This is a genomic window from Pedobacter sp. 22226 (assembly GCF_052045455.1).
Classification (GTDB): Bacteria; Bacteroidota; Bacteroidia; order Sphingobacteriales; family Sphingobacteriaceae; genus Pedobacter; species Pedobacter jeongneungensis.
Genome location: NZ_JBQEPB010000008.1, coordinates 114298 through 171968, shown reverse-complemented (window position 1 = coordinate 171968; position 57671 = coordinate 114298). Strand labels below are relative to the sequence as shown.

Sequence of the window (57671 nt, the reverse complement as noted above, 5' to 3'; positions counted from 1 at the left end):
TTTTTGATGCGGCCGCTGTCCGAACCTGATGGTGGTGTTTTCAGGAAAAATGGTGGTAAGCATAGACCGGTCTTTATCGGTATCGCCTGATAAAACCTGCAGGTTAAATTTTGAGAGTTTCGAGATCAGCTGTGCCAATCCGGGCCGCCATTGCTGTTTGATGTCAAAGCAACCTTTATAAATATGATCAATCACAATATGCACACCGGTTTCGCCAGCCGGTTTTACGGTTAGAGGCAGCATAGATAAATGCCCCGCATAAATAGCATGATGGTTAATCTGCGCTGATAAACCTTTACCTACCACCTCTTTATAATCGTTAAGTGAATAAAATCTTTCAACATTTAAAGCTTTTAAAATATGCCGGCTTAAGGGATGGGTAGAGTTGCGCAAAAGCGAAGCCACAACCCGTTTTTCCTCGTTTGTCAGGGATCCGCTAAAAGCGATCTCGGCATTTTCATTACTGGTCAAAGTGCCCGTTTTATCAAAAATCAGGGTATCACATTTGGCGAGTTCTTCTACGGCATCAGTATTTTTCACATAAAAACCCTTTTTATCAAAAACAGATAAGATGGCCGATAAAGTGAAAGGCGTGCTTAAAGCCAGTACGCATGGACAGGCCACAATAATGACTGCGGTAAATGCCGACCAGGCCTTATGGCTATCGTTTTGAAACAACAGTAAGCTGTAGCCGAAAATGCGATCAGAAAAACTCCAAGGCTGAAATATTTTGCCACAGCATCGTTAAAATTCTGCTTTTCGATGTCGTTTTTATAATGTTCATTGTTCCAGAGTCCGGTAAGGTAGCTCTGCGAGACCGGCTTGATTACTTCAAGTTCTATGGCTTCGGTGGTCTGCCTCCCTCCTGCGTAAATGATTTCGCCCAGTACTTTATGTATCGGTTCCGATTCACCCGTAACAAAACTCATATCTACCCAGGCATCGCCTTTCATTAAAATGGCATCTGCAGGCACTAATTCACCATTTCTGATCCACAACCTGTCGCCTGTTTTTACATCGCTGATGGATACAGGTTTTTCTTTGCCGTTTTGTAAGGTGGTAACGGCAATCGGGAAATAAGACCGGTAATCGCGGTCGAAAGAAATGTGGTGATAAGTTCGTTGTTTGAGCCATTTACCCATTAAAAGCAGAAACACCAAACCGGTTAAGGTATCGGCAAAACCTGGTCCGGTGGCAAAAATGACTTCGAAAGCGGTACGCAAAAATAAAACGGCAATAATTAGCGCCAATGGGGTATCTAAGTTGATGTGTTTGTGTTTAATACTGGTAATGGCAGAGGTAAAATAATCGCGGCCGCAATAAAAAGCAGCAGGAATGGAAAATGTAAGGTTCAGCCAGCCAAACAGCGACTGAAATTGCTTTTCAAAACCTGATAATCCAAAGTATTCGGGAAAACTAAAGAGCATAACATTGCCCATTAAAAAGCCGGCGACCGCAATTTTCAGCACTAAAGCTTTATCAACCGAAGAACTGTGTTCCTTTACCACATCCTGCAAACTGATCAGGGGTTCGTAACCGATCTGGTTTAAGGTTTCTACGAGCTGCCGTAAAGAGATTTCTTCATGATTGAAACTTATGGTCACTTGTTTTTTAAGGAAATCGATCCGAGAGCTGAAGATAGCGGGATTGATTTTATAAAGGTGCTCTAACAACCAGATACAGGAGCTGCAGTGGATGGCGGGAATGTAAAATGTAATGATGCACGAACTTTCATGTTTATAATCGAGCAGCTGATCAATAATTTTAGGCTCGTCGAGGTAGGCTAAATGGCTTTCATTTTTTAACTGCCGGCCCGGATTATTGTTGTACACATAATAATTGCAAAGGTTGTTTTCGGAAAGGATTTTAAAAACAGCCATACAGCCTGCACAGCAAAAATCTTTATCTTCTGTTTGATATTTTACCTTGGGCAGATCTTCCCCACAGTGGTAGCAAATGGCTTTGGTTGTGGTTTTATTTTGATCTTCCATTGTAATCGTTTTTTAAATTGATGAACTGAATAGTTGCGTTTTAGGCTGCTTAAGCCATAATTTCTCGTCGAATGCCATGCAAACATTCCTCAGGAAGGATTTTCCTCTGGCGGTAATCCTGATTTCTTTTTCGGTTACACATATCAGTTTATCGTGCAATAAAGGCAAAAGCCTGCCATATACGGATTCAGGAATCCCTTCCTTATAAACTGTATTTTCTTTGCACATGAGGTTGAGGATGTGTTTTCTTACCTTAAGATCTTCATCTGTAAGAAAATGCCCCTTTTCTACAGGCAATGTGCCCAGGCTTATTTTATCCAGGTAGGCCTCTACTGTTTTAGGGTTCTGTGCAAAGGCTGTCCAACAGTCGCTGATGGAAGAAACCCCCAACCCGATAAGCAAATGGGTATGCTGACTGGTGTAGCCCATAAAATTCCGGTGAAGTTGCTGTTCGGTCATCGCCTGAAATAAAGAATCAGTGGTGAGTGCAAAATGATCCATCCCTACATCCTTATAGCCCGCACCATCCAGTAATTGCCTTCCTGAATGATAAAGCGCGAACTTTTCATCTCCTACGGGGATATCTTTTTCGGTATAATGCCTTTGGCCGGGCTTTAACCAGGGCACATGTGCGTAACTGTAAAAGGCAATCCGGTCTGGCTGCATCGCAATTACTTCATTTATGGTATCTGTCAGGCCCGGGATGCTTTGTCCGGGAAGGCCATAAATCAGATCGAAATTAACTGAGGTATAACCGATTTCCCTGGCCTGTGCCGTAATTAACGCAACCTGCTCTGGTGTTTGAAAACGGTTAATCAAAAACTGGACTTTAGGATCAAAATCTTGTATCCCTAAACTTAATCTCCTAAAACCGAGTTTGTAAAGTGTTGTTAAATGTCCGGTGGTGGTATTGGCCGGATGAGCCTCAAAAGAGAGTTCGGCATCAGGCGCCAGGGTCGCATTTTCCAGAATGCCGTTAATGAGCAATTCGAGATTTTCTGCATTAAAAAAAGTAGGCGTTCCCCCACCCAGGTGCAATTCTTTTAGTTTAGGTTTCTCCCTTAAAGCATCTACATACATGCCCCATTCTGCAAGTACAGCAAGGATATATGGCACCTCTACTGAATGATTTTTGGTAATGCGGGTATTACAGCCACAATAGGTACATAAACTTTCGCAAAATGGAAGGTGAATATACAAACTGATCCCTTCGTCTTTGTAATTTACATAGGTGTTGGCTACACTGCCCAGCCAGCCATTTGCACTAAAATTTTCAGTATCCCAGTATGGAACAGTTGGATAACTGGTATATCTGGGTGCGGCAACATTATATTTTTTAAGCAATGCAGCGGTGTTCATTATTTTAGCGCTTTAATGGTTGCACAATCGTTCTGGCAGCAACAGGCTTTGCCTACACATTTACCCGCTGCCCATTGATCGAGGTTTTTAACCACTTGTTCCATCCTTAATTTTGGATCTGCATCTTTTGATGCGAGAGGTACATTTGCTACTTTCATTCCGGCAAAACCTGCGGCTTTTAAGTCGAGATGATCGGTTTCGGATGACGAAGTTGCAATGTATTTGATGCCCAGCGCCTTTAACCCCAGAATCATAGGTTCATTGAGCTCGTCGTTGTTAAAAACCAACAGGGCTTCCTTTCCGGTTGCAAATGAAAGCGTATCGGCCGTTAAGCTGTTGGCGATTATGGTAATATCATGTTTTTTATAATTGGCCAGTACCAACCATTCCTTTTCATCGGACTTAATGTTGTAAGCTATTGCTTTCATATACAGTGTTTATGTACACAAAACTATGGATGAAATGTAAGGCAACAGGTGAGAATGCTTAGACAAAAAAATGATAGTGGTTACTTTTTGAGTGTGGAGTTGGGCGTTTGGAGGAGGATGGTTATTACCATAGATTTCTCGACTACGTTGCACTCCGCTCGAAATGACAATCTCTGTGGGAACTAATGATCAATTTTCAGTTGGCAATTTGCAGTACCAGCTTACTAATGACCAATGAACCAACCTATTAGATATATTTAGCTTCGCTGAGCCTTCGGGTTCTCGACTGCATTGTACTCCGCTCGAAATGACGGATCTCTGTGGGAACCAATGATCAATTTTCAGTTGGCAATTTGCAATTTACTAATCACCAATTTACTAATGATCAATGATCAATCCTCAATTAACCAATTTAAACAATTAACCCGATAAACTAATGACCCAATAAACCAAACTACTACTGCTTAATATTCTTAAGTTTTTCGATAGATAAAATATTAATGGCATTACCGGTTTTATCAATCAGTTTTTCGTCTTTAAAATCAGCGAGCATCCGGCTTACCGTTTCGCTGGCGGTACCTACCAATGCGGCCAGGTCATCTCTGGAGATGCGGATGGTGCAGCTATCAGTCTTGCCATCGCCAAATTTTGTGGCCACCTGCAGCAAGGCTTCGGCTACCCGTTTTCTTACCGAAGAGTAAGCCAGTTGAAGCATCTGTTTCCCTTTATCTCGTACGTTGCCTGATAATAAAGCAATAAATGTTTTAGACACTGCCTGATGGTTAAGCAGGTATTCCATGAAATCGGCTTTGGGAATCTGGATAATTTCTGATTCGGTTAAGGTTGCTGCATTTTCGGCATACACCTCCCCATTGCATAAACTTTCGTAGCCAAAAAAATCACCATCATGGTAAAGTCCCGATGAAAGTTCCCTGCCGTCCTTAAATCTTTTGTAGGTTTTTACCTGTCCTCTGGTAATATAATATAGATGTGCCGGCTCATCGCCTTCTACATAAATAATCTGTTTATTTCCTACCGGTCTAGATTTACCTTTTTTACGGAGCTCATCCATTACCGTTTCGCTGTTACCTGCAACGGCGTTGAAACCTGCCGATTGCTGTTTTTTCTTAAACCTGCTTTCTATCGCTTTAAAAAGCTCAATATCATCGAAGGGTTTCGTCAGGTAATCATCTGCCCCCATTTCCATCCCTTTCCTCATATCCGCCCGTTCTGTTTTTGCGGTGATGAAAATAAAAGGGATATTGGCAGTTTTTGGGTTTTTGTTCAGCAGGTATAATACGCCGTATCCATCCAGTTCGGGCATCATAATATCACATAATATTACATCCGGGAGGTGATTTACGGCCATTTCTACCCCTACCTTACCATGTTTAGCGGTAAAAGTTTCGTATCCGGCCAGATCGAGCACTTCGGCAGTGCTTTCCCTGATGTCGTTATTGTCTTCAATAATTAAAACTTTCTTCTTCATCGGATTTGCCTCTAAATTACTTGTTAAACGGGAAGATAAGCGTAAAAACCGCACCCGAATTTTGTTCACTCTGGCAGCTAACCGTTCCATTCATCAGGCCTACATACCTTTTTACAATATTAAGTCCGAGACCTGTACCCGGAATATCGCCGGTATTGTGGGCCCTGAAAAAAGGCTCAAACAGGTTATTATGATCAGCCTCCGGAATGCCAATACCGTTGTCTTTTACTTCCAGAATCAGTTCATCATCCTTTAAAATAGAATTGAACTGGATCAGCGTGTCTTCACCAGAATATTTGATCGAATTGGAGATCAGGTTGATCACGCAGTTTTTCAACAGGTTCGGATCGAGGTAAACTTCGGCTGTTGTGCCCGTATGCTCATAAATTATGTGCTGGTTCTGTTTGGTCATCATCTGCATTTCTTCGGCTATTTCCTCGGCAAAGCTGATGATGTTAAAAGATTGTGCGGATGCTTCTACTTTCCCTGCCTCTAGTTTTTCAAGCGAGAGGAAATCATTTAAAATCGTAGTGAGGTTATTAATGGAATTTTTGATCTTTAAAGTATGTTTTTCTACACTGGCCACATCATGTTTGGTGGTGTATTTATCAATCAGGGAAGCCGACAACTGAATGGAGCTCAGCGGAGTCCTGAACTCATGCGAAGCCATGGAAACAAACCTTGTTTTAAGCTGATTAAGCTCTTTTTCCTTTTGAAACAGTGCCCGCATGTTTTCTTTGGCCATCTCCAGTTCCGATACCAGTTTAACCAGGTCCTGCGTACGCTCCTTGATCTTTACTTCGAGTTTTTCAGTATAGCTTTTTATCTGTTCTTCGTTCGCTTTTTCTTTGCTTAGGTCGTGGATAAAACCCGTGTAGATTTTACGGTCGCTAAATTTAATTTCGCTAACGCCCAGTCTGAATGGAAAAACAGAACCATCTTTACGCTTACCAGAAACCTCTCTCCCAACGCCGATAATGTGTTTCTGCCCGGTATGCTCGTACCTCGAAAGGTATTCATCATGCCGCGAATGGTCAGGCTCGGGCATTAAAACCGATACATTTTTACCCACCAGTTCTTCTCTCCCATAACCAAAAAGCTCAAGCGCAGCAGGATTTAAGTGTTCTATAATTCCCCTGTCATCGATGGTAATAATCCCATCAATGGCGTTTTCAATAATTGCATCTAAAAATTTCGACCTGTCCATTTAATGCTTCAAGTATATCGTTGTAAATATAGAAAAGTTATTACCGATCTTTTTTCCTTATCCGATAATCAGTGCATCCAGTTTATCTTCCGACTTCGCCAGCTGCTCATACAAACCCTTTAGCTCTCCTGTGGTTTGATCTGCAACTTCATTAAAAAGCTTTTTATAATAATTGATTCCTTCAGCCAGTTGCTGCTTAAATCCATTTAACTGTTTTATTTTTTTATAGCTGGAACTTTGAAGCTGCCGTTTGATATCCTCCTGAAGGTAATCGATATAAAGATTAAGTTCTTTGATAAATACATGAGGCCTTTCTACCTGCGCCAACAGGTTAATTTTTCCATAAATATGGCCAACCATCTCGTCAAACGAATATACATCAGAAAAGTAGGCCAGGTTTGGCCCGGGACAAATGGCTACTGCCTTGTTTTCTTTAGGTTTTAGGATGTTGTATTTTAAGTAGGTGGAAGAACAAAGTCCCTCGCAAAGACAAATTTTTTCGGTCACCTCATTAAATTGCTTTTTATATTCTTCTTCAGATAATCCGGCGGCTTTAAGGCTTTTTATTTTTAAGTGCTGGTATTCGCGCGATGCAGTACAAATGGCCTGATCGGTAAATTCGGTATTGTTGCAAAGGTATTTCTTGGTGCATGGACTTCCTGGCCTGCCTTTGTCGATTCTTTCTGTCCGCTGAAGGTCTATTGTACCGTTTTTGAAATTATTAAAGCGGATACCCAGCGGAGAGGCACCACTCAGGTAAAAATCGTCTTCATTTGCAGCAGCTAACCTGGTTAACGTATTGGCATCTACATTGGTTACTTCGGGTACAAGTAAAAAAGGACTTCCCCAGCCTGTGGCATCAAGATGGTAATGTTGCAGCAGAAACCTATGCTCTGCAGCGGTACCGATTCCACCCTGTACCGTAATCCGTTGTTTAAGCTGTTTGTTTATAGCAATTCCTTTTTGCGTTAAGGCAAGCTGATATTGGTTAAAAAGCTCCTGACGCATTTCGATTTTTTTGGTTTTAAACTCTTCGAGGATAGGCCCCAGCAAATAGCCTTCTGTGGCAAACGCATGCCCGCCACAATTTAAACCCGATTCGATCCTGAATTCTGACACCCACAGTCCTTTTTTGGCCAAAAATTTAGCCTGGATCAGGGCTGACCTGAAATCGCTCACTTTTAAAATAATCTGCTTGTTCAGCAAACCCTTTTCATCCGGGAAAAAATCTCCGAAATTTTCCATATAACTGTATAATTTCGGGTTCATTCCGGCAGAAAGTACCACAGATGCACTTAATTTACTTTCCGCAAAACCACGCAATGCAGATAATGCGTCAGTATTTATATCTCCCGAATATTCACCGTCAACGTAGTTCATTTTATCAACTTTAGCCATAATATTTACATCTATGGTTCCCATCCGCATGGCATTTTTCAGCACAGATTGAAAGCTTTGTTTCGCTTCTCCTTCGGGATACTCCATCATCAGTTCGTAACCACGTTTTAACCTGGACGTATCGGGCAAAAGCTCGAAATACCGACAGAGATCGCTTCCCGCAGTAAAATCCTGTTGTTTTAGAGCTTTAAAATCCTGATTGATGCAATCGGATAAAAAATTAAGGTAGGCCGTAATGCGCCGGCTCCGGCTATCGGTTTCACTTTTGGGAATCGCCTCGAAATCCACAGCCCTGTTTTGCGAGTGATAAGCACGCATACGCTCTACCAGTTCATCATCAACGATAGAAAGTACAGAAGAAATGCCATACCTGGCAACTTTTAAAGGAGTATCAATGGAGTAACCGAGGCCCAATACGGGAATATGAAATGAATGTAACATGGTGTTTTTTGGTATAAACCGGCTTTTTATAAGGCGAAAAGCCAGCTATTTTATACCGCAAAACTACCCTGCTTTAATTAATCTGGTGGTGATGCGCATCAAGGCAAAGAATGAGCAGGATCACTTTTTTAATCAACTCGCAAACGAGCTTCTGTAAGCTTTAAGGCTCATCCCCTTTTGCGATTTAAAGAATTTATTTAAATGGCTTTCATCGGTAAAACCCAGTTCAAAAGCGATCTCATTGATGCGCATATCGCTAAAACGCAAACGTGCTTCTACCAGTTTAATCCTTAAATTGGCAATATATTGCTGCAGCGTTTCGTTGGTTTGTTTCTTAAAATACTTGCCAAAATAGTTTTCTGAAATGCCAAATTCAATGCTGAGTTTTTCTGCCCTTAGCTTTTCGGGACTATAAATATTGGCTTGAATATAGTTTAATAGTGCCAATGTTTTTTGTTCCGAATCTTCCTTCACACTGGCTGGCAAATATTTGGCAATATTACGGGCAACCAATACTATCATCGTATCAACCATTTTGCCAATCAATTCTTTATTGTAAAGATCACGTTTTACATACTCCGCAATCATGGCTTCGGTAAGCGACTTAATTAAAGGTTTATCCGAAAAATTTTTAAGGATACAACCGGGCTGGTGACTGGCATTTTGAAGGATGTATTCTAACCTTTTCACATCATCGGCATGGAAATCTTTTGAGCGGAGGTACACATTCCCAAAGCGAAGAAAGAAAAATTCGGTAGTAGTTGCTATTTCAAACGAGTGACAATCATCGGGTGTAATCAGGAACATATGTCCGGGCTGGTAATCGAATTTATTGTTATTGATGCATTGCTTTCCGGTACCGGAGAGAATATAAACCAATTCGAAAAACAGGTGTTTATGGCCATTTTTAGGACATTCATCTAATTTCTGATAACTAATTTCGAAGGGCTCGTATAATGTTTCGCTATTCATCCTGCACAAAATTAAGGCGCAAATTTACCAATAAAAAGCAAATTTATACCGTAATATAAAACTTTATCAGTTTATATTTGCTATACAAAAAAAAATAATTAACTATTAAATAATTGATTAGCCATGAAAGCCATAGGATTTAAAACCTCACTCCCTATAAACGAAAGCGAAAGTTTTATCGCATTTGAAACACCCGTTCCACAACCAGAAGGACGCGATATCCTGGTAAAAATAAATGCCATCAGCGTAAATCCGGTTGATTATAAAATCCGCCAGAACAGTGCAAAAGATACCGTACTGGATACACCAAAGGTTATTGGCTGGGATGCAGCTGGCACCGTTGAAGCCATTGGTGAGGGCGTTACATTTTTTAAACCCGGAGATGAAGTTTATTATGCGGGAGATTTAACCCGTAGTGGCTCAAACGCCGAATATCAATTGATTGATGAACGCATTGTTGGCGTAAAACCAAAAACTTTAAACAATGCTGAGGCTGCTGCTATGCCATTAACAGCTCTTACTGCCTGGGAATCACTTTACGATCGCATCCGCATCAGCGAACAAAAAGACAAAGGCAAAAGCATCCTGATTATTGGTGGGGCTGGTGGTGTGGGCTCTATTGCCATACAGCTGGCAAAAAAAATTAGTGGTTTAAAGGTTATTACCACAGCCTCGAGGCCAGAAACTAAAGAATGGTGCAAAGCCATGGGTGCTGATGTAGTGGTAGACCATAAAAATTTGGTAGAAGAAGTACATGCTGCAGGTTTTAAGGAAGTAGATTTTATACTCGATTTTGTAGACCTGAACAGTTATTGGGATGCTCTTGTAGAGCTGATTAAACCACAGGGCCATATTGTTTCCATAACAGGCTCAGCCACTCCAATTGCCCTGAACAAACTAAAAAATAAAAGTGTTACTTTTTCTTGGGAACTGATGTACACGCGCTCTATGTACCAGACAGACGATATGGAACAACAACATCACATCTTAAACGAACTGGCTGAATTATTTGATAATGGCACGCTTAAAACTACGCTAAACCAAACCTTAAAAGGATTTACTGTAGAAAATTTAAAAGAAGCCCACCAATTGTTAGAAAGTGGTAAAACGATTGGTAAGGTGGTGATTGACTATTAAACAGTTTATCATTTCAGCTATATAGCAATACGCTACTAAACGAAAACCGTCATCTCGACTGGAGCAAAGCGGAACGGAGAGATCTATCCAGAAATAGATTGCTAGATAACGTTGTACCCGCTCGAAATGACGGCAATCTGTGAGGGAAATTATACCGCAAAAAAAGAGAGAAGCCATTTAAACTTCTCTCTTTTTTATATCCTTTTTCTACTAAACTTTAGTGCGGTTTTCGGCACTTCTTTTTAATTGTGCATGAATACGTTCAAGCACATCATCAATATCGAAAGGTTTACTGATGTAATCATCTGCAAGGGCATCAATTGCTTTTTGTTCGCTATTGTTCTGTGCAGACATTACAATAATCGGAATGTGTTTGGTAAAAATATCGTTTTTTAAATCTTCGCAAATCTCAGCTCCGTTTCCATCTGGCAACATTACATCTAACAAGAAAAGATCTGGCATTGCATCCTGGATATTTTTCTTCAGCTCTGCAAACGATGATGAAAGCTGCAGTTCAAAACCCTCTTCCTTTAACAGGATTTCAATCACGTTTCTGATCTCCTGATCGTCTTCTAAAATGTGTATTCGTTTTTTTTCCATGTTCAAATTATATGTTTGGGATATACCGTTTTGCGTGGAATGCGCTACACGATAGTAACAGTAACACCCAAGCCCTCTAAATGTTTTACAATTTGTTCAGAAATTCCTTTATCAGTGATAATATGGTCAATTTCTTCTAATCCGCATATCTTTCCAAAGCCTCTTTTACCAAATTTAGTAGAGTCGGCCAGTACTATTGTTTTTTGTGAAGCACCGATCATTTTACGGTTTAAATGCGCCTCCATGGCATTTGTTGTGGTTAATCCGAAATCAAGATCAATGCCGTCTACCCCTAAAAAAAGCTTGTTGAAATAAAAATCCTGCAATACCTGTTCTGCATAAGCGCCCATTACGGATGATGAACTTTTTCTCAATAGCCCACCCAGCTGGATCACCTCTATGCTCGGCTCGCGCATCAATTCCAAAGCCACATTTAATGCAGAGGTTACAACAGTTAAATTGGTTGCCGGTGCAATATTTTTAGCAAAATACAGTACAGTAGTACCCGATGCAATTACAATAGAATCATTATCGTTTAGCAATGCAGCAGCAGCCACACCTATTTTATTCTTTTCGGTCGATTGTATTTTCTCTTTTTCATTAACCGGACGGTCTACCGTGTATGGATTATTTACCGTAGCCCCACCGTGGGTCCTGAACAGCAGGCTTTTATCTTCAAGTAGTTTTAAGTCCTTTCTTATTGTTACCGACGACACTTTCAGTTCCTTACATAAATCAACCACATTGATGTACTGATCACGTTGCAGGCGACTTAAAATAAACTGGTGCCTCTCAGCCAAATTCATCATAGTATATTTAATTTGCAGGCTGCAAATTAGCAATAAAAACATTCTTTAAAATATTTTGAACAAATTATTAATAAATTTTTAACAGAGATATTATATTATTCAGATTATGATTTCGTATAATTGCGTATTGTTTCGTTTTGTTACTTTTAAACATAAAGATGAAAAGATTACACCAGCCGCTGATAGCAGAAAACATAAATTGGGACTTGATTATCATTGGTGGCGGCGCAACCGGCCTGGGTACAGCACTTGATGCCGCCAGCCGGGGTTATAAAACGTTACTGGTGGAGCAGGCTGATTATGCAAAAGGAACATCAAGCCGGAGTACTAAATTAGTGCACGGAGGTGTACGTTACCTGGCCCAGGGAGATATCGGCCTGGTGAAGCATGCGCTTAAAGAACGTGGATTATTACAACAAAACGCTAAACACCTGGTACATAAAGAGGCCTTCCTGATTCCCTGTTACGATTGGTTTTCTGTGATTAAATATTTAACAGGACTCACTTTATACGATTGGCTGGCGGGAAAATACAGCTTCGGGAAATCTGAATATTTCTCTAAAAAAGAAACATTGGCCATGATGCCGGGCATTAGGGAAAAAGGCCTAAAAGGAAGCATCAGGTATTACGACGGGAAGTTTGACGACGCCCGTTTAGCGATCAATATTGCACAAACCGCTATCGAAAAAGGTGCTACTTTATTAAATTATACGAAAGTTACCGGCTTGTTAAAAAATGGCGAAACCGTTACAGGTATTGAAACAGAAGATACCATAACCGGCTTAAAAGCTCAGTTTAAAGGTAAAATGGTGGTTAATGCCACCGGTGTTTTTGTAAATGATATTCTGCACATGAACAATCCTGCTTCAAAAAAAATGGTTCGGCCAAGTCAGGGTGTACATGTGGTGTTGGAAAAGAGTTTCTTAAACAGTGAATCGGCTTTAATGATTCCAAAAACGTCTGATGGGCGGGTTTTATTTGCCGTTCCATGGCACGAACATCTGTTGGTAGGCACCACCGATACCCCTTTGGATGAGCATAGCCTCGAGCCGCGTGCTTTAAAAGAAGAAGTAGATTTTATTATGGCCACCGCGGCAAGTTACTTTAACCGTAAACCGGTAGAAAAAGATATATTAAGTGTGTTTTCTGGCTTACGGCCATTGGCAGCCCCAACAAGCGGCGATGGGAACAGCACAAAAGAAATCAGCAGAGACCATAAACTAATTGTTTCAGCCAAAGGATTAATTACCATAACCGGCGGAAAATGGACTACTTACCGCCGCATGGCTGAAGAAACTGTTGATTTGGCCATTATACAAGCTGGTTTGGAACCGAAAGCATGCGTAACCGAAAACCTCAGTATCCATGGCAGCCAAATCATTGAAGAAAATCATCATTTATCGATCTACGGATCAGACCGTGATAAAATTGAGGCTTTAATTAAACAGGATCCCAGCCTTGGGCAGCAGTTACATCCATCTTTCCCTTTTACCGAAGCTGAAGTAATTTGGTCTGCAAGGAATGAAATGGCCGAAACCATAGAAGATATTTTAAGCAGGAGGCTGAGGGTATTATTTATTAATGCGCAGGCCGCAAAGGCTATGGCGCCTCGGGTAGCCTCGCTCCTGGCCAGAGAATTATCGGCAGATCAAAACTGGGAGGCCGGCCAAATTGAAACTTTTAATAAATTAGCCGATGGTTACCTTTATCATCAACCTATAAAATAACCGTGAAGGCCTAGTCCTCTAACCAATATTATTATGAGCAAATACATCTTGTCTATCGATCAGGGAACCACAAGTTCGAGAGCCATTATTTTTAACCACGATGGTGAAATTGTTGCCATTGCGCAAAAGGAATTTACGCAGATTTACCCGAAAGCCGGATGGGTAGAACACGATCCGATGGAAATCTGGTCGACACAGCTGGCCGTGGTTACCGAAGTAATTGTTAAAGCGAGCCTTACCGTAAACGATATCTCGGCAATCGGCATTACCAATCAGCGCGAAACCACAGTAGTTTGGGATAGAGAAACCGGCTTACCCATTTACAATGCCATTGTTTGGCAAGACAGGCGAACTTCTGCCTATTGCGACGAAATTAAAGCGAAAGGTTTGGCCAATAAAATACAGGAAAAGACCGGCCTGATCATCGATTCATATTTCTCTGCCACCAAAGCCAGGTGGATTTTGGAAAACGTAGAAGGTGCACGCGAAAAAGCTGAAGCAGGGAAATTGGCATTTGGCACAATAGATAGCTGGTTGATCTGGAAATTAACCGCAGGCGAAAAACACGTTACCGATGTAACCAACGCCTCGCGCACCATGCTTTATAATATCCACACTTTAAGCTGGGATGACGAACTGCTCGAATTGTTTTCCATCCCCAAAGAAATGCTGCCCGAAGTAAAATCATCAAGCGAGGTTTATGGCGAAACCGCCGGAAGAATATTAGCGACAAAAATTCCCATTGCAGGCATAGCCGGCGATCAGCAATCGGCCCTTTTTGGCCAGATGTGCACCGAAATCGGCATGGTCAAAAATACTTATGGCACAGGCTGTTTCATGCTGATGAATATCGGGGAAAGTCCAAAAATATCAGCCAATAACCTGTTAACCACCATCGCCTGGCAAATTAACGGAAAAGTAAATTATGCGCTCGAAGGGAGTATTTTTATAGGTGGTGCGGTTGTACAATGGCTTAGGGACGAGATGGGTTTTATTTCCAGATCGGCAGATGTAGAAACCCTGGCCAAAAAAGTAAAAGATACCGATGGCGTATATGTAGTGCCGGCTTTTGCAGGTTTAGGCGCACCACATTGGGACCAGCATGCCCGCGGAACCATAACCGGATTAACCCGGGGAACCAATAAATCGCACATTGCAAGGGCTGCTTTAGAAAGTATTGCTTACCAAACCATGGATGTGTTAAAAGCCATGGAAGCCGATGCCGGTGTGAACATTGCAGAACTCCGTGTAGATGGCGGTGCTACGGCGAACGATTTACTCATGCAGTTTCAGGCCGATCTTTTAAACTGTGAAGTCATCAGGCCTGAAGTTACCGAGGTAACAGCCATAGGTGCGGCTTATCTGGCTGGTTTGGCTACAGGTTTCTGGCAGAGTATCGATCAGATCCGCAACCAGTGGAAAATCAACAAAACTTTCATCGCTGAAGCCGGTATCGACAATACAGAAAAAATAAAAGGCTGGAACAGAGCAGTAAAGGCAGCAAGGGTTAATGCAGAAGATTAATTAGAAATTTCATCAGATTTAATTGTTATGAACGTATATCTCGCAGAATTTATTGGTACCGCGCTAATGATGCTTTTAGGAAATGGTGTGGTTGCAAATGTAGTACTAAAAGGTACAAAAGGCCATAACAGTGGTTGGATTGTGATCACTACCGCCTGGGCACTTGCCGTTTTTGTTGGCGTGGTGGTGGCCGGACCATACAGCGGCGCACACTTAAACCCCGTTGTAACGTTGGGCCTGGCCATAGGCAAAGGCTTTAGCTGGGCTTTGGTCCCCTATTATATCCTGGCCCAAATGGCTGGCGCAATAACGGGTTCTTTTTTGGTTTGGATAATGTATAAAGATCATTTCGACGCCACGGATGATGCAGGTTTAAAAGCCGCGCCTTTTGCTACTGCTCCTGCCATCAGAAACAAATCCTCCAATTTAGCCTCAGAAATCATTGGTACTTTTGTACTTATATTTGTGATTTTTTATTTTACAGACGCCAGTATGGGTACCAAAGAAACCGTTACCCCTATCGGATTAGGCTCTATGGGAGCCATCCCCGTGGCTTTTTTAGTATGGGTTATCGGTTTGGCTTTAGGCGGAACAACGGGATACGCCATCAACCCGGCAAGAGATTTAGGCCCGCGGATTATTCACTCGTTAATCCCGATGAAAGGTAAAGGCAGCAGCGACTGGAGTTATGCATGGATACCGATCGTTGGTCCAATTGTTGGCTCAGTACTGGCTGCTGTGGTATTTTTGTTGATTAGTAAGTAGTTATTTCTTCGGAAAAATGCTCATGAATAAAATTAAAAAAGAAAAGTCGTCATAACGAGAAGCTTTTCTGCCGACGAGGCAATCTTTTAATACCTATCTTTTCAGATTGCTTCGTCGTTCCTTCCCACAATAACGACCGAATTATGAATATTTTCTGTTACGCAGCTACAGAATAATAATTATCTTTGAAATAACATCATGCTACTGTTTACCTAACCAACCAAAATTGCAGGAATATTTCTTAGTTGTTGATACCGAAACATCTGGTTTGCCCAAAAACTGGTCGGCACCTTATGCTAATGAAAAAAACTGGCCGCATATTTTACAGATTGCGTGGATTATTTACGACCAGCAGCACAATGAAATTAAATGCGCAAATCATTACATCAACAGCTTTGGCGTTAAAATAGACAAAGCAGCAGCAAAAATCCATCACATCACTCCAGAGTACCTTGAACTTCACGGAGAGAAAAAAGAAGATGTAATGCTGGAATTTGCCCGCGACATTGAGAAATACCAGCCATTGGTAATCGGGCATTTCATTGAGCTCGACTACCACATGGTGAATGTAGAATTGCTGAGGATTGGTAAAGAAAGTAATTTTAGGAACCTGCCTTTTTTCTGTACCATGAAAGCCAGTTCGCCTTACATTACCAATACGGTGATCAGTCATTTAAAACTTGATAAATTTTACACGGTTTTATTTAACGAAATACCTGAAAATGTGCACAATGCATTATCGGATGCTTTAAATACAGCCAAAATCTTTTTTCATCTTTTAGAAACAGGCAAAATAAGCTTAACTTCAGCTTACCAGCAAGAACACATTTTTAATCAGGAAAAGAAAAAATCGTTCTCATTTAAAAAGATTTTTCAGGGATTTTTTAATGGAAGATAAATTAGCAGATCAGATTTATACAGCTCGCATTGGCGACATCACTTTTAAAAAGATTGTGAGCTGCAGTCCCGGTACTCCTATTTTTGAAGCTGCAATAAAAATGGCTGAGCATAAAACCAGCTGTCTTTTTATTAAAAATGATTTGGATGCTTACCTGGGTTTCGTAACCGATATTACGCTGAGGGATGATGTGATTGCCCGGCAGATGGATACCAACCTTCCAATTGATGCGGTGATGGATACCAACATTGTAACCATTTCTCCCGAGGCTTATGTTTACGAAGCCATATTGATGATGTTTAGCAAAAAATCGCGCTACCTGCTGGTAAATGATAATGGAAATTATGTTGGTTTTCTGAGCAGAAACAGGTTATTAAGCGAACAGGCAGAATCACCCCTAGTTTTTATTCAATCGGTGAAATCAGCTGTAAATACTGCTGATTTAAAATTGAAATGGCAAAAGGTGCCTAATATTGTAGCCCAGTTATTGGCCAGAGGGGTACATGCTAAAATTGTAAACGAGGTGGTAACTACCATTGCCGATACCATTTCTTTTAAAATTATTGAAGAAGTAATTGCTAAACTCGGTCCGCCCCCGGCCAAATTCGTATTTATGGTTTTGGGCAGCGAAGGCAGAAAGGAACTGAGCCTTAAAACCGATCAGGACAACGCCATTATTTACGAAGATACTTCTGAAGATAACAGGGCGGCTGTCCGCTCCTATTTCCTGGATCTCGCAACACAGGTTTCTGACAAATTAAACTTTGTAGGTTTCGTATATTGCGACGGCGATTATATGGCCACTAACCCAAACTGGACGCATTCCCTGTCACACTGGAAGTACAATTATAAAAACTGGATTGAAGAAGCTCTGCCAGAAGCAGCAATTAAATTTGCTGCCTTTTTTGATTGCAGGGCCATATATGGCGATTTAGAGATCATGCAAAGTTTAAGATCTTTCGTGGATGAAGAGCTGCAAAAGCCTATTGAAAAGTTTTATGTGTACCTGGCCAAAAATGCATTGCTTTACGAACCACCACTTACCTATTTCAGAAACATCAGAACGCAGAAAATCCATAAGAAAGAAGTATTCGATATTAAAACCGCCATGACGCCTATTGTCGATCTGGCAAGGGTTTATGCGCTTCAGAACAGGATTTTCCAAAAAGAAAACACCGGCGAACGATTAAAAGCACTAAAAGAGTTAGGCGTTTTTAGCGAAGCACAATATAACGAACTCTCACAATCCTATTATTATCTGATGGGCTTACGTTTAAAACACCAGGCCAATCTGATTGTCAACGATCAGGCTGCACCAAACAATTTTATTGAGATTGATGCTTTAACCAAAATTGAGAAAGTAACATTGATTGAAATTTTCAAGATCATTCAGAACTTTCAAAGCGGCATCAGAATGAAGTTTACGAATACGCTGGGCTAAGCGCAGAGGGCAAGCTGTTTGGCGTTTTACAGACTTACGAGGCCTGATAGGAACAGTGCCGGTAGATCTCGTAAGTCTACGCATCAAAGAGTTTTCATTTCGAGCGGAGTAAACGGAGTTCTCAGCGAAGCTAAATCTACCTCGAGATAGATCTCTCTCCCGAATATTCGGGACTGCGTTCCAGTCGAAATGACGATCAAGTAAACAAAAAAAGGTCCCGATTTGCATCGGAACCTTTTCTAAATATGATTATCGCCTGGGCGAAAATTTCTATTTTACTGCATCAATTACAGCTTTGAAAGCTTCTGGGTGATTCATTGCTAAATCAGCCAATACTTTACGGTTTAAACCGATTTCTTTTGAAGCTAGTTTACCGATCAATTGAGAGTAAGAAATACCGTGTTGACGTGCACCAGCGTTGATACGTTGGATCCACAATCCGCGGAATTCTCTTTTCTTAACTTTACGGTCACGGTATGCATATTGCAAACCTTTTTCTACTGTGTTTTTAGCAACAGTATAAACCTTACTTCTTGCTCCCCAATAGCCTTTGGCCAGATTAAGGATTTTTTTTCTTCTTCTTCTCGAAGCTACTGCGTTTACCGAACGTGGCATGTTGTTGTTGTTTTTTGGTAAGCGGCGTCCAAACTAATGGAACTTTAATGCCTGATACCTGGTGAAATTAATAAATTACTTTCCGATGCAAAGCATACGTTTAACGTTACCTGAATCTGCATCAGTTACAATTCCTGCATTTCCAAGAGCACGTTTACGTTTAGTACTCATCTTTGTTAAGATGTGACTTTTGTATGCTTTGTTTCTTTTGATTTTACCTGTTCCAGTAAGCGAAAAACGCTTTTTAGCACTGGAATTGGTTTTCATTTTTGGCATAACCTGTTTTTTAATTTATAAACCTATTTTTATTTTTTTGCTACTTTAGGCGCAACTGTCAGGAACATACGTTTACCTTCTAACTTAGGTAATAACTCTACTTTTCCTACATCTTCCAAAGCCTGGGCGAATTTTAACAATAAAATTTCTCCCTGCTCTTTGTACACAATTGCCCTTCCTTTAAAATGCACATAAGCCCTAACCTTCTCACCGCTCTCTAAAAAGCTTATCGCATGCTTTAGTTTAAACTGGAAATCGTGATCGTTGGTATTAGGACCAAAACGGATCTCCTTAATTACAGTTTGTTTCGCATTGGATTTAATCTCCTTTTGCTTTTTCTTTTGTTCGTAAACAAACTTACTGTAATCAATAATCCTACAAACTGGTGGTACTGCATTTGGAGAAATTTCCACCAAATCTAATTCCAGTTCATCAGCAAGCGCCAAAGCTTTCGCCAAAGGATAAATCCCCGGTTCAACATTATCGCCAGCTAAACGCACTTCGGGCGATTTTATATACTGATTAATGTTATGCTCTGCTTCTTTTTTCTTAAAAGGTGGACGTGGTCCCCTGTTAAATCCTGGTCTTCCTAATGCCAAATTTGTACTGTTTTAATTTAAACTGTTATTTCTTTTCTTAATAAATTGTTGAATTCTTCCAACGTCATTTCGCCTAAATCTCCCTCACCATGTTTACGAACAGAAACTTTTCCTTCTGCCATTTCCTTATCACCGATAATGAGCATGTATGGGATCTTTTTAACTTCCGAATCGCGTATTTTACGACCGATTTTTTCATCCCGGAAGTCAATCAGCCCGCGAATATCGGAATTATTTAGCTCATCTAAAACTTTTTTTGCATATTCTTCATATTTTTCTGAAATAGGAAGAACAATAAACTGTTCCGGGCTTAACCATAACGGGAAATTTCCGGCACAATGTTCAATCAGCACGGCAATAAATCTTTCCAGTGAACCAAATGGTGCACGGTGGATCATTACTGGTCTGTGTTTCTGGTTATCGCTACCAGTGTATTCCAGTTCGAAACGTTCTGGTAAGTTATAATCAACCTGAATGGTGCCTAACTGCCATTTTCTACCTAAAGCATCTTTCACCATAAAATCGAGCTTAGGGCCATAGAAAGCGGCTTCGCCATATTCTACAACGGTATTTAAGCCTTTTTCGGCAGCTGCCTCGATAATCGCATTTTCGGATAACCTCCAGTTCTCGTCAGAACCAATGTATTTCGCTTTGTTATCCGGATCTCTCAACGAAACCTGAGCAGTATAGTTATCAAAACCTAATGATTTAAATACATAAAGCACTAAATCGATTACTTTTTTAAACTCTTCTTTAACCTGCTCGGGCATACAGAACAAGTGTGCATCATCCTGAGTAAAGCCACGTACACGGGTTAAACCATGCAACTCGCCACTTTGTTCGTAACGGTAAACCGTACCAAATTCAGCAAAACGAACCGGAAGATCTTTATAAGAGCGCGGTTTAGTTTTATAGATCTCGCAATGGTGTGGGCAGTTCATCGGTTTTAAGAAGAACTCCTCTCCTTCCTGCGGGGTTTTAATCGGCTGGAACGAATCTTTACCGTATTTCTCCCAGTGACCAGAAGTTACATATAAATTTTTATGACCAATATGAGGAGTTACCACCTGCTCGTAACCGGCTTTAGCTTGCGCTTTAGTTAAAAAGTTTACCAAACGTTCACGTAAAGCAGTTCCTTTAGGCAACCATAATGGCAAGCCCATTCCTACTTTTTCTGAAAAAGCAAACAATTCCAGTTCTTTTCCCAATTTACGGTGATCACGTTTTTTAGCTTCCTCAATCATCAAAAGATATTCAGTAAGCTCGCTCGCCTTAGGAAAAGTTACCCCATAAATACGGGTTAGCTGTTTTTTGGTTTCATCGCCACGCCAGTAAGCACCAGCTACATTCATCAGTTTTACTGCTTTTACAAAACCTGTATTCGGTATGTGTGGACCACGGCACAAATCAGTAAACGAACCCTGGGTATAGAAAGTAATTTTACCATCTTCCAGGCCATCAATTAAATCTAATTTGTACTCATCGCCCTTCTCTGTAAAATATTTTACAGCATCAGCTTTGCTTACACTTTCGCGCACAAAAGTTTCCTTTTGTTTGGCCAGTTCGATCATTTTGGTTTCGATGGCTTTAAAATCATCCGAAGAAAATTCGCGGTCACCAAAGTCTACATCATAATAAAAACCGGTTTCAATTGCCGGACCGATACCAAATTTGGTACCCGGATAAAGCGCTTCTAAAGCTTCGGCCATTAAGTGGGCCGATGAATGCCAAAAAGTTGATTTGCCGGCAGCATCATTCCATGTTAATAATTTTACTGATGAATCAGCTTCAATCGGTCTTGTTGAATCCCAAACCTCACCGTTAACCTCTGCAGCTAACACGTTACGGGCCAGGCCCTCAGAAATTGACAATGCAATTTGATGGGCAGAAGTGCCCTTTTCGTACTGACGAACAGAACCGTCAGGTAAAGTAATGTTAATCATCTACAACTATGATTTAATTTTTAAATAAAAAAGTTTTAAAGATCACTTACAATGTGATTTTATTTTGTGCAAAGATACGATTTTACACCGTAATTAATAGATAAGCTTAAAATTCTACTTCGGTTGCAAACCAACTTCATTAAGGTATATTTTCTGAATTGCTAATAAACGGTCAGGATAAGTATTCAGTTTTTCGTACTTTAACATCAGCTGTTCATGCAGTTTTTTCTTTTCGCCAATGGTTTTTGCCTGCAACATTTGTTGTGCTGTTTTTCCATAATCATTTATAGCTGTGAGGTAGGCAACTATCCCAGCATTAAATTTTTCGGCCTCTTTACCTGGCTTCAGATCTGCAATATCGGCAAGCTCCATTTTTGAATTGTTGACCAGGTTTTCTGCTTTCTGCCCCAGTGAAACAGAATCAGAAAATTCCTTTGCATAAACCTTCGTTGTATCTCTAAAAACACTGTCCGTTTCGTCGATCTGCCTCATCTGGCGCAAAAATATGGAAGTTACTTTTTCGTTGTAGGCATAATCGCTGGTTGATGATGTGCAGCTGAGCAGCAGCATTAACGAAAGCGAAAGCAAGGCAGGTTTTAAAGATTTCATACGCTGTTATTTTTATTTTTTTAATATTACTACCGTCATGTTTATACTCCCTACGCCATGGTTCGTGTCTTATACACCATGGTTTGTGTTCCCTATGCGGTGGTCGTGTCGCCACGAACCATTCATAATACTACATCAAAAATCTGGCCTTCAAATATTTACGCAACGGGATATCTATAAATTTCATAATTATATAAGCCAAAATAATTAAAACCGACACCGAAACAGGAATAACTACCCATAAGGTTGACATTGCAGGTTTAACCACTGCCACGTAAGTCAAAAACACCCAAACAAATGGATAATGAGTCATATACAAAGGATAGGATATTTCACCAGACAGCCTACAGATTTTTTTTGAAGCCGGATTTAATGCAGCACCTGCGCCTAAGGCAACCAAAAACGGAAAGTAAAACAATACAATTATCGGTTCGGTAATCCAGTTGTAACGATCGGCATAAGGGAATAAAAATGCTGCAAGCAAAAGCAGGCTCACACCCAAAAAGCCTAGTTTATTTTTAATAATCCAGTTGAAACGGTACACCAGCATCCCTGCAGAAAAAGAATAAAGCACACGTGCTCCACCATCCCAAAAATTTTGTCCGCCCCAGCCGCCGCCTAAATTTCCATTGGGAACCTTTACACCGATATAAACAAGCCATGCTGCCCCAACAAATGCTAAAACAATCAATACTTTTTTATTCAGTTTATAAAGCATAAGAATATAAAAGATATTGGCAATGTATTCCCAAAATAACGACCAGGCTGGTGCATTTAGGCAAAAAAGGTTGGTGTAGCGTTCCGGCATTACCGGATAAGGAATCAAAAATGCAGATGCCAAAAACAACAGCGCTGTTTTGCCAAAACCATAAATGGTGTAAAAATCGCTAAACGGGTCGAACAAAAAGGTTAGCAGTCCTAAAACTGAGCCTATCACAACTAAAGGATGCAGCCGGATTAACCTCAATTTAAAAAACTGGATCAAACCGATATGCGGTGCGCGGTTATCGTAGGCATAAGCAATTACAAATCCCGATAAACAGAAAAAGAAATCGACGGCGAGAAAACCATGCGACAAAAAATTCTTGTTATAATCGGTAATAGCGATTTCCATAAAATGATAAATCACCACAATGATGGCCGCTATGCCCCTTAATCCATCTAAAATTTCGAAATGCTGCTTGGTTGCTAAAAGGTTAGTCTTATTTTCTGCTGTAATCACTTGGTTAGGTTATTAATTTGTTTCAATAATAACCATTCTCATTTTATATGGCAAATTCCCGCAGACAATGAAGCGTAATCTTCAAAAATAATACAAAAAAAGCCCCGGTTTTTAATCGGGGCTGATAGAATTATTATGGTGGTTTTAAATTAATTCATTCCAAATGCTCTTCCCTGACCGCCACCTGGCCTGTTCTGTCTAAAACGTTTCATCATGTTCTCCATTTTAGTTTTATATTCTTCAGCGGTAATCAGTTTCGCTTTTTTTGGTGCTGTTACATCTTTCGAGCTTACGTTTCTGTATTCGATACTTTTAGCAATAGAGCTGTTACCCCTTCCTTCAATGGCCAACACAGCACCTTCCGTCCACATATTCGGGTTTGGAGAAAAATCGAATCCTAAATCTTTGGTGTACCAGATTTTGGTTTCTTCCACAACATTTTTATCCATATCCAGGATTTTAATTGCCCTTGTAGATCTCACAATCGCCTGGTGACAGGTAAAGCCTAATATCTGTTTGGTAGAATCTGTTTTAACCACCTCAATAGTTGGTGCCGGAGCAGGTTTTGCCTTGGTGGTATCATTTGGATTTCCACCGCCCATTCTCATCGAACCAATCGGGCCAGAAGTAGATAAGGTTAATTTGCTCGGCATGTAATAAGTGGTATCGTTCAGGTCGAAAACCTCAGTAAGGCTTTTATCTGCAAAAGTGTAATAATATTCGCGGTTACCACCGCCTCCACCAAAACGCATCATCATGCGGCCCATTCCGCCGCCTCCACCGCCTGCACCGTTGCTGTCTTCCGTTTCTTCAACAGGCATGTAACTCGCATTTGTCGCTGTAAATAATAATTCAAAATTGGTTTTGCTCGATGAAGGCATCCGGGCTTTCATCTGGTCGGTTAATTGTATGCCACTGGCTGATGCCATAGCAGCCGGGTCGATGGTATTTTCGAATTGTATTGCTCCCGAAGTCTTTTTTTGTGCATTTGCAACACCTGCAATCGACATTACTCCTAATAAAGCGATGAATATTTTTTTCATTTTGATGATTTTGTTTTGTTGTTTAGATACGAAAGCCTGTAAAAGGTTTAACAAAGGTATTGTTGATTGTAACATAAAGCTTGTTAAATTGTGTTAAAATCAATAGCTGAATTGGCTCAATCGGATCTTTAAAGGCAGATGTAATTTATTTTTTACAATAAAGATTATTTTTTTGAAAAGCAATTGCAGTGGTTCTTCGGTTGCGGTAGTCCTGCCCTCTGCTTAATCCCGATTGAAAATACGCTTTAATTTAAAATTGATCTTTAAATCGGGATAACGCTGACGGTCAGGTTTATTTTACACAAAATTGTGGTTCTTTTAACCGAAAAACCTCGCAGGTTTAGTTGCCCGTTATCCTAAATTTACTTAAAGACCGGTATTTTCCTCGGTCTGTGTCCTCACAAACCGAAATCTTTGATTATAACTATGATGGTCTGTGGGGACACAGACCATGGAAAGGGGGTTGAAATAGAAAAACGCTTGCGCTCGTTTCCAAACGAGTGCATAAATAGTTAAACGATTCTATCGTTTGTAAACGATAGAATCGTTTAACGCTTGTTAGAAACGAGCGTTAGCGCTAAAAAATAAATATCCCGAATTAAACCTGCGAAGATTAAACTAGTATTCAGTACTTTCCAGCCAACCATTACAAAGCACATCAGCAATATGCATGGTTTTGATTGGCAGGTTATTTTTATCAATGTACCCCTGAAGGTGTAAAAGGCATGATAAATCGGTAGAAATAATGTAATCGGCTTGTTGTGCCAATGCGTGGTTAACTTTCTGCTCGGCCATGGCCGATGAAATGGCATCAAACTTAACGGCAAAAGTTCCGCCGAAACCACAGCACATATCGGTATCTTCCATTTCGATCATTTCTAAACCGTGTACTTTCGAAAGCAATTGACGGGGTTCATCTTTAATTTTGCATTCGCGTAAAGCACTGCAGGAATCGTGATAAACGGCCTTTCCTTCCAGTTCGGCACCGAAATAATCTTTTTTGGCTACGTTCACGAGGAAATCAGAAAGTTCCCAGATGTTTGATTGCAGGCTTCGGCATTTGTTGTGAACAATCGTATTGGTAAACAGATCGTTAAATCCACCTTTTACCATCCCTACGCACGATGCTGATGGCGCCACTACATAAGTATTTTCGGTAAAATCGTTCAAAAACTTTGTGCCCACTTCTTTAGCTTCATCCCAATAACCCGCATTGTATGCCGGTTGCCCGCAACAGGTTTGCTTCGAGTTATAGGTCACATCACATCCCGATTTTTCTAATAACCTTAAGGTATTAAAAGCAGTTTCGGGGTACAACTGATCTACAAAACAAGGCACAAATAATTCTACTTTCATCATATTCTAAACGACTGCAAACTTACAATTTTAGCGATTCTTTACGCTCGATTTTTCTTAAAAGCACTAAAAAGACTAATCCAACAATAAAAAATGATGCCAAAGCGATAATTGAGTAGCGAATATTTCCGGTTAAATCTTCAATGTATGCAAAACTAAATAAACCAATAACAATGGCCAGTTTTTCGGTTACATCGTAAAAACTAAAAAATGATGTGGTATCTTTTGTATCAACAGGCAAATATTTAGAATAAGTAGAACGCGATAAAGATTGAATTCCGCCCATAATTAAGCCTACAATCGCTGCCAACGAATAAAACTGATATTCGTTAGTGATGTAATAGCCATAAACACAGCAGCCTATCCACACTAAAACAACCATAATAAGCACGTTTACGTTGCCGATTTTTTTGGCCAGGAACGACATCAGCATCGCACCGGGAATGGCCACCAACTGAATAATTAAGATTACGGCAATCAGTTTAGCAGTTCCTAATTTTAATGTTTTTTCGGCAAAACCAGCGGCTGCAAGCATAATGGTTTGTACCCCCATCGAGTAGAAAAAGAAAGAAAATAGAAACCCCTTCAGTTTATTGATCTGTTTTAGCTGTCCCCATACTTTAGATAGCTCACTAAAGCCATCTTTAAAAATATTGGTTTTTACTTTATCATTTTGCGGGGTTCCGTTTGGAAGCACTTTAAATGGAATCTGCGAGAAACCGATCCACCATACACCCACCAGTAAAAAGGACAGTCGTGGCGGAAAAGAAGCATCGGTAATGCCAAACCATTCCGGTTTTAACACAAAAAGAAAGCAGATTAACTGTAATATAACCGAACCAATATAGCCATAAGAAAAACCTTGTGCACTTACACGATCCTGATGCTCTTCTGTTGCAATTTCCGGCAGGTATGAATTACTGAACAGTACGCCTCCAATATAGCCCATAGCAGCCAGCGCAAATAAAATAATACTCATTTCGAGTGTATCCAGTTTAAAGAAATACAACCCGATACAGGCTAAACCGCCCATATAGGTAAAGAATTTCATAAACGATTTTTTATTACCTCTTCTATCGGCAATCGACGAAAGCATTGGCAAGGCAAAAGCCATAATTAAATAGGCGAATGACAAGGCATAATTAGAAAGTGAGGTATTGATATATGTCCTTCCGAAAAACTGCACTTTATCACCATGTTCTTTGGTAGTGGTAATAATGGTGTAATAGGCAGGAAAAATAGTTGAAGTAATGACTAAGTTATAGGCTGAATTTGCCCAATCGAAGAATGCCCATGAACGGATGGTTTTCTTATTGTTTTTTGTTATCATTTAGTTTTAAGGAGGTTAACTGTTGTAATTGGTTAACTGGTTAATTGTAGGCGGCTAAATAGTTCAATACAAAACTAATATTTTATTGCTAACTTGTTGGGTCATTTTTCTCACATCTCACATCTCACATCTCACATCTCACATCTCACATCTCACATCTCACATCTCACATCTCACATCTCACATCTCACATCTCACATCTCACATCTCACATCTCACATCTATATATAATACTTCTTCCCATCAGTTTTAATCTTCCCCGCGTCTAATAATTCTCTTATCGCATCAATTCTTTCGGCATCAGCACCATTTTTAATATTGGTAACCAGATCATCAAGGCTAAGCGGCTGTTGTTGCAGTAAAGAAACAATTTCGAATTCGATTTCCTCTCCCATCTGACTTTGGTTCTCAGCTCTTTTCTCTGCTAAACAAACATCGCAAACCCCACATTTTGTAGCGTGGTGTTCATCAAAATAGTTCAGTAATTGAATACTCCGGCACAAATTAGACGAAGCATAAGCCACCACCGCATTAATCTGTTTATGTAAAATCTCTTTTCTCAGTCCAAGGTATTTTACATCCAGGTCGAAATGATCCATATCTACCCTCGGCCGAACATATTGCAACTGCGGCTGATCGGTTTGTTGAATATAAGTGAGCAATTCAATACTTTGCAGTTTATTAAGCAGTGCGATAATATCTTTGTAGGAAAGTCCGGTTCTTTTTGCTAAATCAGCTTCATTGATTTTTACAAAACCATCAAAAGCACCGCCATGCGAGCGGAGAATGGTTTTGATAATGCCATCGTAAGCTTTGTTTTCGATCTGGAACCGGTAAACATCTTCATGACTGGCGATAAACATCATTCTTGAAGGTAAAAAGACACTTTCGGATAAGGTTAGATAGCCATCGTGCTCTAAAAATTTAAGTGCAGAAATGGTTTTTAATACACTGATATTAAAACGCTTACAAAAATCAGGAATATCAAAATTAAAGGTTAAACCTTCGCCGGCACCAAATGCCAGTTGAAAATAATTGCCCAGGTAATGATAGGTTTTCCTGATTTCATCCGGAGAAGGAAAGCTATCGAGATACCGGGATTCTAAACCCAGAATATCAGATTGGTTGGCCAACAGCACCGCATAGCTCCTTTTTTCGTCGCGCCCGGCCCTTCCCGCTTCCTGGTAATAAGCTTCCAGACTTTCGGGCAGATCCAAATGCACCACGAAACGCACATCGGCTTTATCAATTCCCATTCCAAAGGCATTGGTGGCCACCATAATGCGCGTTTTATTACTTTTCCACTCTTCCTGTTTTAAAAAACGAACATCGCGTTCTAAGCCTGCATGGTAAAAATCGGCTTTTATCTGGTTTCTGTTAATGAAATTGGCTACTTCTGCAGTTTCCCTGCGGTTACGTACATAAACCAATCCGGTACCTTTTACATTTTTACAGATATCGATCAGCTTTTTATATTTATCTTCATTACCAAATACTACATAGCTCAAATTATCACGGGCGAAACTTTTAACGAAAATCTGTGGATTTTTCATTTCCAGTTTCTCAATGATATCTTTCCTTACAAAATCGGTTGCTGTGGCGGTAAGCGCCAATACGGGAACATCAGGCAAAATTTCGCGGAGTTTGGCAATCTGCTGGTATGGCGGACGGAAATCGTAGCCCCATTGCGATATACAATGTGCTTCATCAACGGCAATCAGGTTTACATTCATGTATGAAATGCGAACACGCACCAAATCAGCCAATAAACGCTCAGGTGAAAGATAAAGGAATTTTATTTTGCCATAAATACAGTTATCGAGCAGAATATCGATTTCACGTTTTCCCATTCCGGCATAAATGGCAATGGCTTCAATCCCTTTCGATTTCAGGTTTTCCACCTGATCTTTCATTAAGGCAATCAACGGAGAAACTACAATACAGATGCCTTCCTTAACCAATGCCGGCACCTGAAAACAGATCGATTTCCCCCCTCCTGTTGGTAATAAGGCCAAACTGTCGTTCCCTTCTAAAACCGAGGTAATAATATCTTGTTGTAGCGGCCTGAAAGCCTGGTGTCCCCAATATTTTTGTAAAATCTCTATTGCTGTCATAAATCGGCAGTATCAAAACTATACATTTAATCCAAAATCGCCACTTATTATTGTTAGAAATTGAAAAAATCATCTTTAGAAAAGATTATTAACTTTGCTAAATAAGAAGGATTAAATTTATAGAATGCTCGTCATCTCGACTGAAGCGAAGCGAAATGGAGAGATCTACAATAGATTTCTCGACTGCGTTGCACTCCGCCCGAAATGACGGATTTGATTGAAATAAATCATCAAAACGCTCAACGGTGTTGAGACAAATACATTTCAATAAAAAACTAATCAAAGAAAAATACACGAATTATTCAAATAACCATCCAGCATATAATGAAACACCTCTATTTTCTATCCGCTCTTTCGCTATTATTTTTCAGTTCTTACGCTCAGGAAAAAAAATGGGATATCGAAAAATACCAGGGCACCACGAAAAACTTCACCCTAAACACAGATGAAGGCACCTGGATGAACCTGGATGTAAGTGCCGACGGACAAGAGATTGCTTTTGATTTACTGGGCGATATTTACGTGATGCCCATTACCGGCGGCGGTGCAAAACTGATTAGCGGAGGCGCGGCCTGGGATGTACAGCCAAGGTTTAGCCCGAACGGAAAATACATTTCTTACACGAGCGATAAAAGTGGCGGCGATAATATCTGGATCATGAACCGTGATGGTTCGGGCAAAAAACAAATCACTAAGGAGAGTTTCAGGTTATTGAACAATGCTACCTGGATGCCGAACAGTGAATATATTGTGGCCAGAAAACACTTTACTGCCAGCCGGTCGTTAGGTGCAGGCGAAATGTGGATGTACAGCATCAACGGTGGTGAGGGTGTACAATTAACCAAACGCAAAAACGATCAGCAGGATGCAGGCGAGCCAAACGTTTCACCGGATGGCAGATATGTTTATTTTAGCGAAGATGTAAGCCCGGGGCCAAATTTCGAATATAGTAAAGATCCCAACGGCACCATTTATGCCATCCGTCAGTTGGATTTAACCACAGGTAAATTAACGACTTTGATTAATGAGCAGGGAGGCGCTTGCCGTCCGCAGGTTTCGCCTGATGGAAATATGATTGCTTTTGTAAAACGCGTAAGGTTAAAATCTACTTTATATGTTCAAAATATAAAAACGGGTGAAGAGTGGCCTGTAAATGAAGATTTATCACACGACCAGCAGGAAACCTGGGCCATTTTCGGCGTTTACCCGAATTTCGCCTGGACACCGGACAGCAAAAGCATCGTTTTTTATGCAAAAGGAAAAATCCGGAAAACCGAAATTGGTACATTAATCAACACAACCATTCCTTTTCAAGCCAATACCATTCAAACCGTACAACAGGCTTTACATTTTGAACAGCAGGTTTTCAGTAATGAATTTTCGGCCAAAATGTTGAGGCAACTTACCACCTCCCCTGATGGAAAAACCATCGTTTTTAATGCTGCAGGGTTTTTGTATAAACAGGAATTACCCACAGGAACACCCGAAAGGTTAACGAATGGTTTGGATTTCGAATTTGAACCTGCTTTTAGTCCGGATGGAAAATATGTGGTTTACACTACCTGGAGCGACGAATTACGCGGAGCAATAAAAAGAACCGATTTAAAATCGGGAAAAACCATCACCTTAAGCGACGAAAAAGGGTTTTACTATTCTCCTCAATATTCGACCAAAGGCGATAGAATTGTTTTTAGAAAAGGGAGTGGAAATGACGTTTTAGGTTACAATTATGGGCGTGGAACAGGTATTTTTATCATGCCTTCCAATGGGGGTGCAAAAACGCTGGTTTCTGACAATGGCATCCGTCCACAGTTTAACAATAGCGACACCCGGATTTATTTCCAGAGTTATGCAGATGGGAAAAAAGCCTTAAAAAGTATCGATTTAAATGGCGCCAATGAAAGAACGCATTTTACGTCACAATACGCCAATCAGTTCGTCATCAGCCCTGATAATAAATGGGTGGCATTTAACGAGTTGTTTAATGTGTACATCACCCCGATGATCAATATTGGGACTGCCCAGGATGCATCTGCAGGAAACAAAGCCATTCCGGTTACCAAAGTAACTACCGATGGTGGAACTTACATTCAATGGAGTGCCGATAGTAAAAACCTGCACTGGACACTGGGACCAAAATATTTTACCATTGATGTAAACAGTGCGTTCAATTTTGACGGAACTACGCCTAAAACTGCAGCATCATCAATTGATATTAACCTCGTTTTAAAATCTGATGTTCCTACGGGAATCGTGGCCTTAAAAGGCGCCAGGATTATTTCGATGAAAGGCGATGAGGTAATTGAAAACGGAACCATCCTTACCGATGGAAATAAAATTACTGCAATCGGGAAATCGGATGCGGTAAACATTCCGGCCAATGCCAAAGTAGTAGATGTAAACGGCAAAACCATTATGCCGGGGATTGTTGATGTACATGCACATTTACGCACCAGTCCGGATGGGATAACGCCACAAAGCGACTGGAGTTATATGGCCAATCTGGCTTTTGGCGTAACTACGTCTCACGATCCATCGAGTAATACTGAAATGGTTTTTAGTCAGAGTGAAATGCTTAAGGCTGGCCGAATGGTTGGACCAAGGGTTTATTCAACCGGATCAATTTTATATGGTGCAGATGGCGATTTTAAAGTAGTAATTAATAGTTTGGATGATGCTTTGGCCAATTTGCGCCGCTTAAAAGCTGTAGGTGCATTTTCGGTAAAATCGTACAACCAACCCCGCAGAGAGCAGCGTCAACAAATTTTAGAAGCTGCCCGTCAGTTAAAAATGGAAGTGGTGCCTGAAGGTGGTTCAACATTTTTTACTAATATGAATATGGTTGCCGATGGTCATACCGGAATTGAGCACAGCATCCCGGTTTTACCGGTTTACAAAGATGTAACCACGCTTTGGAACAATACGGAAGTGGGTTACACTCCTACTTTAATTGTGGCTTATGGTGGTCAGTGGGGTGAAAATTACTGGTACGACAGAACCAACGTTTGGGAAAACGAAAAGTTGATGACTTATACGCCACGCTCAATTATTGATGCAAGGGCCAGACGCAGAACCACTTCTGAATACAGTGATTACAACCATATTGATATTGCCAAAGCAACCAAACTGATTGCAGATGGCGGTACAAAAGTGAACCTCGGTGCGCACGGACAAATTCAGGGATTAGGTGCACACTGGGAATTATGGATGCTGGTACAAGGTGGTTTTAGTCCGCTGCAGGCCATTAGGGCCGCAACATTAAATGGCGCTGGCTATTTGGGTATGAATAAGGAAATCGGTTCGCTTGAAGTAGGTAAACTGGCAGATTTGGTGATCATGGACGCCAACCCCTTAGATGATATCCGCAATTCGGAGAAAATCAAATATGTGATGATTAATGGTCGTCTTTACGATAGCGCAACCTTAAATGAAGTAGGTACAAGAGAAAAATTAAGAGGTAAACTTTGGTTTGAAAATGCGAGGGGAAATGGTTATATTATTCCAAACGGCGAATCAGAAACCTGGACTTTTACTGTTCCACATTGTGATTAAACCTAGCAAGTATTTCAGAAACATTTTTTGACCATATAAGACATATGAGGTACATATAAGCTTAAATGATCTTACATCCCTTATATGGTCGAAATATAGCATTAATATTTTCTTATGGGTTAATGTTTCGAATGCACAATACCTGAACCATCAATCAGAATAGAAATGAACTATAATTAGCTGGTTATCTCAGAAGCCAAAGTGAATTGGGTATTAAAAGATTTGATAAACAGTTAATTTAGAATATACAATATGAAACCAAATAAACTTTACACTACCGCCTCAGTTATATTCTTAATATTAAGCATACTTGTTTTCTCTTATAGCGGATATTATATTTTAGGTATCCAGACTGTAAACTTATTTCTTGCACTTATTGCCATGGCTTATATCACTTCATTTATAGCGTTGATGAAAGACCGGAAATCCATAATATCGTGGTTATTGCTCATTATAAATTCGATTATACTCATTTGTATCATCTATTTCCTTACACATTTTAAAATGAAGATGTAGAGCTAAGCGCTTAAGGCATATTCGTCTCGATTGAAACTCCCATTTCTGTCATTCTGAACGCAGTGAAGAATTTTTTGATATTAAAGTTAACTGTTGAGATCCTTCGACTCCGCTCAAGATGATAGTATCCAATAAACGGCCGTCATCTCGACTGGAGCATAGCGGAGTGGAGAGATCTAAATCAAAAACTATTTTTAATAGATTTCTCCGCTACGGTCGAAAGGACGACATCTGCTACAAAACCAGCAAACCGTATTCCCTTAAGGTATTAATGGGTTTTGAATACCAGAACAGTTCGAAGTTTTCCAGTTCCTGTTCAAAATCGGCTTTAACATCCTGAAAAGTAAATACTTTCTCGTTCGAGATCGAAATTTGATTTAAAATGGCAGCTAACCATTCACCTTCTTTTTTATTGGTTTGAATGGTAAAAGTTTCCTTTTTATCGTGGAAAGTGAGCGAGGCCATTTCCCAGGTATTGCCCTTTTTTGATTTGGTGAAATAATCGGCAGAGGGCTTTCCTCCTATCCATACTACTTTTGCAGTAGGTTTGGTATTAAACTGATCGCCGTCATTTAATGCCCTTTCAATAAAATCAGCAGGGATTTTCGTCCTGGGGATTTTAAAATCAAACCAATCCTGCAATTCATAATCAAAACAGATCCCATGCATAAAGTTGAAAAGCGATTTCTTTAAGCCAAAGCTGAATTTATTATGGTCAATACCTGTTTTATCAGTGTAATTGATATCATTATTGGCAAAAGTCCCAATCACTTCTGTATCCTTTACTACACCAAATTTTTCAGGGTACATGCCCACCGGACTATGCGCCGTCATGGCGAATTGATGCCAAAAACCCGATTGTAATATCCCGACCTCAAACAACTGACGCACCATTTCTAAACTGTCAACTGTTTCCTGTACGGTTTGGGTTGGATAGCCGTACATTAAATAAGCATGCACCATGATCCCGGCTTCGGTAAAATTGCGGGTTACCCTGGCCACTTGTTCTACCGTTACGCCTTTATCAATCAGTTTCAGCAACCGATCGGACGCTACTTCTAATCCTCCTGAAACCGCAATACAGCCAGAAGCCTTAAGCAATAAACATAAATCCTGACTAAAGCTTTTTTCAAAACGAATATTTGTCCACCAGGTAACCGCTAATTTCCTTCTGATAATTTCTAAAGCTACTTCACGCATTAGCGCTGGCGGTGCAGCTTCATCTACAAAATGGAAACCATTCTGTCCTGTTTTTGCGTATAAATCTTCTATCCGATCTACAATCAATTTAGCCGCAACCGGTTCATAAACCTTAATATAATCAAGCGAAATATCGCAAAAAGTACATTTCCCCCAATAACAGCCATGCGCCATGGTGAGTTTGTTCCAGCGCCCATCGCTCCACATGCGGTGCATCGGGTTAACAATTTCGATTACAGAAATATATTTATCTAAAAGTAGTCCTGTATAATCCGGCGTACCTACATCAGCTTGCTTATAATCGTTTCTGAAAGCATCGTTACGGTAAACTACTTTGCCATTTTCGAGCAGAAAAGTTCTTTTATAAAAATGGGCTTCTACCGGAAAGGGATGCGTTATGTTGTGATATAACAGTTCAATGGGCAGTTCACCATCATCTAAAGTGATGTAATCGAAAAACTCAAAAACCCGTGCATCAGATAACGATCTTAGTTCCGTATTCGGAAAACCCCCACCCATCGAAATTTTAATTTCAGGATGATTGGTTTTTATCCATTGCGCACAACGGAATGCACTATAGAGATTACCCGGAAAAGGAACCGAAATCAGAAACAATTTAGGTTGAACAGTTTCAATTTTTTCTTTTAAAACCGAAATCAGGATATGATCAATATAGGTAGGCTCTTGCAATAAGGCATTATATAATTCATCAAAAGAATTTGCACTTCTGCCCAAACGCTCTGCATAACGGCTAAAACCGAAATTCTCATCGATACATTCTACAATGTAATCGGATATATCTTCAAGGTATAGCGTGGCTAAATGCTTCGCTTTATCCTGTGTGCCCATGGCTCCGAAAGCCCAGTCGAGCTCTTCTAACTGCGAAAAACGAGAAGCTTGTGGCAAAAAATCATCGCTACAGATCTGCAAGGCTAAAGTTGGATTTTTCCCTTGCAGAAATGCGATTACCGCGTCGATAGTTTTTAAATATTCATCCTGCAAAGCTAAAATACGTTTGGCATTATCGCTTTTAGGTTTTTTATTATCTACACTTCGACTCCGCTCAGTGTGACTGAATAAATTTTGTAATCCTTTTTTAGAAAACAATTCTAAAATTACTTCAATGCCTAAGTCTGCTTGTGTTGCACTGATATTTTTAGTATTCAGAAAACCTTTTATGTACGCGGTTGCCGGATATGGAGTATTCAGTTGTGTAAATGGCGGCGTAATGGCAAATATTTCGGTTTTCAAAAGGAATTGTTTTTTCTGCAAAAGTACGGGAATTTTTATACAGTCGTCACCCTGAATTTATTTCAGGATCCATTTTGCGAGAAAGATACTGATCCAGATGTAAATATCGGGACAGCGTGACGAGTCGCGAGATACGATTCAGTTAAACTAAAAACCCAAACCAAACGTTTTATACCTACATCAACACCTTTTTTCTACCTGAATGAAAGTTTTTTGTTTTTACCTCCTGATGCTGTGCGCGCAAATTTGCTTTGCGCAAAAAACATTTATATTTCCTAAAATTAAACAACAAGGCACTTCTGCTGAGCAGTTTACCCCACCTAATTGGACAGTGATAGATCAGGTTTATGGTGATTTAAACAATGACGGATCCGATGATTTGGCAATAGTTTTCGAATACAATAGAACAATTGATGAAACCAGGGTTTATGGCGATAATAGCAGTGCGATTATAAAAGAAACTCAGAAACCAAGGATACTGGCCATATTTTTTAAAGATAAATTGACGGGGACTTTTAATTTATCTACGCAAAATAACGATTTCATTTTACGTTCAGCAGAAGGTGGTAAACTGGGCGATCCGCTACAGCAAGTGGCTATTAAAGACCAACAACTCTATTTGCGCTTTCAGGGAGGTGCAGAGTGGCGCTGGGAATTGGGTTATACTTTTAAATACGAAAATAAAGACTGGTTTTTAACAAGCGCCATTAATCTTTATTTTAACCAGAACAGCGGCGATATGACCGAAAGGGTTTACGACTTTAAAACACGTGAATTATTTACTACCGTTGGTAACTTACACAGAAGGGACATTGCCAACAGAAGAACGAGTGAGGTTTTGTATTTTTCGCAACTGAGAACATTTAAGACCTTTAAAAAACCATGGGCATGGGAAATTATGCCGGATGTTTATTTGTAGGTACCGTATTAGCTTTTATTGCTGGTTTTTAATATCATTGTGGTATGATTACCAGTTTAAGTTACCGCCTCTTTCTTTCTTTCTTTTTATTATCTCCCCTCTTGTGTATGGCACAGCTAAATTTAACCTCAGGAGAGAAATATCTGGAAAATGAATCGTTTAAACAGATTTTTGTTTCAGTAGAAGATCATACTGTTTGGGCGCTCAATAATTCAGGAACAGTTTTTTACAAATCAGATACCGAAACTTCATTTAAACCTTATCTGCCTACAACCGGCCTCGTGATTAATGAAATTACCGGCTTTAATGAATCAGAAATGTATTTTCTGATTAAGCCAAATGTTATTGTACATTTTAAGGACGGCGTAAAACATGAAATAAAGATTGAGGAACCGGGCGTTACAAGGGTTAATAATATTTCAGTAATAAATACAAAACGAAATATTGATTATGAACCTGCTAATGCTTATAACCCTGCTAATGATTACTTAGCAGTGGCTACCAACAAACATGCTTATAAAATCTTTCGGGGAAACCTCACCATTACCAATCAGTTTATTTACCCTAACCAGCCCTTGGTTAATGAACCAGATTGGAGAATCACTAATGCCGGTTTCAAATCAGTTGATTTCCAGCATATATTTATCATGGCAAGATGTTTTGTGAATGATCATGTTACACTAAACTTCCCATCAGCATATTCAACTTATTCTTCTTCTATTCCTGATAGATTGCCTTATCCAGCTAAAATAAACTGTACGCTTTTTGCTCATCATTGGCAATACGGAATACCAAACGTTCAAAATTGGGAAATATGGTATAATATATGGGGTACAGACAAAGGCTTATTTGCCTATAATAATGTTTCATGTACAGGTTTGGAAATCAAAAAATTATTAGACGACAAAAAAATTAATGATTTAGAAGAAGCTTACGCTTTAACGCCTGTTTATGAGCAAAACTTTGCCTTTGCGGCTGCTGATGATGGCCTTTATTATACTGCCGAATCTATATTTAATGAATTTACACCAAGTCCGGAAAAGTTAGATCGTTTAAAATTTATTCCATTTCCTACGTTGGCAAACCAGAAGATAAATTCTATATGTGTAGATACCGACATTAAAATTTTAAAAGAGGCCAACTATAATTATTGGAGGGAAACCATGTGCGAGAAAGTATTATGGGTGGCCAAGGATCAAGGTATTTCAAAGATATATTTGAGCCTGGATCAGGATTATTATCAGAATCTGAAATATACTGATTTCATCTATAGCAAACCCCCTTCAAACGGCTATAATCAGGACGAGGTCATATTTGAAACCTGCGGTAACCAAAGCATCAATGTAAAAACAAGGGTACCTGTTAGTTTACAAAATCAGTTATTATTTCAGTGGTTTAAAGATGATGTAGAAATAAACGAATGGATAGGAAAAGCGTCTGCAGACTTAAAAGAATCTGGAAAATACACTTTCAAAGTTACTGCATTATGTGAGAATCTTACACTGACATCCTTACCCATCATTATTAAAAATAATACAACTCCTGAAATAACTTTTAACTATCCTGCAGAGATAAATTTATGTTCAGGACAAACTTATCTCCTTGAAACAAAACGCATAGAAAACTACAAATACCAATGGATAAAAAATGGCACTGACATTCCAAATGCTACACAAAACACCTATAATGCAACCTTACCTGGCATATATGAGGTAAAAGTAAGTAACTGTGAAAACTATTATGAACTCTCAAAGCAAGTGAAAATTAATCAGATTGTTATACCAACGGTTCAACTCACAACAGCAAAAACAGCTTACTGCATTGGTGAAACCGCAGAAATTAAAGTTGATAATCCGAATAATTACCTTGTAAAATGGTACCGAAACGGGTTGGAACTACCTGAGTTTAAAAACCAGAATATCATTTCAATTGCTTTGACAGGAGCTTACACAGCATCTTTAACTAATGACAATGGCTGTGCAAATACATCAGTTGCAACTAACATCAGCTTTAACGCAATTCCGGATGTAACCATAAGCAGGAGTTCGGATAAAATACTCTGCAGTGGAGAAGAAGTAATACTCACTGCTGTAACCAACCAAGCTGGTACTGATTTCTTTTGGAGTACAGGTGAAACTACTAAAACCATAAAAATTAACAAAAGCGGGATTTATTCTGTCAGCTTTACCAGCACCTCGGGCTGTAAAAGGGAAAGCGAAACAGTTGAGGTAAATGTAAACGAACCGCTTTTGTTATTTCAGCCCGAACAGCTTCGGATTTGTGTGATTGCCAAAGAAAAAGTAACACTGGAAGCGCCCGCAGGGTTTGCCTTTTACATATGGGAAGGCCAAAAGACTTCAAGCCCGTTCTATCAGGTAAACAAGCCAGGGTATTATTCCCTAACTGTTGAAGATATTTATGGGTGCACGAAATCAGTAAATTACTCTGTTATTCAGTATTGTAAAGATATTCTCATTCCAACCGCATTTAGTCCGAACGATGACAATGTGAACGACCTTTGGCAGGTAAGCGGACTTGAAAGCGATCCTCAGAGTAGCATTCAGATTTTTAACCAATATGGAAATATCATTCATACTACTACAGGCAAGGCACCGTTCTGGGATGGAAAAGTAAAGGGAAATCCTGCTAATGTTGGCGTTTATTATTATTTAATAAAATCGAAAAACACTAGTCAAGCTTTAACAGGCACGATTACCTTAATTAGATAAGAAGCCTGTAAATTACTGTTAGGATTGAGACCAAATCTCGCGGGTTTAAAAAAATGTGAGCTTTAATTTAGCTTGCCCCAAAAGAACCACTGTTTTAGGTTAAATAAACCTGATAGAACGAAAAGCCCGGAGCGCAGCGAGGACTTGCAATGATAGCAGGGCTGAACTCCCCGATGAAAACTGAACTGTTCATTTTCAAAAAAACATCAATCATCTTAGCCAACTGAGGGAATCTAAGTGTTTATCAAGTTAAAACCTCGCAGGTTTATTGACTAAATATTCTGCGCGATCACAAAACCACTGGCCCAGGCCCATTGAAAATTATAGCCGCCCAGCCAACCGGTAACATCCAAACATTCGCCGCCAAAAAACAAGTTTGGAATCTTTTTGCACTCCAAAGTTTTAGAAGAAATTTCATTCGTATCTATCCCGCCACGCATTACTTCTGCCTTATCGTAGCCTTTATCGCCGGCAGGTTTAACTTTAAAGTGGTGGATGGTTTGTTCAATTAAATCAATTTCAGCCTTTGTTAATGCAGCTACAGGCTTGCTTAAAGGTAAAAACTTGCCTAAAGCATCGGTGAACTTTTTGGTATAAATCCGGTTTAATAAGGTAGATAATAGCATTTTACCGTTATGTCTTCTTTCCTCATCCAATAAGTCAAACACATTTTGGTTTGGTAGCAGATTTAGATTGATCGTCTCGCCCCTCCTCCAAAAAGAAGAAATCTGCAAAATAGCCGGACCGCTCAATCCCCAATGGGTAAAAAGGATATTTTCTTCGAAAGAAATTTCATCATTGCTTACTTCGCAAAAAACAGCATTGCCAGAAAGTTGCGCAAACCATTCTTCGTCTTTCCCGGTAATGGTTAAAGGCACTAAAGCTGGGGCAGTTTCAACAATTTTCAGATCGTGTTTCCTGGCAAAACGCAAGGCAAAATCAGTTGCGCCCATTTTCGGAATCGGTAAACCTCCGGTAGCAATTACCAGTTTTTCGGCCGTTAAAACAACTGTTTTGCCATTTTTCTCATAACTTACTTTAAAAGAAGCGTCGGACAGTATTTCAATGTCCTTAACATCCGCATTACACCTGATTTCCTGTCCAAAATCTTCGCAGATGGAAGTAAAAACCAGCACTACATCCTTCGCATTTTTATCATCAGGAAATAATTGTCCCAAAGTTTTTTCTTTACCCTCAATGCCATAAGTTTCAAAAAAACTAATGGTATCGTCAACCGTCCATTGGGTAAAAGCAGATTTAATAAAATGCGGATTCGCCGATATAAACTGCTCAGCAGTTGCAAATTGGTTAGTATAATTACAGCGACCGCCGCCGGAAATCAGAATTTTAGCGCCAGGTTTTTCATTTTTTTCGAGCACAATTACTTTTTTACCCAGATAGCCTGCCTGCACCGCACACATCAATCCACAAGCACCTGCACCAATAATTATTGCATCAGCATTCATCAATAAAATTTATTATGGTTACTTTTGTGCAAAAATAGCATTATTTTCAAGCGCATGGCAAAACAGATTAGCGAATTAAAATTAGGTATTTTAGGCGGCGGACAATTGGGCAGAATGCTCATTCAACAGGCAATTAACTACAACGTAACCACATTGGTTTTAGATCCTGATCCTGATGCTCCTTGTAAACATATCTCAAATTATTTCGAAAATGGCTCTATTACCGATTTTGATACCGTTTATAACTTCGGAAAGAAAGCAGATATTATTACTATTGAAATTGAAAAGGTAAATATTGATGCGCTTGAGCAGCTCGAAAAAGAAGGTAAAAAGGTATTTCCACAATCGAGGGTGATCCGTTTGATTCAGGATAAAGGCGTACAAAAACAGTTTTTTAAGGAAAACGACATTCCTACCTCTCCTTTTCAGATTGTAAATACCAGGGAAGATATGGAGAATAGTCCTTTCCATTTCCCATACATTTTGAAATTGAGAAAAGATGGTTATGATGGTAAAGGGGTAATGAAAATCAATAGTGCTGCCGATTTGGATAAAGCATTTGATGCACCGTGTATTATTGAAAAATTAGTCGATTTTGAGAAAGAAGTTGCGGTAATTGTGGCCCGTAATGCCAATGGCGATATGAAAACCTTCCCCATGGTAGAAATGGAATTTAATCCGGAAGCCAATTTGGTAGAATTTTTGATTTCGCCATCTACTTTTGCCGAAAGCTTACAACAAAAGGCAGAGAATATTGCTAAAAATATCGCTTCTGCAATGAACATTACCGGAATTTTAGCCGTTGAAATGTTCGTGTGTAAAGATGGCGAATTATTGGTTAATGAGGTTGCTCCACGCCCACATAATAGCGGCCACCAAACCATAGAAGGTAACTATGTTTCGCAATTTGAACAGCATTTACGTTCGATTTATAACCTGCCCCTAGGCGATACCAGTAGCATTACCAACGCCATTATGATTAACCTGCTTGGCGAAAAAGGTCATGAAGGTGTAGCTAAATATGAAAATTTAGAGAAAATATTAGCTATAGATGGTGTTTATGTTCACCTGTATGGAAAAAAATATACCAAACCTTTCCGCAAAATGGGCCACGTTACCATTGTAGATATCGACAGGGAAAAAGCGATAGAAAAAGCACGTTTCGTACAAAAAACATTGAAAGTAATCGCATAGTCCACTGCCCCCCGAAGGGGGAACTAATAGCAGGGTGGAAATGCAAAATGCTTAAAAGAGCACTACAAAATATAAATAAAGATTAAACGATATATATGAACGCTGGAAATTCAAAGTCCCCGTCAGGGGATTTAGGGGCATTAGTAGGAATTATCATGGGCAGCAAATCAGACCTGCCCGTGATGCAAGATGCAGCTGATGTATTAAAAGAATTTGGAATCAATTACGAAATTACAGTCGTTTCTGCGCACAGAACGCCAGAACGCATGTTCAATTATGCTAAAGAAGCACAAGGCCGTGGCTTAAAAGTAATTATTGCAGGTGCCGGCGGCGCTGCACACCTGCCTGGTATGGTGGCTTCAATTACTACATTGCCAGTTATCGGTGTTCCGGTAAAATCATCAAATTCTATTGATGGCTGGGACAGTATTTTATCGATTTTACAAATGCCAAATGGTATTCCGGTTGCAACAGTAGCTTTAAATGCAGCTAAAAATGCAGGTTTACTGGCTACTCAGATCTTAGCTACGGCTGATGAATCTTTAACCGTTAAAATGCAGGCTTATAAAGATGAACTGAGGAGGAAAGTAGAAGAGTCTGCAGATAATCTTTAAAATTAATAATCAACACTTAACATGGCGCTCTTAGTTTTTCTCTTTGCTGGATTTATAATCCTCTACAATTTAATTATTAATTTAACCAATTTGTCTAATATCGTCGAATATTGTTTCGAAACCGGATCATTAGATGATTATTGGGATCTTTTTTACAAGGCCTGCATCAGCAGAAGGGCAATTTACAGCAGCATTATTGCTGCAGTTATCGGTTTTTTAACCTTTATTATCATTGCACCCTTTGTAATCATAAAAGGAATCGTTTTAGGCAAAAAAGTAGCTTATGATATCAGTTCCGGTGCCATTTTTAAATATGAAAATTATAACCTGCTCAATACCAAATTTGCCTATACCAATATAGCGCAATTGGGAATTGACCGTTTTGAAAGTACTGCAACCGGAAATCTGGCGGTAGACCTGCCCCTTATTATGGCCTATATAGAGCAAGCTTGCGATACCAATGGCATCAAAATCAAACAGCAACTGATGCAGTATTATGACTTAGTTAACGAGATGCAGGTGCAGGTACCACTTATTATTGAAACGGGCGAAAAAGTGTTTCCTGTGTATTTAATTTACACTGAACAGCATAGAGAATCATTTCAAAAAATTGGACCTTTATTGAAAGAAAATCACTTTGAAAACGCGATATATTTTTCAATTTTAGACATTAATGCTTAGTTTTTAGTCTGTGATATAAATAATGTATATATTAAAGAAAATAATTTTAAGTTAGCATTGATTATATCGATTGTTTCTTTAGTATTTTCTTCTTTATTTTTGATCATTTATGGTGAAATTAATGAATTAATCATCAATAATTTTACCTAAATATTCATTTGGTATTCACTTTTATATACCATGTGGGCAATATCTATATGTACACCCATTTTAATTATAATTTCTCTATCAAGAAAAATTAATAAAGAACGGCATGGAGTTATGTTAATGCAGAAGCAATTATATTATTAATTGTAGCTGGGATTTACGACATTGTTAATTCTTTTTTATTACCAAAGATATTAACTCAACACGCCCATCCAACTCCAAACTAATTCAAACTCGGATCAGCCGGAAAATTACTGATGTGTGCATATTTCGGTCCGAGATTTACAATAACATCCCGCCATAGTTTTTCATCATCATTGCTGAAAATAAGCTCAGGATCAAATTTATCGCTCACCATCCACGCATTTTGCTCTATTTCGCGGTCTAACTGGCCTTTGTCCCAACCCGAATAACCCATAAAAAATTTCACTTCATCCTCGCTGATGGCATTGGTATTTAAAAGGATTTTAAGTGTTTCAAAATTTCCACCCCAGTACAAACCATTTCCAATATCTTCTCCACTTTGCAATTTATCATAACACCTATGTATAAAGTGTAAGGTATCCGCAGCAACCGGTCCGCCAAAATAAATGTAGTTTTTCGCATCCCATAAATCCTGTATTACATCGTTCAGGATCAAATTTCCTACCTGGTTCAGGATGTAGCCCACCGTGCCATCATCACCATGTTCGGTTAACAATACCACAGATCTTTTAAAATTGGGATCGGCCATAAAAGGTTCTGAAATGAGCAAGCGGCCGGTTTTTGGTTTTATATTGTTCAGCATGATGATAATCATTTGTTACACCGTAAAAGATGCCTATTTTTGTTGTATGCAAGTTACAAATGAATTTCTACAAAACCTGCGCCAAGATTACAAAAGCGCTTCGCTGGATGAATCTGACGTTGATGAAGATCCGGTTGTCCAGTTTCAAAAGTGGTTTCAGCACGCAGTAGATGCCCAGATATACGAACCCAATGTTATGACCCTGGCTACCGCTGATAAAGCAGGAAGACCTGATGCACGTATTGTACTGTTAAAAGGCGTTGATGCAGACGGATTTAGGTTTTTCACCAATTACCTGAGTGCCAAAGGGAAAGAACTTAAACGTAATCCTTATGCCGCTTTGGTGTTTTTCTGGCCGGAACTGGAAAGACAGGTGAGAATTGAAGGAACGGTAGAAAAATTAGATAAAGAAACTTCTGAAGCATATTTTAATACCAGACCAATTGCCAGTCAGATTGGAGCAGTGGTTTCGCCACAAAGCCAAGTAATTCCCGACAGGACATTTTTAGAAGAAAAAGTTGAAGAACTTAAAGCTAAAACTGCTGATAAAGGTGTTGCTAAACCAGCGCACTGGGGCGGTTATATCGTAAAACCAACAAGGATAGAATTTTGGCAAGGAAGAAGAAGCAGGCTGCACGACAGGATAAACTTTGAACTGATAAAAGGCATCTGGACCAAAACCAGGTTAGCGCCATAAATTGCTTAAAAAAATAAATAGAGATCGGCTATCCAGCAAGATCTCTATTTTAACTAATCATTAACTAACCTAAATTTACTAGGAAGTACCTTTATTCAAACGTCTGCATTTTTACAAATGCTAACGGTAATTTTCTTTATTGTATTAAGCAATCTTATTGCTTTTTTGTTTTTCCTGATGAATCAAAAATCCTCAAAAAAGACATTAAAATGAAGCAGGTATCGATGAATAATTGCTTTGTATCGATAAATAAAACACATCCTAACTTTTACATTTTATTTAACAAAATTTAACTTTATAATTTTGTTAATCAGCATTTTAAAGCATAAACAAAAAGTAAAAATTTAGTTGTAACGGGATACTATTTCGTTGTAATAAGATGCGAAGAATCGTCATTGCGAGAAGGCTTTTTCAGCCGACTAAGCAATCTTTCTTGCAAGAATTACTTGCCGGGAAGATTGCTTAGTCGTACCTCCCCGCAATGACGAGTTTTTTATTGAGTCTGTCAATGGTAGCTTGTTTAGGGCCTTACATAAAATCAATTTATTTAAAGCGTTTCGACAGGCTCAACATGACAAGCAGAAATGAATTATTTCTATTAAATTAACTTGAAACGCTTTTACCTCGCGCTTGCGTATTTGATTACCAAACTTACATCTCTGGTCGTCGAAGTTGGGTTCCACCTGAAATTTAAGGTAAATGTTTTGGTAGCCGGATCGTACTTATTATCCTTACCCGCTAAATTAGCTAATGTGGCATTACCTAAGGAAGTCATGGTAACCAGATTTGTAGCAGGATCAACAGTAGCCCTGAGGTTATCGATACCAGAAACACTTGAAGTTCCGCCAGCCCATCTTAAATTGGTAATTTCAACGGTGGTTGCACTTACCGTACTCAAAGTAAGATTGGGATTGCCGGCCAAACTGCCGCTTAACGCATCATTTGCAGGAACTCCCGGTGCAGTGTACCTGATTACACTACTTCCGGTGCCAACAGAATAGATTCCATCGTAGGCATTTTTTGCATTAATTTTAAATAAACCACTGCCATAATTGCCACTCACTGTACCGGATGAAGTCGATTTCACGACCACGCCCAGTGCATAGCTCTTGCTGAAATCGAAAGCACTGGTTTTAAGTTTAACATGGAATATACCCTGTTTCTGTCCTTTTGGGATGGTAACCGTGTAAGATGGCACAGTGTACAGGCTGGCATCCAGGTTTGTAAGCACAGCAGCAGACGTAGACATTGCACTCACTATTGTGGCATCAAAGCCCAACGTTACCGTTACATCTTCGGGAGCACCATCTACGCCTGTATAGTTGATCAAAATCGGACAATCAACTTCTGTTACGGCTTCAAAAGATTTAGTTACCGATGCATACGCGGTAGAACTTGTTCTCGAAGGCAGATCGGCCAGTTCTACAATACCGGCAGAACCATTTTCGGCATAAATGCCATCCTGCTTGGTGCATGATGAAAAGCCCGTTGCCATTGCCAATAAGGCAAAGCCAATTTTTTTATAATTTTTCATATCTATTTTCATTATCTAAAAATTAGTTGGTGTTAACATCCCAGAAAATTTTTGAAGTATATGCACTCAAACCAGTGGGAACATTTGGATTTAAATTATATTCTGTAGTTGGATACAGGTTTCGTACAGGTAAGCGGTCTGCTGTGGTAGCCGACGATTGCAAGGACACAAAAGTGGTAGTGGCCGCCGTGCCTGAAACGGCCGGATAACCAGTTCTTTTATATTCCTGCCAGGCCTCGTAACCGTTTACAAAATTCAGGGCAATGTATTTTTGTGTTATAATAGCCTCTAAACGTTGTGCTGCAGTAGTTGCCAGATTATAATTAACCAGATAACTACCTGCATTTGCTGCTTTATAAGCCGTTAAATAAGCATCTAAAACAGTACTTGTAGCTGATGTTGTGGTTGCACCTGATTTTTGCAGGTAATTGTATGATGCCCTGATGCCATTGTCGAAATTGGTTGCAGCATCTCCTGATAAAGTATGGCCTTTTAATGCCGCTTCGGCAAGTAAAAAATAGGTTTCAGCAGCTGGCATAATTAACTGACCCATTACCCTGCTTTTTAGTATTCCCTGAGTTGCAGGAGCACTTAAAGCTGTTCCAACACCGATATACCAGGCCGGGTAGCCCGAAATCCACGAAGGTACATTGCTTTCGTTACCCAATTGATTGGTTGGTGTGGTATTGGCAGCATAATTTTTGTAAATCAGTGCACCACGGGTAGCATCGCTTAGTTTTGTGCCATTATAAAAAGAGAAGATCCATTTTGTTGGAATCTGCTGTGCTGCATACGCGCCATTGCTACCGGTGTAGGTAGAATGATAAGTATTCCAGAGCGGATTTTGGCGCGCACTTGTGCTTACAAAGCCCGGATCGATCAGTACATCACTGGTTAAAAAACCTTCAGCAGAAAATGTACCAAAAGCGTTAGCTGCAAAAGAAGCCAGCGGACCATCTTGCGCCCTTGTTAAAATACGCAGTTTAATGTTGTTTGCAAACTGGATCCATTTGGTAACATCGCCACCAAACATCACATCTGCAGAACCTAAAGCTTTTACCACTGTGCTTGATCCATTTGCTTTAAGCTGTGCAATAGCAGCGTCGATTTCTGTCACCAGCGATTTGTAAATCGTTGCCGCATCATCATAATGTGGCGTAAGGTTATCAACACCAGCCAAACCCTCTGTGTAAGGCACATTGCCATATTCATCTACCAGAATCTGATAGTAATAAGATTTCATTACCCTTGCAACTGCATTAAAGAGTACATATTTGCTTACGCCAGAAGTTGAAGTAATGATATACTGATAACTTCTTAAATCAGAAAATGCGCTATTAAACAGGCCGTTATTTGTTCCTGAGTTCCAGTTATAGGTAAAAAAGGTAGACCCGGAAAAAGAATAACCACCTGCATTAGCCTGATAACCAGCCATCCACGCACCATAATTAAAGTAGGTGATAAAATTTGAGGCCGTATTATTTAGGGTAGCCGGCAAAACCAGTTCTGGTGAAGAAGAGGTTGCCGAATTGGTATTTTCGTTGATATCCAGGTAACTCTTTTTACAGCCAGGGGCAGCAAAAATGATGGTTAAAAGGACAGTTAATTTTAAAAATCTTTTCATAATTCTTGTCATTAGAAAGTTAATGATATGGTTCCGCCGTAGTATCTTGTTGGAGGCGTTTGCGATAACGAAGTAATCCCCACCGCGTTACTGTCTGATCCGTTATTACTGTAATCAGGATCGGCATATTCGTTCGATTTTGGTAACCAGATAAACAAGTTTCTACCTTGCGCACTGATGGTGGCCGATTTAATAAATTTCACATTCCGCAATACCGAAGAAGGAAGTTTATAGGCAAGGGCAAGCTCCCTCAGTTTCCAATAATTACCCGAGTACACATAATTGCTGGTTACACCCGAATATAAGCTGCTGCTGGTCCAGAAACCTGCACCACCATCTGATACCGTAACACTGTTATTGGCTACATAAGTTCCGCTGGCCGAATCGTAGTACGATGAATTAGGAAAAACAAATTTCTCTCTGTTGTAATAAGCACTTCTGGCCGATGAACCAGAGAAATCGTAAGTAGAACCTGCGGTGCTGTACTGAACATAGTTCGACCTGTATTCAAACAGGCCAGATAGGGTTAAGCTTTTGTAAGAAAGCTGAAAATCAAGCCCCAACCTGTTCTTTGGAATGGTATTGCCTAAAATATTACCGGTTGTTGTTCCTACCGGATAACCTGTGTTTTTATCAACCACTACCCTGCCTTCCGAATCGCGGATATAATCAGACCCGATGATTACCGGATATACATTACCAACCTGTCCGAAAATGGTCGAACTGTTACTTACACCAATGCGGGTTAAATCGTTTGATAATGAAACCAGTTTATTATTGTTGTAAGTGTAGTTGCCACCAAGGGTTAATTTCCAGTCGCCTTTTCTGATTGGTGTAAAATGCAGGGCCGTTTCCAGTCCTTCATTGGTTAACTCTCCTGTATTCAACAAATAATAACTATAGCCCGTAGTAACCGGAACACCGGCGGTAATCGCTTGTCCGGTAGAGCTGGTATTGTAATAGGTTACCGTTCCGTCAATTAAACCTTTAAATAACCTGAAATCTACACCACCCTCGTAACCGGTAGTAATTTCTGGCTTCAGATTATTCGACACTAAAGTATTATTAGGGGTGTAACCTGTACCATAACCATAACCGGTTTGAGAATCGAAGGTAGATTGCAACGAGTAAGCACCACCGTTTGTAGTATTACCCACGTTTACGTTACCTACTTTCGAAACCCCTGCCCTGATTTTCAAATAATCAATAACCTTGCTGTTTTTCAGAAAGCTAAAAGCATCAGTCGGAATAAACGATACATCTGCTGCAGGATAGAAAAACGACCTGTTCGCTGGTGCCAGTACCGAAACCCAATCGTTCCTGCCTGTTACGTGCAGGTAAAGGTATTTTTTATAACCCACAGTTACGTCGGCCCATACCCCGTATTGACGCGTATTGTAATTAGCCTCTCCTGCAGATGGCGTTCCGGTAATGTTACCTAAATTATACAGTTCACTTACCTGCAAACCACTGCCTGAAGCGTTAAGATCTTTATAGGTATAACTTTTTAAAGAGGTTCCAAGCAAGGCATTGAAAGAGAAATCTTTCACATCTTTTTTAATATTGGCAAAAAAGTCGGTACTAAAGTTACTCGTATTCAGCATTTCATCACTTACACCACTGCTTTGGTTTGTTTTGGCAGAATGATCTAAAGTGTATTGTGTGTAATTATAACCTGTAGTGCTATTTTTATTCCTGTAGTAACGGTTAGAGATAGCTGCTCTGTAAGTAAAATCCAGCCAGTCAGCCGCTTTATATTTCAACTCCAGTAATCCAGTCAAATAATCGTTGGTGGTATTTTGCCTGTAATTATCTATAGACCAGTAAGGATTTTTATAATAGTCGTTGTAATAACTATCCGGATTGCCCCAACCCGTTGCATCCTGCCAGTTTGAATACGACAGTAAAGGTATCTGTGCAGGTGTATTTAACAGGTTATCATAAACTGTAGAAGTTGCACTGGTAATGTCGTATTTGTTCTGGGTATAACTCGCATTATAATTTGCAGAAAACCTTTTGGTAAAATTGCGCGAACCGTTAAACCTTAAAGCCGCTCTTGTGTATTTATCCTTTGGAGTGGTTCCTGATCCATCTAAATACTGGGCAGATAAATAAGTAGATGATTTCTCATCAGCTGATGAAATCGAAAAATCGGTTTGGTTAGATACACCTGTTTTCCAGAAATCGTATTTATCATCAGTAGCCGAATAAGGCGTGTATTGTTGTGCACCACTTTCGGTTACACGGCCAATTGCCCTTAAAGTTCCATCAAATGCAGGGCCATACTGCTGGTTTTCAATCGGATCGTACACCTGAGCACCAGAGGTAGAACCTGATCCGAAGCGGTTCTGCAATAATGGATAATAGCTCACCTGTTCCAATACCGTGGTGTTAGCTACTTTGATTACCGGCGTTCCGATTTTACCTTTTTTAGTGGTGATGATTAAAGCACCGTTAGATGCATCCGAACCATATAATGCGGCTCCGCTTGCACCATTTAGTACGGTGATATCATCAATGTCATCGGGATTCAGATTTCCCAGAATAGCATTTGGTACCACAGCACCATCCAACACAATAAGCGCCTGGTTATTACCGGTAATAGAGCGGTTACCCCTTAATACCAAACGGTAACTTGGGTTTACGCCACTACCAACGGCATTAATTTGCAAACCCGGTACTTTACCTACCAAACCTCCGGCAATGGTTGGCGATTTACCAGCCGTTAACGATTCGTTATCTATTCTGGTAGAAGCATAGCCCTGCTCCCTGGCCGTTCTTTTAATACCGCCAGCTGCAATTACCACTTCATCCAGACTGTTAACATCAGATTCTAGTGTAACATCAATGTTTTTGGCATTTACATTCTGTTCTCTTGTTTTGTAACCGATAAAAGTAAATACAAGGGTTTGAACACCCGATGATACTTTGATGGAATAAACTCCGTTGGCGCCAGTGGTTACGCCATTACTTGTTCCTTTTACTTTTACACTCACCCCGGGAAGTGGTAAGCCGTCTTCTTTGGCCGATACCACCCCGGTAACGGTTCTTTCCTGCGCCGAAACCCTGGTTACGAGCAAAACAATAAAGAACAACAAACACTTTAGTAGTTTTCTTTTCATTTACGTTTTTAGTTTAATAAGTTAATAATGTGTCTGAAAAATTAATCACAACAAGAATTGCAACAGCAGCCAACGCCCGGCTTTAATTGAAACATGTAAAATGGTTAGTTAAATTTTTCACCATACACGGAAATTGAGAGAAGATCCGGTCCGTTACGAACAAATGCAGTGATTAATAATTCAGCCACTAATAAAAAAGAATGCCAACAACTAAAATTTTAAGAAACGACGAAATGAGATTTTGTATCGATAAACCATTTTAACAATGTTAAATGATACTTTTTAATAAAAAATTTGAATAATTTTTATTAACAGATAAAAAAAAGGCACGAAAACCCAATATTTATACCCAAAACCACAAATAAAAATAAATACAAATCCAAAAACACCAGAAAAAAAACACAAACGAAGCCCAAAACCAGCTTTCAAACTAAAATTAACCCTAAAAGAGAATAAATTCGTGCATCAAAACCTTTAAGCCGACTTAATTTTATAATAGGCAAAGATTGGCGGAACTCAGATACAAATAAGTAAATTCGCTTTTTTAAATCCGTTAAAAGATGAAACAAATCGCAGTTATAGGATCTGGTACCATGGGAAACGGCATTGCCCATACCTTTGCACAATTTAATTATCAGGTAAACCTGATCGACATTAACCAATCTGCTTTAGATAAAGCCATAGAAACGATTGGAAAAAACCTCGACAGGCAAGTTGCCAAAGGGACTTTAACCGAAGAACAGAAAACAAATACGCTTCAAAACATTAGCACCTACACTTCTATAAAAGATGGTGTTCAACATGCCGATTTAGTGGTAGAAGCTGCAACCGAAAATGTAGAACTGAAGTTAAAAATCTTTAAAGATTTAGATGAACATGCTCCGGCTCATGCCATTCTCGCCTCCAACACCTCATCCATTTCCATTACACAGATTGCTGCGGTAACCAGCCGGGGCGATAAAGTAATCGGGATGCATTTTATGAATCCTGTTCCGGTAATGAAACTGGTCGAAGTCATCCGTGGTTATGCCACCAGTGATGAAACCACCAGCACGATCATGTCGCTTTCTCAAAGCCTGGAAAAAGTACCTGTAGAAGTAAACGATTACCCTGGTTTTGTGGCCAACCGCATTTTAATGCCCATGATTAATGAAGCCATTTATACCCTTTATGAAGGCGTAGCCGGTGTGTATGAGATTGATACTGTAATGAAATTAGGCATGGCGCACCCAATGGGACCGCTCCAACTAGCCGATTTTATTGGGCTGGATGTTTGTTTAGCCATTCTAAAAGTTTTGCACGATGGTTTTGGAAACCCGAAATATGCGCCATGCCCTTTACTGGTAAATATGGTTGCTGCAGGTAAAAAAGGTGCCAAAAGCGGCGAAGGCTTTTATCAATATACCGCAGGATCGAAAGAGCTGGTTGTTTCGGATAAATTTAAAAAATCCTAATTTTTTTAGCATTAAATTTTATATTTGCTGTATGAATGAGCATCTGGATCCTGAAGCAAACAACTTAACCCCCACCGATCGTGATATTGAAAGGGTGTTGAGGCCGCAGGCTTTTGAGGATTTTACGGGACAGGAAAAAGTGATGGAGAACCTGAAAATTTTCGTTCAGGCGGCAAAACTTCGTGGTGAGGCTTTAGATCATGTGCTTTTACATGGCCCTCCGGGATTGGGCAAAACCACCCTATCCCATATCATCGCCAACGAAATGGCTACCGGAATTAAGGTAACTTCAGGTCCTGTTTTAGATAAACCCGGCGATTTGGCGGGGCTGTTAACTGGTCTTGATGAAGGTGATATTCTTTTTATTGATGAGATTCACCGTTTATCGCCTCTGGTAGAAGAATATCTTTATTCGGCCATGGAAGATTTTAAGATCGATATTATGCTCGAAACCGGTCCGAATGCCCGTTCGGTACAGATATCGCTTAATCCTTTTACCCTTGTTGGTGCAACAACGCGTTCAGGCTTGTTAACTGCTCCTTTGAGGGCACGTTTCGGCATTAATGCCCGCCTGGCGTATTACGACGCTAAACTACTGACTACCATCGTTTTACGTTCATCCGAAATATTAAAAACCCCCATCAGTGATGAGGGTGCTTACGAAATTGCCCGCCGTAGTCGCGGTACACCACGTATTGCCAATGCACTTTTACGCAGAACGAGGGATTTTGCGCAGATTAAAGGAAATGGAAACATCGATACTGAAATTGCCCGTTACGCTTTAGATGCGCTGAATGTAGATGAACACGGTTTAGATGAAATGGATAACAGGATTCTGGTTACCATTATCGATAAGTTTAAAGGTGGCCCGGTGGGTTTAAAAACCATTGCAACGGCCGTTGGAGAAGATGAAGGCACTATTGAAGAGGTTTACGAACCATTTTTGATCCAAGAAGGGTATATTATGCGTACTTCACGTGGCCGTGAGGTTACAGAAGCAGCCTATAAACATTTAAAGAAAAATTATCCGGGGCAAACGGGGAAGTTGTTTTAATAACTTTGCAATCCCTGGTTAGGTCGTCATTTCGACTGGAGTGCAACGGAATGGAGAAATCTATTTACCTGAATTCAAAGAAGAATTATCCGGGGCAAATGGGTAAGTTGTTTTAATAACTTTGCAATCCCTGGTTAGGTCGTCATTTCGACTGGAGTGCAACGGAATGGAGAAATCTATTTAGCTGAATTCAAAGATCTCTCCACTGCGGTCGAGATGACGACAACACTAAGAAATATCTACTTAGTCCAGAGCTTCAGTTCGCAATGACGATCTGCTTAAAAAATCAAATCCATCTGAACATTTATGCCCTTTCTGTGTTCATTAAAGTAGAAATCAAACATTATGAATATTGAATTACGTAAGCTAACGCTCGAGGATTACGCAGACTTAAAAGAATCTATGCTTCAGGCATACGACAGTATGGGCGGTTCCATCTGGCCAAAATCAAGCATCGCTAAACTTTTAAATATATTTCCTGAAGGACAGCTTTGTATCGCCGTTGACGATAAAGTGGTCGCCTGCTCATTGGCTATTATTGTAGAATATGATGAATATGGAGACCGCCACACCTACAAACTGATTACAGGTGATTATTCTTTCTCCACACACGATCCGAACGGGGATACACTTTACGGAATTGAGATTTTCGTTCACCCCGAATTTCGTGGTTTGCGTTTAGGAAGACGGTTATATGAAGCCCGGAAAGAGCTCTGCGAAAGCTTAAATCTTAAAAGTATTATTGCAGGTGGAAGGATTCCCGGGTACCATGAATATGCAGATCGACTTAGTCCACGACAATACATTGATAAGGTAAAATCTAAAGAAATTTACGATCCAACGCTTACCTTTCAGATTTCCAATGATTTCCACGTTAGAAAAGTATTAAAAAACTATTTACCCGGCGATAGAGAATCAAAAGAATATGCCACGTTAATTGAGTGGAACAATATTTATTATCAGGGTATTGATGCTTCTGCACGTTCTGCAATGACCATTCGTTTGGGTTTGGTACAATGGGAAATGCGTTTATTTCCTAATATGGATGCCTTTTATGAACAGGTAGAGTTTTTTGTAGATGCACTGAGTGGTTACAAATCGGATTTTGTGATGTTTCCGGAGTTATTTAATACGCCCTTGCTCCAGCCTTACAATCACCTGCCGGAAATTGAGGCCATGCGCAAGCTTGCCGAAAAAACGGAAGAAATTGTACAGAAAATGCACGAATACTCATTAAGTTATAATACCAATATTATTACCGGCAGCATGCCGCTGATTGAGGACGGTAAACTTTACAATGCCACTTATCTTTGCCATCGCACAGGTAAAATAGATGAATACAGGAAAATCCACATTACCCCTAACGAGCAGAAATACTACGGAATGATTGGCGGAGATAAGGTTCAGGTTTTCGATACCGACTGCGGCAAGGTGGGTATTTTAATCTGTTACGATGTAGAATTTCCTGAATTAAGCCGCATTTATGCCGATCAAGGCATGCAGATTCTTTTTGTCCCGTTTTTAACCGATACCCAAAATGGCTATACCCGTGTTCGTCATTGTGCACAGGCCAGGGCAATAGAAAATGAATGTTATGTAGCCATTGCGGGCTGTGTTGGTAATTTACCAAAGGTAAATAATATGGATATCCAGTTTGCACAATCCGCAGTTTTCACACCATCTGATTTTGCTTTCCCAACAAATGCCATTAAAGCAGAAGCTACGCCAAATACCGAAATGGTTCTGGTAGTAGATGTTGATTTACATTTACTCGACGAATTGCATCATTACGGAACTGTAAAAGTATTAAAAGACCGGAGGAAAGACCTTTACCAGGTTAAACTCTTAAAATAACAGCCATAAAAAATGCCGGTCAAATTAATGAGCCGGCATTTTCATTTTAATCTAAAGCTAATTACTTTCTCATTATAAACCATATAATCAGGCCAATAATTACGGCGATTGGCAATACCCATTTCAAGGCTTGTCCGGCGCCGTTTTCATCCTTTTCGGTTACCGCTGGTTTAGCTGGTCCCGGGTCTTCTTTATGACTTTCGTAATCTTTTTCAATCGGCTTCGGAGCTTCTCCTGATTCCGTATGTTGTGGATCGATGTTTTCCATATCTTATCTTTAAAAAGCCCTTCCTTTCAGCTGAAATCCAGATCAGGAAGCGCGATAATCAATTAATTTAGTTTCTGTATTTAGAACAAGTGATTAATGAAAATGTTTTAAATCCTAAGCCTTATCTTTGCAGTCCGGTGTATAACAATTTTGCAAAATATAGCCAGTTGATTAAAGATGAAGCCCTTCGTTTGGGTTTTATGGCTTGCGGCATTTCCAAGGCTGAATTTCTGGAAGAAGAAGCGCCAAGGCTCGAAAAATGGCTCAATCAAAATCATCACGGAGAAATGAAATACATGGAAAATTATTTCGATAAACGCCTTGATCCTACACTTCTGGTTGAAGGCGCCAAATCGGTAATTTCCTTATCTTTAAATTATTACACCGAAGAAAAACAGTCAGATCCGGATGCACCAAAAATCTCGAAATATGCTTACGGACAGGATTACCACACGGTAATTAAAGATAAACTGAAAGCCCTCACCCATTTTATTGAGGAGAACATCGGCGAGGTTTCGGGAAGGGCTTTTGTAGATTCTGCTCCTGTTTTAGACCGTGCCTGGGCAAAAAAATCGGGCATTGGCTGGATCGGAAAAAACTCCAACCTGATCAGTAAAACCAATGGTTCTTTTTTCTTCCTTGCAGAACTGATTGTCGACCTCGAACTGGATTACGACCATCCTTACCAGGCCGATTATTGCGGAAGCTGTACCCGTTGTTTAGATGCCTGTCCTACTGATGCGATCATTGCGCCGCAGGTTGTGGATGGCACCAAATGCATCTCCTACCTTACCATTGAGCTCAAAAATGAAATTCCCAATGAGTTTAAAGATAAAATGAGCAACTGGATGTTCGGTTGTGATATCTGCCAGGATGTTTGCCCATGGAACCGATTTTCGAAAGCACATAATGAAGATGCTTTTAAACCTGAAAGCGGACTGCTGGATTTAAGTGCGAAAGATTTAACTGAAATTACGGATGATGTATTTAAAAAGGTTTTTAAAGGATCGGCCGTAAAACGCACCAAATTTGCAGGACTTAGAAGAAATATTGATTTCCTAAAACCTGAATAGTAGTAGCCTTTTTATCACACAGAGCGTAGTCAAAAACTTTTATTATTGCGTAAAAATGGTTTTCGACTACGCTATCATTAACAAATTCTAATAGAATGGTTGTCATCTCGACTGTAGCGCAGTCCCGAACGTTCGGGAAAAAGATCTTTGGGTAAAGTTATTTAAATTTAAAAGATTTCTCCACTGCGGTCGAAAGGACGATACTTCGGGCAAGTTTTCAAAACCTGACTTCTGTAATTCTACTATAAAGTATCCATATCAATTACGAAACGGTATTTTACATCACTGGCCAATACACGCTCGTAAGCTTCATTCACATAGTTGATATTAATCACTTCCACATCCGAAACTATATCATGTGCGGCACAAAAATCAAGCATTTCCTGTGTTTCTTCAATACCACCGATGCTCGAGGCCGTTAAAACCCTGTTACCGTGCATTAAACCCGAGCCTGGAAATTTTATAGGTTCTGCGGGAATCCCTACACAAATGTGTACCCCGTTTACATTTAACAATTTGAAATACATCTCATAATCGTGCGGTGCAGATACCGAATCGATAATGAAATCGAAATGTTTGGCATATTGTTTCAATTGCTCCGGATCTTTGGTAATTACAAAATTATGTGCACCTAAATTTCTG

At 39.8% G+C, this 57671-nt stretch carries 46 protein-coding genes (2 of these 46 only partly in view); 18 read left to right on the top strand and 28 right to left on the bottom strand.

The annotated features are described in order from the left end of the window. The 8 genes from ACTJKC_RS18730 to ACTJKC_RS18695 form a co-directional block, all read right to left on the bottom strand. On the bottom strand, window positions 1-678 hold the 5' portion of the coding sequence (locus ACTJKC_RS18730) for a heavy metal translocating P-type ATPase (protein WP_440794289.1). It extends 393 nt beyond the left edge of the window; only the first 678 of its 1071 coding nucleotides appear in the window; the start codon lies at window positions 676-678; its stop codon lies off the left edge, out of view. Then, window positions 597-1991: a heavy metal translocating P-type ATPase gene (locus ACTJKC_RS18725; RefSeq protein WP_440794287.1), complete on the bottom strand. Its 1395-nt coding sequence runs from the start codon at window positions 1989-1991 to the stop codon at window positions 597-599. The genes ACTJKC_RS18730 and ACTJKC_RS18725 overlap by 82 nt, the downstream gene beginning before the upstream one ends. A 12-nt stretch (window positions 1992-2003) precedes the next feature. Beyond that, the gene (hemN, locus tag ACTJKC_RS18720) at window positions 2004-3350 is read right to left on the bottom strand and encodes an oxygen-independent coproporphyrinogen III oxidase (protein WP_440794285.1); all 1347 of its coding nucleotides are present in this window, start codon (window positions 3348-3350) and stop codon (window positions 2004-2006) included. After that, complete coding sequence (locus ACTJKC_RS18715; RefSeq protein ID WP_440794283.1) at window positions 3350-3778, bottom strand: lactate dehydrogenase; 429 nt, start codon at window positions 3776-3778, stop codon at window positions 3350-3352. The genes hemN and ACTJKC_RS18715 overlap by 1 nt, the downstream gene beginning before the upstream one ends. 457 nt (window positions 3779-4235) lie before the next feature. Continuing rightward, the gene (locus ACTJKC_RS18710) at window positions 4236-5267 is read right to left on the bottom strand and encodes a response regulator (protein ID WP_440794281.1); all 1032 of its coding nucleotides are present in this window, start codon (window positions 5265-5267) and stop codon (window positions 4236-4238) included. Between the two features lie 16 nt (window positions 5268-5283). Continuing rightward, window positions 5284-6474: a PAS domain-containing sensor histidine kinase gene (locus tag ACTJKC_RS18705; protein ID WP_440794279.1), complete on the bottom strand. Its 1191-nt coding sequence runs from the start codon at window positions 6472-6474 to the stop codon at window positions 5284-5286. 57 nt (window positions 6475-6531) lie between these two features. Continuing rightward, window positions 6532-8313: a hypothetical protein gene (locus tag ACTJKC_RS18700; protein WP_440794277.1), complete on the bottom strand. Its 1782-nt coding sequence runs from the start codon at window positions 8311-8313 to the stop codon at window positions 6532-6534. Between the two features lie 132 nt (window positions 8314-8445). Next, window positions 8446-9285, bottom strand: coding sequence for an AraC family transcriptional regulator (locus ACTJKC_RS18695; RefSeq protein ID WP_440794275.1), 840 nt, complete (start codon window positions 9283-9285; stop codon window positions 8446-8448). A gap of 123 nt (window positions 9286-9408) precedes the next feature. On the opposite strand from ACTJKC_RS18695, the gene ACTJKC_RS18690 reads away from it, so the two are divergent. Further along, window positions 9409-10422 carry a zinc-binding alcohol dehydrogenase family protein gene (locus tag ACTJKC_RS18690; protein ID WP_440794273.1) on the top strand — a complete coding sequence of 338 codons (1014 nt, stop codon included), beginning with the start codon at window positions 9409-9411 and terminating at the stop codon, window positions 10420-10422. 210 nt (window positions 10423-10632) lie between these two features. Here ACTJKC_RS18690 and ACTJKC_RS18685 read toward each other — a convergent pair whose 3' ends face one another. Together ACTJKC_RS18685 and ACTJKC_RS18680 are read right to left on the bottom strand one after the other, a co-directional pair. Next, complete coding sequence (locus ACTJKC_RS18685) at window positions 10633-11022, bottom strand: response regulator transcription factor (RefSeq protein WP_138820861.1); 390 nt, start codon at window positions 11020-11022, stop codon at window positions 10633-10635. 44 nt (window positions 11023-11066) lie between these two features. Further along, window positions 11067-11831, bottom strand: a complete 765-nt coding sequence (locus tag ACTJKC_RS18680) for a DeoR/GlpR family DNA-binding transcription regulator (RefSeq protein WP_344850993.1) — start codon at window positions 11829-11831, stop codon at window positions 11067-11069. Window positions 11832-11989: 158 nt separating this feature from the next. Here ACTJKC_RS18680 and ACTJKC_RS18675 point away from each other — a divergent pair, with 158 nt between their 5' ends. From ACTJKC_RS18675 to ACTJKC_RS18655, 5 genes are all read left to right on the top strand, one after another. After that, window positions 11990-13558: a glycerol-3-phosphate dehydrogenase/oxidase gene (locus tag ACTJKC_RS18675; protein ID WP_440794270.1), complete on the top strand. Its 1569-nt coding sequence runs from the start codon at window positions 11990-11992 to the stop codon at window positions 13556-13558. 33 nt (window positions 13559-13591) lie between these two features. After that, a complete protein-coding gene (gene glpK, locus ACTJKC_RS18670; protein ID WP_440794268.1) occupies window positions 13592-15082 on the top strand; it encodes a glycerol kinase GlpK in 1491 nt (496 codons plus the stop codon). Window positions 15083-15109: 27 nt separating this feature from the next. Next, window positions 15110-15847, top strand: a complete 738-nt coding sequence (locus ACTJKC_RS18665) for an MIP/aquaporin family protein (protein WP_440794266.1) — start codon at window positions 15110-15112, stop codon at window positions 15845-15847. A 226-nt stretch (window positions 15848-16073) separates the two neighbouring features. Beyond that, window positions 16074-16745, top strand: coding sequence for a 3'-5' exonuclease (locus ACTJKC_RS18660; protein ID WP_440794264.1), 672 nt, complete (start codon window positions 16074-16076; stop codon window positions 16743-16745). After that, window positions 16735-18186, top strand: coding sequence for a DUF294 nucleotidyltransferase-like domain-containing protein (locus ACTJKC_RS18655; protein WP_440794262.1), 1452 nt, complete (start codon window positions 16735-16737; stop codon window positions 18184-18186). The genes ACTJKC_RS18660 and ACTJKC_RS18655 overlap by 11 nt, the downstream gene beginning before the upstream one ends. Window positions 18187-18456: 270 nt before the next feature. On the opposite strand, the gene rplT is transcribed toward ACTJKC_RS18655, so the two are convergent. From rplT to ACTJKC_RS18605, 10 genes are all read right to left on the bottom strand, one after another. Beyond that, entirely contained in the window at window positions 18457-18801 is a 345-nt protein-coding gene (gene rplT, locus ACTJKC_RS18650) for a 50S ribosomal protein L20 (RefSeq protein ID WP_025144714.1), read from the bottom strand. 75 nt (window positions 18802-18876) lie between these two features. Beyond that, a complete protein-coding gene (gene rpmI, locus ACTJKC_RS18645) occupies window positions 18877-19077 on the bottom strand; it encodes a 50S ribosomal protein L35 (RefSeq protein ID WP_010600880.1) in 201 nt (66 codons plus the stop codon). A 29-nt stretch (window positions 19078-19106) separates the two neighbouring features. Continuing rightward, window positions 19107-19676, bottom strand: a complete 570-nt coding sequence (gene infC, locus ACTJKC_RS18640; protein WP_025144713.1) for a translation initiation factor IF-3 — start codon at window positions 19674-19676, stop codon at window positions 19107-19109. Window positions 19677-19693: 17 nt separating this feature from the next. Then, a complete protein-coding gene (thrS, locus tag ACTJKC_RS18635) occupies window positions 19694-21619 on the bottom strand; it encodes a threonine--tRNA ligase (protein ID WP_440794258.1) in 1926 nt (641 codons plus the stop codon). 114 nt (window positions 21620-21733) lie between these two features. Continuing rightward, window positions 21734-22228: a hypothetical protein gene (locus ACTJKC_RS18630; protein WP_440794256.1), complete on the bottom strand. Its 495-nt coding sequence runs from the start codon at window positions 22226-22228 to the stop codon at window positions 21734-21736. 130 nt (window positions 22229-22358) lie between these two features. Beyond that, window positions 22359-23450 carry an acyltransferase family protein gene (locus ACTJKC_RS18625; RefSeq protein ID WP_440794254.1) on the bottom strand — a complete coding sequence of 364 codons (1092 nt, stop codon included), beginning with the start codon at window positions 23448-23450 and terminating at the stop codon, window positions 22359-22361. Between the two features lie 149 nt (window positions 23451-23599). Continuing rightward, on the bottom strand, window positions 23600-24493 hold the full coding sequence (locus tag ACTJKC_RS18620; protein ID WP_440794252.1) for a hypothetical protein: 894 nt from the start codon (window positions 24491-24493) through the stop codon (window positions 23600-23602). Window positions 24494-25111: 618 nt separating this feature from the next. Then, window positions 25112-25849, bottom strand: coding sequence for a (Fe-S)-binding protein (locus tag ACTJKC_RS18615; protein ID WP_440794558.1), 738 nt, complete (start codon window positions 25847-25849; stop codon window positions 25112-25114). A gap of 22 nt (window positions 25850-25871) precedes the next feature. After that, window positions 25872-27179 carry an MFS transporter gene (locus ACTJKC_RS18610; RefSeq protein WP_344851004.1) on the bottom strand — a complete coding sequence of 436 codons (1308 nt, stop codon included), beginning with the start codon at window positions 27177-27179 and terminating at the stop codon, window positions 25872-25874. A gap of 221 nt (window positions 27180-27400) precedes the next feature. Continuing rightward, window positions 27401-29293: a RecQ family ATP-dependent DNA helicase gene (locus ACTJKC_RS18605; RefSeq protein WP_440794250.1), complete on the bottom strand. Its 1893-nt coding sequence runs from the start codon at window positions 29291-29293 to the stop codon at window positions 27401-27403. 324 nt (window positions 29294-29617) lie between these two features. Here ACTJKC_RS18605 and ACTJKC_RS18600 point away from each other — a divergent pair, with 324 nt between their 5' ends. Both ACTJKC_RS18600 and ACTJKC_RS18595 read left to right on the top strand, forming a co-directional pair. Continuing rightward, complete coding sequence (locus ACTJKC_RS18600; protein WP_440794248.1) at window positions 29618-32845, top strand: amidohydrolase family protein; 3228 nt, start codon at window positions 29618-29620, stop codon at window positions 32843-32845. A gap of 252 nt (window positions 32846-33097) precedes the next feature. After that, window positions 33098-33361 carry a hypothetical protein gene (locus ACTJKC_RS18595; RefSeq protein WP_344851007.1) on the top strand — a complete coding sequence of 88 codons (264 nt, stop codon included), beginning with the start codon at window positions 33098-33100 and terminating at the stop codon, window positions 33359-33361. 234 nt (window positions 33362-33595) lie between these two features. Here the strand turns inward: ACTJKC_RS18595 and ACTJKC_RS18590 are convergent, their stop codons facing one another. Further along, the gene (locus tag ACTJKC_RS18590) at window positions 33596-35812 is read right to left on the bottom strand and encodes a B12-binding domain-containing radical SAM protein (RefSeq protein WP_440794245.1); all 2217 of its coding nucleotides are present in this window, start codon (window positions 35810-35812) and stop codon (window positions 33596-33598) included. 202 nt (window positions 35813-36014) lie between these two features. On the opposite strand from ACTJKC_RS18590, the gene ACTJKC_RS18585 reads away from it, so the two are divergent. Beyond that, window positions 36015-36731: a hypothetical protein gene (locus ACTJKC_RS18585; protein ID WP_440794244.1), complete on the top strand. Its 717-nt coding sequence runs from the start codon at window positions 36015-36017 to the stop codon at window positions 36729-36731. Window positions 36732-36775: 44 nt separating this feature from the next. Next, window positions 36776-39460: a T9SS type B sorting domain-containing protein gene (locus ACTJKC_RS18580; protein WP_440794242.1), complete on the top strand. Its 2685-nt coding sequence runs from the start codon at window positions 36776-36778 to the stop codon at window positions 39458-39460. 272 nt (window positions 39461-39732) lie between these two features. On the opposite strand, the gene ACTJKC_RS18575 is transcribed toward ACTJKC_RS18580, so the two are convergent. After that, complete coding sequence (locus tag ACTJKC_RS18575) at window positions 39733-40926, bottom strand: NAD(P)/FAD-dependent oxidoreductase (RefSeq protein ID WP_440794240.1); 1194 nt, start codon at window positions 40924-40926, stop codon at window positions 39733-39735. 54 nt (window positions 40927-40980) lie between these two features. Here ACTJKC_RS18575 and ACTJKC_RS18570 point away from each other — a divergent pair, with 54 nt between their 5' ends. From ACTJKC_RS18570 to ACTJKC_RS18560, 3 genes are all read left to right on the top strand, one after another. Continuing rightward, window positions 40981-42120, top strand: coding sequence for a 5-(carboxyamino)imidazole ribonucleotide synthase (locus ACTJKC_RS18570; RefSeq protein ID WP_440794238.1), 1140 nt, complete (start codon window positions 40981-40983; stop codon window positions 42118-42120). Between the two features lie 95 nt (window positions 42121-42215). Next, window positions 42216-42734 (top strand): 5-(carboxyamino)imidazole ribonucleotide mutase, encoded by a 519-nt coding sequence (gene purE / locus ACTJKC_RS18565; protein ID WP_344851013.1) that lies wholly within the window; start codon window positions 42216-42218, stop codon window positions 42732-42734. A gap of 90 nt (window positions 42735-42824) precedes the next feature. Then, entirely contained in the window at window positions 42825-43415 is a 591-nt protein-coding gene (locus ACTJKC_RS18560) for a hypothetical protein (protein WP_440794236.1), read from the top strand. 370 nt (window positions 43416-43785) lie between these two features. Here ACTJKC_RS18560 and ACTJKC_RS18555 read toward each other — a convergent pair whose 3' ends face one another. Further along, entirely contained in the window at window positions 43786-44349 is a 564-nt protein-coding gene (locus ACTJKC_RS18555) for a YqgE/AlgH family protein (RefSeq protein ID WP_440794234.1), read from the bottom strand. A gap of 46 nt (window positions 44350-44395) precedes the next feature. Here ACTJKC_RS18555 and pdxH point away from each other — a divergent pair, with 46 nt between their 5' ends. Further along, entirely contained in the window at window positions 44396-45046 is a 651-nt protein-coding gene (gene pdxH, locus ACTJKC_RS18550; RefSeq protein ID WP_440794232.1) for a pyridoxamine 5'-phosphate oxidase, read from the top strand. A gap of 619 nt (window positions 45047-45665) precedes the next feature. Here the strand turns inward: pdxH and ACTJKC_RS18545 are convergent. From ACTJKC_RS18545 to ACTJKC_RS18535, 3 genes are read right to left on the bottom strand one after another with little or no spacing between them, the layout of a single operon-like run. Then, window positions 45666-46580 (bottom strand): DUF1735 domain-containing protein, encoded by a 915-nt coding sequence (locus ACTJKC_RS18545; protein ID WP_440794230.1) that lies wholly within the window; start codon window positions 46578-46580, stop codon window positions 45666-45668. Between the two features lie 22 nt (window positions 46581-46602). Beyond that, complete coding sequence (locus tag ACTJKC_RS18540) at window positions 46603-48204, bottom strand: SusD/RagB family nutrient-binding outer membrane lipoprotein (protein ID WP_440794228.1); 1602 nt, start codon at window positions 48202-48204, stop codon at window positions 46603-46605. Window positions 48205-48215: 11 nt separating this feature from the next. Further along, window positions 48216-51326 (bottom strand): SusC/RagA family TonB-linked outer membrane protein, encoded by a 3111-nt coding sequence (locus ACTJKC_RS18535; protein WP_440794226.1) that lies wholly within the window; start codon window positions 51324-51326, stop codon window positions 48216-48218. 560 nt (window positions 51327-51886) lie between these two features. Between ACTJKC_RS18535 and ACTJKC_RS18530 the strand changes: the two genes are divergently transcribed. From ACTJKC_RS18530 to ACTJKC_RS18520, 3 genes are all read left to right on the top strand, one after another. Beyond that, window positions 51887-52780: a 3-hydroxyacyl-CoA dehydrogenase family protein gene (locus ACTJKC_RS18530; RefSeq protein WP_440794224.1), complete on the top strand. Its 894-nt coding sequence runs from the start codon at window positions 51887-51889 to the stop codon at window positions 52778-52780. 31 nt (window positions 52781-52811) lie between these two features. Next, window positions 52812-53834: a Holliday junction branch migration DNA helicase RuvB gene (gene ruvB / locus ACTJKC_RS18525; protein ID WP_293308529.1), complete on the top strand. Its 1023-nt coding sequence runs from the start codon at window positions 52812-52814 to the stop codon at window positions 53832-53834. Between the two features lie 345 nt (window positions 53835-54179). After that, the gene (locus tag ACTJKC_RS18520) at window positions 54180-55688 is read left to right on the top strand and encodes a bifunctional GNAT family N-acetyltransferase/carbon-nitrogen hydrolase family protein (protein WP_344851021.1); all 1509 of its coding nucleotides are present in this window, start codon (window positions 54180-54182) and stop codon (window positions 55686-55688) included. A gap of 61 nt (window positions 55689-55749) precedes the next feature. On the opposite strand, the gene ACTJKC_RS18515 is transcribed toward ACTJKC_RS18520, so the two are convergent. Next, window positions 55750-55956: a hypothetical protein gene (locus tag ACTJKC_RS18515; protein WP_440794221.1), complete on the bottom strand. Its 207-nt coding sequence runs from the start codon at window positions 55954-55956 to the stop codon at window positions 55750-55752. 137 nt (window positions 55957-56093) lie between these two features. Between ACTJKC_RS18515 and queG the strand changes: the two genes are divergently transcribed. After that, complete coding sequence (gene queG / locus ACTJKC_RS18510; RefSeq protein WP_440794556.1) at window positions 56094-57029, top strand: tRNA epoxyqueuosine(34) reductase QueG; 936 nt, start codon at window positions 56094-56096, stop codon at window positions 57027-57029. Between the two features lie 242 nt (window positions 57030-57271). On the opposite strand, the gene ACTJKC_RS18505 is transcribed toward queG, so the two are convergent. Further along, window positions 57272-57671: the end of an NAD(P)-dependent alcohol dehydrogenase gene (locus tag ACTJKC_RS18505; protein WP_440794219.1), read on the bottom strand. It continues 647 nt past the right edge of the window; only the last 400 of its 1047 coding nucleotides appear in the window; its start codon lies beyond the right edge, outside the window; it ends in the stop codon at window positions 57272-57274.

Excerpts from the sequence above, each read along its gene's own strand:
- ACTJKC_RS18715 (WP_440794283.1), bottom strand. The coding sequence starts at position 3,778 with ATGAAAGCAATAGCTTACAACATTAAGTCCGATGAAAAGGAATGGTTG.
- ACTJKC_RS18575 (WP_440794240.1), bottom strand. The coding sequence starts at position 40,926 with ATGAATGCTGATGCAATAATTATTGGTGCAGGTGCTTGTGGATTGATG.
- ruvB (WP_293308529.1), top strand. The coding sequence starts at position 52,812 with ATGAATGAGCATCTGGATCCTGAAGCAAACAACTTAACCCCCACCGAT.
- ACTJKC_RS18630 (WP_440794256.1), bottom strand. The coding sequence starts at position 22,228 with ATGAAATCTTTAAAACCTGCCTTGCTTTCGCTTTCGTTAATGCTGCTG.
- ACTJKC_RS18675 (WP_440794270.1), top strand. The coding sequence starts at position 11,990 with ATGAAAAGATTACACCAGCCGCTGATAGCAGAAAACATAAATTGGGAC.
- ACTJKC_RS18545 (WP_440794230.1), bottom strand. The coding sequence starts at position 46,580 with ATGAAAAATTATAAAAAAATTGGCTTTGCCTTATTGGCAATGGCAACG.
- ACTJKC_RS18595 (WP_344851007.1), top strand. The coding sequence starts at position 33,098 with ATGAAACCAAATAAACTTTACACTACCGCCTCAGTTATATTCTTAATA.
- ACTJKC_RS18570 (WP_440794238.1), top strand. The coding sequence starts at position 40,981 with ATGGCAAAACAGATTAGCGAATTAAAATTAGGTATTTTAGGCGGCGGA.
- ACTJKC_RS18515 (WP_440794221.1), bottom strand. The coding sequence starts at position 55,956 with ATGGAAAACATCGATCCACAACATACGGAATCAGGAGAAGCTCCGAAG.
- ACTJKC_RS18685 (WP_138820861.1), bottom strand. The coding sequence starts at position 11,022 with ATGGAAAAAAAACGAATACACATTTTAGAAGACGATCAGGAGATCAGA.
- ACTJKC_RS18710 (WP_440794281.1), bottom strand. The coding sequence starts at position 5,267 with ATGAAGAAGAAAGTTTTAATTATTGAAGACAATAACGACATCAGGGAA.
- ACTJKC_RS18540 (WP_440794228.1), bottom strand. The coding sequence starts at position 48,204 with ATGAAAAGATTTTTAAAATTAACTGTCCTTTTAACCATCATTTTTGCT.
- ACTJKC_RS18665 (WP_440794266.1), top strand. The coding sequence starts at position 15,110 with ATGAACGTATATCTCGCAGAATTTATTGGTACCGCGCTAATGATGCTT.
- rplT (WP_025144714.1), bottom strand. The coding sequence starts at position 18,801 with ATGCCACGTTCGGTAAACGCAGTAGCTTCGAGAAGAAGAAGAAAAAAA.
- ACTJKC_RS18620 (WP_440794252.1), bottom strand. The coding sequence starts at position 24,493 with ATGAAAAAAATATTCATCGCTTTATTAGGAGTAATGTCGATTGCAGGT.
- ACTJKC_RS18700 (WP_440794277.1), bottom strand. The coding sequence starts at position 8,313 with ATGTTACATTCATTTCATATTCCCGTATTGGGCCTCGGTTACTCCATT.
- ACTJKC_RS18580 (WP_440794242.1), top strand. The coding sequence starts at position 36,776 with ATGATTACCAGTTTAAGTTACCGCCTCTTTCTTTCTTTCTTTTTATTA.
- ACTJKC_RS18520 (WP_344851021.1), top strand. The coding sequence starts at position 54,180 with ATGAATATTGAATTACGTAAGCTAACGCTCGAGGATTACGCAGACTTA.
- ACTJKC_RS18600 (WP_440794248.1), top strand. The coding sequence starts at position 29,618 with ATGAAACACCTCTATTTTCTATCCGCTCTTTCGCTATTATTTTTCAGT.
- ACTJKC_RS18555 (WP_440794234.1), bottom strand. The coding sequence starts at position 44,349 with ATGCTGAACAATATAAAACCAAAAACCGGCCGCTTGCTCATTTCAGAA.
- glpK (WP_440794268.1), top strand. The coding sequence starts at position 13,592 with ATGAGCAAATACATCTTGTCTATCGATCAGGGAACCACAAGTTCGAGA.
- thrS (WP_440794258.1), bottom strand. The coding sequence starts at position 21,619 with ATGATTAACATTACTTTACCTGACGGTTCTGTTCGTCAGTACGAAAAG.
- hemN (WP_440794285.1), bottom strand. The coding sequence starts at position 3,350 with ATGAACACCGCTGCATTGCTTAAAAAATATAATGTTGCCGCACCCAGA.
- pdxH (WP_440794232.1), top strand. The coding sequence starts at position 44,396 with ATGCAAGTTACAAATGAATTTCTACAAAACCTGCGCCAAGATTACAAA.
- ACTJKC_RS18585 (WP_440794244.1), top strand. The coding sequence starts at position 36,015 with ATGAAAGTTTTTTGTTTTTACCTCCTGATGCTGTGCGCGCAAATTTGC.
- ACTJKC_RS18535 (WP_440794226.1), bottom strand. The coding sequence starts at position 51,326 with ATGAAAAGAAAACTACTAAAGTGTTTGTTGTTCTTTATTGTTTTGCTC.
- ACTJKC_RS18655 (WP_440794262.1), top strand. The coding sequence starts at position 16,735 with ATGGAAGATAAATTAGCAGATCAGATTTATACAGCTCGCATTGGCGAC.
- ACTJKC_RS18680 (WP_344850993.1), bottom strand. The coding sequence starts at position 11,831 with ATGATGAATTTGGCTGAGAGGCACCAGTTTATTTTAAGTCGCCTGCAA.
- ACTJKC_RS18615 (WP_440794558.1), bottom strand. The coding sequence starts at position 25,849 with ATGAAAGTAGAATTATTTGTGCCTTGTTTTGTAGATCAGTTGTACCCC.
- ACTJKC_RS18610 (WP_344851004.1), bottom strand. The coding sequence starts at position 27,179 with ATGATAACAAAAAACAATAAGAAAACCATCCGTTCATGGGCATTCTTC.
- ACTJKC_RS18530 (WP_440794224.1), top strand. The coding sequence starts at position 51,887 with ATGAAACAAATCGCAGTTATAGGATCTGGTACCATGGGAAACGGCATT.
- ACTJKC_RS18705 (WP_440794279.1), bottom strand. The coding sequence starts at position 6,474 with ATGGACAGGTCGAAATTTTTAGATGCAATTATTGAAAACGCCATTGAT.
- ACTJKC_RS18725 (WP_440794287.1), bottom strand. The coding sequence starts at position 1,991 with ATGGAAGATCAAAATAAAACCACAACCAAAGCCATTTGCTACCACTGT.
- ACTJKC_RS18605 (WP_440794250.1), bottom strand. The coding sequence starts at position 29,293 with ATGACAGCAATAGAGATTTTACAAAAATATTGGGGACACCAGGCTTTC.
- purE (WP_344851013.1), top strand. The coding sequence starts at position 42,216 with ATGAACGCTGGAAATTCAAAGTCCCCGTCAGGGGATTTAGGGGCATTA.
- ACTJKC_RS18695 (WP_440794275.1), bottom strand. The coding sequence starts at position 9,285 with ATGAATAGCGAAACATTATACGAGCCCTTCGAAATTAGTTATCAGAAA.
- ACTJKC_RS18690 (WP_440794273.1), top strand. The coding sequence starts at position 9,409 with ATGAAAGCCATAGGATTTAAAACCTCACTCCCTATAAACGAAAGCGAA.
- rpmI (WP_010600880.1), bottom strand. The coding sequence starts at position 19,077 with ATGCCAAAAATGAAAACCAATTCCAGTGCTAAAAAGCGTTTTTCGCTT.